Origin of the sequence: Mesorhizobium sp. M7A.F.Ca.CA.001.04.2.1 (genome assembly GCF_003998485.1) — a bacterium.
Taxonomy (GTDB): Bacteria; Pseudomonadota; Alphaproteobacteria; order Rhizobiales; family Rhizobiaceae; genus Mesorhizobium; species Mesorhizobium ciceri.
The window spans coordinates 1-57,671 of the sequence record NZ_RZQT01000002.1; the positions used below are offsets into that span (position 1 = coordinate 1).

Annotated in this window: 52 protein-coding genes (1 of these 52 running past the window's edge); 19 read left to right on the forward strand and 33 right to left on the reverse strand. The window is 63.4% G+C overall.

The window, feature by feature from the left end:
• The 3 genes from EN955_RS00840 to EN955_RS00855 all read right to left on the reverse strand — a co-directional run.
• Nucleotides 1-412, reverse strand: a 412-nt coding sequence (locus EN955_RS00840; protein ID WP_164769867.1) for an alcohol dehydrogenase catalytic domain-containing protein, incomplete at its 3' end; no start/stop codon positions are given.
• A gap of 15 nt (nt 413-427) precedes the next feature.
• On the reverse strand, nt 428-1,750 hold the full coding sequence (gene hisD / locus EN955_RS00845) for a histidinol dehydrogenase (protein WP_024503949.1): 1,323 nt from the start codon (nt 1,748-1,750) through the stop codon (nt 428-430).
• A gap of 207 nt (nt 1,751-1,957) precedes the next feature.
• Entirely contained in the window at nt 1,958-2,731 is a 774-nt protein-coding gene (locus tag EN955_RS00855; RefSeq protein ID WP_024503950.1) for a 3-oxoacyl-ACP reductase family protein, read from the reverse strand.
• A gap of 130 nt (nt 2,732-2,861) precedes the next feature.
• On the opposite strand from EN955_RS00855, the gene EN955_RS00860 reads away from it, so the two are divergent.
• Both EN955_RS00860 and EN955_RS00865 read left to right on the forward strand, forming a co-directional pair.
• The gene (locus tag EN955_RS00860) at nt 2,862-3,965 is read left to right on the forward strand and encodes a histidinol-phosphate transaminase (RefSeq protein ID WP_024503951.1); all 1,104 of its coding nucleotides are present in this window, start codon (nt 2,862-2,864) and stop codon (nt 3,963-3,965) included.
• A gap of 105 nt (nt 3,966-4,070) precedes the next feature.
• Nucleotides 4,071-4,439: a hypothetical protein gene (locus tag EN955_RS00865; RefSeq protein ID WP_224620654.1), complete on the forward strand. Its 369-nt coding sequence runs from the start codon at nt 4,071-4,073 to the stop codon at nt 4,437-4,439.
• A 147-nt stretch (nt 4,440-4,586) separates the two neighbouring features.
• Here EN955_RS00865 and EN955_RS00870 read toward each other — a convergent pair whose 3' ends face one another.
• The 5 genes from EN955_RS00870 to EN955_RS00890 all read right to left on the reverse strand — a co-directional run bounded on the left by EN955_RS00870 (nt 4,587) and on the right by EN955_RS00890 (nt 9,961).
• Nucleotides 4,587-5,270 (reverse strand): SGNH/GDSL hydrolase family protein, encoded by a 684-nt coding sequence (locus EN955_RS00870; RefSeq protein WP_013530477.1) that lies wholly within the window; start codon nt 5,268-5,270, stop codon nt 4,587-4,589.
• A gap of 90 nt (nt 5,271-5,360) precedes the next feature.
• A complete protein-coding gene (locus tag EN955_RS00875) occupies nt 5,361-6,314 on the reverse strand; it encodes an ABC transporter permease (RefSeq protein ID WP_024503952.1) in 954 nt (317 codons plus the stop codon).
• A 3-nt stretch (nt 6,315-6,317) separates the two neighbouring features.
• Entirely contained in the window at nt 6,318-7,280 is a 963-nt protein-coding gene (locus tag EN955_RS00880) for an ABC transporter permease (protein WP_024503953.1), read from the reverse strand.
• Between the two features lie 8 nt (nt 7,281-7,288).
• Nucleotides 7,289-8,800: a sugar ABC transporter ATP-binding protein gene (locus tag EN955_RS00885; protein WP_024503954.1), complete on the reverse strand. Its 1,512-nt coding sequence runs from the start codon at nt 8,798-8,800 to the stop codon at nt 7,289-7,291.
• Nucleotides 8,801-8,881: 81 nt separating this feature from the next.
• Nucleotides 8,882-9,961 (reverse strand): substrate-binding domain-containing protein, encoded by a 1,080-nt coding sequence (locus tag EN955_RS00890; protein ID WP_013530473.1) that lies wholly within the window; start codon nt 9,959-9,961, stop codon nt 8,882-8,884.
• A gap of 320 nt (nt 9,962-10,281) precedes the next feature.
• Between EN955_RS00890 and EN955_RS00895 the strand changes: the two genes are divergently transcribed.
• From EN955_RS00895 to EN955_RS00935, 9 genes are all read left to right on the forward strand, one after another.
• A complete protein-coding gene (locus EN955_RS00895) occupies nt 10,282-10,932 on the forward strand; it encodes an SGNH/GDSL hydrolase family protein (RefSeq protein WP_024503955.1) in 651 nt (216 codons plus the stop codon).
• 57 nt (nt 10,933-10,989) lie between these two features.
• The gene (locus tag EN955_RS00900; RefSeq protein ID WP_013530471.1) at nt 10,990-12,084 is read left to right on the forward strand and encodes an ROK family transcriptional regulator; all 1,095 of its coding nucleotides are present in this window, start codon (nt 10,990-10,992) and stop codon (nt 12,082-12,084) included.
• A gap of 133 nt (nt 12,085-12,217) precedes the next feature.
• Nucleotides 12,218-12,910 carry an XRE family transcriptional regulator gene (locus tag EN955_RS00905; RefSeq protein WP_024503956.1) on the forward strand — a complete coding sequence of 231 codons (693 nt, stop codon included), beginning with the start codon at nt 12,218-12,220 and terminating at the stop codon, nt 12,908-12,910.
• Between the two features lie 3 nt (nt 12,911-12,913).
• Nucleotides 12,914-13,993 carry an extracellular solute-binding protein gene (locus EN955_RS00910; protein WP_023809407.1) on the forward strand — a complete coding sequence of 360 codons (1,080 nt, stop codon included), beginning with the start codon at nt 12,914-12,916 and terminating at the stop codon, nt 13,991-13,993.
• Between the two features lie 24 nt (nt 13,994-14,017).
• Nucleotides 14,018-14,926: an ABC transporter permease gene (locus EN955_RS00915; RefSeq protein WP_032899336.1), complete on the forward strand. Its 909-nt coding sequence runs from the start codon at nt 14,018-14,020 to the stop codon at nt 14,924-14,926.
• A complete protein-coding gene (locus EN955_RS00920) occupies nt 14,923-15,711 on the forward strand; it encodes an ABC transporter permease (protein WP_024503958.1) in 789 nt (262 codons plus the stop codon). Before EN955_RS00915 ends, EN955_RS00920 begins: the two co-directional genes overlap by 4 nt.
• Nucleotide 15,712: 1 nt before the next feature.
• Nucleotides 15,713-16,822, forward strand: coding sequence for an ABC transporter ATP-binding protein (locus tag EN955_RS00925; RefSeq protein ID WP_024503959.1), 1,110 nt, complete (start codon nt 15,713-15,715; stop codon nt 16,820-16,822).
• A gap of 29 nt (nt 16,823-16,851) precedes the next feature.
• Entirely contained in the window at nt 16,852-18,234 is a 1,383-nt protein-coding gene (locus EN955_RS00930; RefSeq protein WP_024503960.1) for an FAD-binding oxidoreductase, read from the forward strand.
• Between the two features lie 9 nt (nt 18,235-18,243).
• Nucleotides 18,244-18,600: a cupin domain-containing protein gene (locus EN955_RS00935; RefSeq protein WP_024503961.1), complete on the forward strand. Its 357-nt coding sequence runs from the start codon at nt 18,244-18,246 to the stop codon at nt 18,598-18,600.
• A 17-nt stretch (nt 18,601-18,617) separates the two neighbouring features.
• On the opposite strand, the gene EN955_RS00940 is transcribed toward EN955_RS00935, so the two are convergent.
• The 10 genes from EN955_RS00940 to EN955_RS00985 form a co-directional block, all read right to left on the reverse strand.
• On the reverse strand, nt 18,618-18,884 hold the full coding sequence (locus EN955_RS00940) for a BrnA antitoxin family protein (protein ID WP_024503962.1): 267 nt from the start codon (nt 18,882-18,884) through the stop codon (nt 18,618-18,620).
• Nucleotides 18,885-18,983: 99 nt separating this feature from the next.
• Complete coding sequence (locus EN955_RS00945; protein ID WP_024503963.1) at nt 18,984-21,845, reverse strand: nitrate reductase; 2,862 nt, start codon at nt 21,843-21,845, stop codon at nt 18,984-18,986.
• A gap of 4 nt (nt 21,846-21,849) precedes the next feature.
• Nucleotides 21,850-22,179: a nitrite reductase small subunit NirD gene (gene nirD / locus EN955_RS00950; protein WP_024503964.1), complete on the reverse strand. Its 330-nt coding sequence runs from the start codon at nt 22,177-22,179 to the stop codon at nt 21,850-21,852.
• Between the two features lie 5 nt (nt 22,180-22,184).
• Nucleotides 22,185-24,635 (reverse strand): nitrite reductase large subunit NirB, encoded by a 2,451-nt coding sequence (nirB, locus tag EN955_RS00955; RefSeq protein ID WP_024503965.1) that lies wholly within the window; start codon nt 24,633-24,635, stop codon nt 22,185-22,187.
• Nucleotides 24,636-24,639: 4 nt separating this feature from the next.
• Nucleotides 24,640-25,437: an ABC transporter ATP-binding protein gene (locus EN955_RS00960; RefSeq protein WP_013530459.1), complete on the reverse strand. Its 798-nt coding sequence runs from the start codon at nt 25,435-25,437 to the stop codon at nt 24,640-24,642.
• Nucleotides 25,438-25,448: 11 nt separating this feature from the next.
• Nucleotides 25,449-26,339 carry a nitrate ABC transporter permease gene (gene ntrB / locus EN955_RS00965; RefSeq protein ID WP_024503966.1) on the reverse strand — a complete coding sequence of 297 codons (891 nt, stop codon included), beginning with the start codon at nt 26,337-26,339 and terminating at the stop codon, nt 25,449-25,451.
• A gap of 65 nt (nt 26,340-26,404) precedes the next feature.
• Nucleotides 26,405-27,721, reverse strand: coding sequence for a CmpA/NrtA family ABC transporter substrate-binding protein (locus EN955_RS00970; RefSeq protein ID WP_013530457.1), 1,317 nt, complete (start codon nt 27,719-27,721; stop codon nt 26,405-26,407).
• A gap of 356 nt (nt 27,722-28,077) precedes the next feature.
• Nucleotides 28,078-29,316, reverse strand: coding sequence for a CmpA/NrtA family ABC transporter substrate-binding protein (locus EN955_RS00975; RefSeq protein ID WP_024503967.1), 1,239 nt, complete (start codon nt 29,314-29,316; stop codon nt 28,078-28,080).
• Nucleotides 29,317-29,318: 2 nt separating this feature from the next.
• Entirely contained in the window at nt 29,319-29,921 is a 603-nt protein-coding gene (locus EN955_RS00980; protein WP_013530455.1) for an ANTAR domain-containing response regulator, read from the reverse strand.
• An 83-nt stretch (nt 29,922-30,004) separates the two neighbouring features.
• The gene (locus tag EN955_RS00985) at nt 30,005-32,074 is read right to left on the reverse strand and encodes an NAD(P)-binding protein (RefSeq protein WP_024503968.1); all 2,070 of its coding nucleotides are present in this window, start codon (nt 32,072-32,074) and stop codon (nt 30,005-30,007) included.
• A gap of 276 nt (nt 32,075-32,350) precedes the next feature.
• Between EN955_RS00985 and argE the strand changes: the two genes are divergently transcribed.
• Nucleotides 32,351-33,511 (forward strand): acetylornithine deacetylase, encoded by a 1,161-nt coding sequence (gene argE / locus EN955_RS00990; protein ID WP_024503969.1) that lies wholly within the window; start codon nt 32,351-32,353, stop codon nt 33,509-33,511.
• A 7-nt stretch (nt 33,512-33,518) separates the two neighbouring features.
• On the opposite strand, the gene EN955_RS00995 is transcribed toward argE, so the two are convergent.
• The 9 genes from EN955_RS00995 to EN955_RS01035 form a co-directional block, all read right to left on the reverse strand.
• Complete coding sequence (locus tag EN955_RS00995) at nt 33,519-34,475, reverse strand: LysR family transcriptional regulator (RefSeq protein ID WP_013530452.1); 957 nt, start codon at nt 34,473-34,475, stop codon at nt 33,519-33,521.
• Between the two features lie 151 nt (nt 34,476-34,626).
• Nucleotides 34,627-36,117 carry an aldehyde dehydrogenase gene (locus EN955_RS01000; protein ID WP_024503970.1) on the reverse strand — a complete coding sequence of 497 codons (1,491 nt, stop codon included), beginning with the start codon at nt 36,115-36,117 and terminating at the stop codon, nt 34,627-34,629.
• 21 nt (nt 36,118-36,138) lie between these two features.
• Complete coding sequence (locus EN955_RS01005; RefSeq protein ID WP_024503971.1) at nt 36,139-36,813, reverse strand: DUF1028 domain-containing protein; 675 nt, start codon at nt 36,811-36,813, stop codon at nt 36,139-36,141.
• A 5-nt stretch (nt 36,814-36,818) separates the two neighbouring features.
• A complete protein-coding gene (locus tag EN955_RS01010) occupies nt 36,819-37,235 on the reverse strand; it encodes a RidA family protein (RefSeq protein WP_013530449.1) in 417 nt (138 codons plus the stop codon).
• Between the two features lie 56 nt (nt 37,236-37,291).
• Nucleotides 37,292-38,566 carry an NAD(P)/FAD-dependent oxidoreductase gene (locus tag EN955_RS01015; RefSeq protein ID WP_024503972.1) on the reverse strand — a complete coding sequence of 425 codons (1,275 nt, stop codon included), beginning with the start codon at nt 38,564-38,566 and terminating at the stop codon, nt 37,292-37,294.
• Nucleotides 38,567-38,719: 153 nt separating this feature from the next.
• A complete protein-coding gene (locus tag EN955_RS01020) occupies nt 38,720-40,324 on the reverse strand; it encodes a GMC family oxidoreductase N-terminal domain-containing protein (RefSeq protein WP_024503973.1) in 1,605 nt (534 codons plus the stop codon).
• Nucleotides 40,325-40,419: 95 nt separating this feature from the next.
• Nucleotides 40,420-41,223 (reverse strand): ABC transporter ATP-binding protein, encoded by an 804-nt coding sequence (locus tag EN955_RS01025; protein ID WP_013530446.1) that lies wholly within the window; start codon nt 41,221-41,223, stop codon nt 40,420-40,422.
• Between the two features lie 13 nt (nt 41,224-41,236).
• Entirely contained in the window at nt 41,237-42,103 is an 867-nt protein-coding gene (locus EN955_RS01030; RefSeq protein WP_024503974.1) for an ABC transporter permease, read from the reverse strand.
• Nucleotides 42,104-42,251: 148 nt separating this feature from the next.
• Nucleotides 42,252-43,241, reverse strand: a complete 990-nt coding sequence (locus EN955_RS01035; protein WP_024503975.1) for an ABC transporter substrate-binding protein — start codon at nt 43,239-43,241, stop codon at nt 42,252-42,254.
• Nucleotides 43,242-43,573: 332 nt separating this feature from the next.
• Here EN955_RS01035 and EN955_RS34720 point away from each other — a divergent pair, with 332 nt between their 5' ends.
• Nucleotides 43,574-43,747 (forward strand): hypothetical protein, encoded by a 174-nt coding sequence (locus EN955_RS34720; protein ID WP_164752743.1) that lies wholly within the window; start codon nt 43,574-43,576, stop codon nt 43,745-43,747.
• Here the strand turns inward: EN955_RS34720 and EN955_RS01040 are convergent.
• The 6 genes from EN955_RS01040 to EN955_RS01065 form a co-directional block, all read right to left on the reverse strand.
• Nucleotides 43,744-44,565 (reverse strand): carbohydrate ABC transporter permease, encoded by an 822-nt coding sequence (locus EN955_RS01040; protein ID WP_024503976.1) that lies wholly within the window; start codon nt 44,563-44,565, stop codon nt 43,744-43,746. The genes EN955_RS34720 and EN955_RS01040 overlap by 4 nt on opposite strands.
• A gap of 2 nt (nt 44,566-44,567) precedes the next feature.
• Nucleotides 44,568-45,434, reverse strand: a complete 867-nt coding sequence (locus tag EN955_RS01045) for a sugar ABC transporter permease (RefSeq protein WP_024503977.1) — start codon at nt 45,432-45,434, stop codon at nt 44,568-44,570.
• A 55-nt stretch (nt 45,435-45,489) separates the two neighbouring features.
• Nucleotides 45,490-46,785: a sugar ABC transporter substrate-binding protein gene (locus EN955_RS01050; protein WP_244514326.1), complete on the reverse strand. Its 1,296-nt coding sequence runs from the start codon at nt 46,783-46,785 to the stop codon at nt 45,490-45,492.
• An 82-nt stretch (nt 46,786-46,867) separates the two neighbouring features.
• On the reverse strand, nt 46,868-48,400 hold the full coding sequence (locus tag EN955_RS01055) for a putative N-acetylmannosamine-6-phosphate 2-epimerase (protein ID WP_024503979.1): 1,533 nt from the start codon (nt 48,398-48,400) through the stop codon (nt 46,868-46,870).
• 68 nt (nt 48,401-48,468) lie between these two features.
• On the reverse strand, nt 48,469-49,218 hold the full coding sequence (locus tag EN955_RS01060; RefSeq protein ID WP_024503980.1) for a GntR family transcriptional regulator: 750 nt from the start codon (nt 49,216-49,218) through the stop codon (nt 48,469-48,471).
• A 130-nt stretch (nt 49,219-49,348) separates the two neighbouring features.
• Nucleotides 49,349-50,134, reverse strand: coding sequence for an IclR family transcriptional regulator (locus tag EN955_RS01065; protein WP_024503981.1), 786 nt, complete (start codon nt 50,132-50,134; stop codon nt 49,349-49,351).
• A 130-nt stretch (nt 50,135-50,264) separates the two neighbouring features.
• On the opposite strand from EN955_RS01065, the gene EN955_RS01070 reads away from it, so the two are divergent.
• The 6 genes from EN955_RS01070 to EN955_RS01095 form a co-directional block, all read left to right on the forward strand.
• The gene (locus EN955_RS01070; protein ID WP_013530437.1) at nt 50,265-51,332 is read left to right on the forward strand and encodes a succinylglutamate desuccinylase/aspartoacylase family protein; all 1,068 of its coding nucleotides are present in this window, start codon (nt 50,265-50,267) and stop codon (nt 51,330-51,332) included.
• Nucleotides 51,322-52,260 (forward strand): threonine/serine dehydratase, encoded by a 939-nt coding sequence (locus EN955_RS01075; RefSeq protein ID WP_024503982.1) that lies wholly within the window; start codon nt 51,322-51,324, stop codon nt 52,258-52,260. The genes EN955_RS01070 and EN955_RS01075 overlap by 11 nt, the downstream gene beginning before the upstream one ends.
• Nucleotides 52,261-52,418: 158 nt before the next feature.
• A complete protein-coding gene (locus EN955_RS01080) occupies nt 52,419-53,438 on the forward strand; it encodes a sugar ABC transporter substrate-binding protein (RefSeq protein WP_013530435.1) in 1,020 nt (339 codons plus the stop codon).
• A 116-nt stretch (nt 53,439-53,554) separates the two neighbouring features.
• Nucleotides 53,555-56,098 (forward strand): ATP-binding cassette domain-containing protein, encoded by a 2,544-nt coding sequence (locus tag EN955_RS01085; protein ID WP_024503983.1) that lies wholly within the window; start codon nt 53,555-53,557, stop codon nt 56,096-56,098.
• 11 nt (nt 56,099-56,109) lie between these two features.
• Complete coding sequence (locus EN955_RS01090) at nt 56,110-57,027, forward strand: Gfo/Idh/MocA family oxidoreductase (protein ID WP_024503984.1); 918 nt, start codon at nt 56,110-56,112, stop codon at nt 57,025-57,027.
• A gap of 114 nt (nt 57,028-57,141) precedes the next feature.
• On the forward strand, nt 57,142-57,671 hold the 5' portion of the coding sequence (locus tag EN955_RS01095) for an ABC transporter permease (RefSeq protein WP_024503985.1). Its footprint extends 445 nt past the window's final position; the window shows 530 of its 975 coding nt (coding positions 1-530); it begins with the start codon at nt 57,142-57,144; the stop codon falls past the right edge of the window.

A 57,671-nucleotide genomic window follows, 5' to 3' on the forward strand; every position in this document is an offset into this window, starting at 1 on the left:
CGTCGAGCCCGGCATCGATGATATGCAAAAGCCGTGCGGGCAGCACCGCCTGTTCGGCAAAACCGCCGTCGCAGACCTCTCCGACGAAGCCCAGTGACGCGCAGAGATGACGCCTGCCGGCTTGGCATTGCGCGCAGTCTCCGCACCAGAAGCGGGAATCGGCGACAACCCTGTCACCGATAGCGAAGGCGTCGACGCCCGCGCCGGTGGCGGTCACCGTGCCGGTCAGCTCATGGCCGGCCGTCGAAGGCGACCGGCTTATCCACTGTCCCGTGCGGAAATTATGCAGGTCCGAACCGCAGATGCCGGCGGCATCGACCCTGAGCTTCACCCAGCCTGCATCCGGCGCGCCCGGCGTCGCGATGTCCTCGACGCGCAGATCGCCGGGCCCGTAAAGTCGTGCCGCCTTCATCTCGATCGGTTCCGCTCAGCCGGCAAGATAGCGGTCGCGGATCTCCGAGACCGCGTTCTCATGCGAGCTGAAGCCCTCGTAGCGGGCGAGCCTGCGGGCGTGCAGAGCGAGTTCCGGATAGGCCACCGAGGTGACATAGCCGACCGACGAGCGCTTGACGAAATCCGTCACCGAAAGCGGCCCGTAGGTCCGCGCCCAACGGCTGGTCGGCAGCACCGCATTGGGTCCAAGCACGAAATTGGCCAGCGTCACCGGCGTGTGCGGCCCCATCAGGATTTCAGCCGCCTCGGTGATGCGCCCGAGATGCGCGAACGGCTCCTTCGACAGGATCTCGAGATGTTCGGGCGCATAGTCGTTGATGAAGCGGTAGCTGTCTTCCAGCGACGCGGTCAGCACGATGCCACCGCGCTTGCCGGTCAGCACCGCGCGTGAAAACTCGACACGCTGCTCGGTCATCCGCGACCAGTGCTCCGGGATTGCAGCCAATGCGGCTTCGGCGACCTTGCGGCTGTGCGTCACCAGATAGGCCGAAGAATCCGGCCCGTGTTCGGCTTCGATCAACAGGTCGAGCGCAGCAAGCCCGCCGTCGACGCTGTCATCGGCAAAGATGATCGCTTCGGACGGCCCGGCCGGAAGGCCTGTGTTGATGACCGACGACAGCACGCTCTTGGCCGCCACCACCCAGGGGCTGCCGGGGCCGACGATCTTGAGCGCGGGCTTCACCGTCTCCGTGCCGTAGGCGACGGCGGCAACTGCCTGAGCGCCGCCGCATTTGTAGACGGTTCCGACGCCGGCGAGGCGTGCGGCGACCAACGTTGCCGCGTCCACCGAACCATCCGATGTCGGCGGCGTCACGATGGCGATCTGCGGCACGCCGGCAATCACCGCCGGCACCGACGTCATCATCGTCACCGATGGGAAAGCACCCTTGCCGCGCGGCACGTAGAGCGCAACGGAAGCGATCGGCGTGTACCGGTCGCCGGCATAGGCGCCCGGCCGGACTTCCTTGAGCCACATCGTTTCCGGCTTCTGCTCCTCATGGAAATGCCTGATGTTGTCGATGCCGAACTGGATGCTCTCGACGACGTCCTTTTCCACCTTGTCGAACGCCGCGTCGAACTCGGCTTCCGACACCTGCAGCTCGCCCTCGGCGACATTGGCCTTGTCGAGTTCCCTGGCGAAGCGGATCAAGGCGGCGTCGCCTTCGTCCTTGACGGCCTGGATGATCGGCCGGACCTTCTCGACGAAGACCGTCAGATCGGCCTCGGCGCGCTTCAGCAGACTGGCGCGCTGGTCGGCATCGATGGATGACAAATCGTGGAAGCTGATGTCGGACATGGCTGCTCGTTCTCCTGGAACTCTTGGAACGCAATGACGGCTGGCGCAGGCCGGCCATATGCTGCGGGCCGACAGGTCGACCCTGGACAAGGATCAAAGCCGTCGAGAGGCTTCACTCGGGCAAAAGTATATACATGTCTATGTGACGGTCGCCAGCGATTTTTCCATCATCCTTCCCGTCGAAACTACCGAGATAAACCTGCCTCATCAGATCGAGGCGAGAAAGCCGCCATCGACCGGAATGGACTGGCCGGTTATGTAGGCCGCCGCATCCGAAGCGAGGAACACGGCGATGCCATGCAGGTCGGAGAGATCACCGAAACGCCGCTGCGGGATCTTGGCCAGCATGGAGTGCTGCCATGCCTCGTTGTTGTAAAAAACGTCCGTCATCGCCGTCCTGAAATAGCCCGGCGCGATGGCGTTGACCCTTATGCCAAGCTCCGCCCACTCGGCCGCAAGCGCCCGCGTCATGCCGAGCAGGCCGGACTTCGACGAGCCATACGGCACCGCGGTGGGAATGCCGACTTCCGACGTCAGCGAGCACAGGTTGATGATGGTGCCGGGACGGCCGGCGTCGCGCATCTGCCGCGCGGCGGCCTGGGCGCAGAAGAACGCTCCCTTCAGATTCGTGTCGACGATCCTGTCCCACAGCGCCTCGTCGACATCGAGCGAGGGCCGCACCTCCTCCATCCCGGCATTGTTGACGAGAATGTCGAGACCACCAAGCAGGCTGGCAGCCTCGTTGGTGGCTGCGCGGCAGCGGCCGACATCGGTGACGTCGAGAGCGATGGCATGCGCCACCCCACCGGCCGCGCGGATGGCGACCGTCGTGTGCTCCAGCGCGGCCAGGCTGCGCGCCGTGACCGCGACGTCGGCGCCGGCAGCGCTCAGCGCTTCGGCGATGCTGCGCCCGATGCCACGGCTGGCGCCGGTGACAAGCGCCTTCCTGCCGGAGAGATCGAAGAGAGAAGCGTTGCGCATGTGATCCTCCTGGTCGGTGTCGGTTTCCGCTTCGGCGTAGAGACTATCAGGTCAGCTTACATATACAAGCATATACAAAGCATTTCAGCTGCGGTACGGATGACGAAATCCACCGCAGAGGAGCCAGCCCGTGTCGAAAGCCTCGGATATGGTCCGCACCGAAGTCAACCGCCTGTCGCCCTACAATTCCGGACTGACCATTGACGAGGTGCGGAAACGATACGCACCGGCCAGAATCGCCAAACTGGGCTCGAACGAAAACCCGCTCGGGCCCAGCCCGACCCTCGCCGCGACGATGCATGCCGGCTCCGAGATGTTCCGCCTCTATCCGGACCCTGCCGGGCGCAAGCTGCGCCAGGCGATCGGCGACAAATATGCCGTCGCCGAGGACCAGATTATCCTCGGCAACGGTTCCGAAGATCTTCTCTCCGTCATCAGCCGCGCCGTGTTGCGGCCGGGCGACGCCGTCGTCACGCTCTATCCGTCGTTTCCGCTGCATGAGGACTACACGACGTTGATGGGCGCTACCGTCAAGCGCGTTGTCGTCAACGACGATCTGACCATCAATGTCGATGCGCTGGTCGAGGCGGTGCGCGAACGGCCGCGCATGCTGCTGTTCTCGAACCCGATGAACCCGGTCGGCAGCTGGCTCTCCGGCGGCGATCTGTCGAGGGTTCTGGATGCGACGAGCGACGAGACGCTGATCGTCATCGACGAAGCCTATGCCGAATATGCCAAGGGCGACGACTATGCGTCATCCCTGCCCTATCTGGGAAAGCTCGACCGGCCCTGGATCGTGCTTCGGACCTTTTCCAAGGCGTTCGGCCTGGCCGGATTGCGGATCGGCTTCGGCATCGTCGGCGACCCGGAGCTGCGCGCGCTGCTGGACCGCGTCCGCACGCCTTTCAACGCCAACGGCATGGCCCAGGCCGCAGCATTCGCGGCGCTGGCCGATGAAGAACACCTCGCCAGGGTCGTAGCTCTGGCCAGGGCGGAGAGAAAACGCGTCGAGACTTTCCTGGCAAGCAAGGGCCTCGACGTCGCCGCCTCCAGAGGCAATTTCCTGTTCTTCAACTGCCGGCAGGATGCCTCCGTCTTCGTCGAAGGCCTGCTGCGGCAAGGGGTCATCGTCAAACCGTGGAAGCAGCAGGGCTTTGACACCTATGTGCGTGTCAGCATCGGCTCGACTTCGGAAAACGACCACTTCATGGCCGCTCTGTCGGCGCTGTTATGAATGCACGTCTGGGCGGATCGCTCCGCGCTTGGGAGCCGATCGCTGCCGCCCTATTTCGCCCAAGGCCTTGACCGACGCTTGGCTTGGCTGCCGTGCGGATCGTCGATGACCACAGCGTATTTATTTGGCTTCGGACCAGCCGCAGGCCTTAACTTTCGCAGCGTGGGTTTTTACATCCGAGGGGTCTGCAAACGATCGACGCTTGAGGAGGCTCCCTTGCAGCAGCCAGATGACATAGCCGCCCGCCGATTGGGCATTCTCATCGAGCAATATGTGGAAGCGCGTAAAAAGCGCTATGACTATGTGTCGACCGAGCAGGCCTATCGGGCCATCCGGCAGGTCCTCAAACCCGCCATTCCCGATCGCGAGCTCGACGACATGGTCGCCTCACTTGCCGTCAAGAACGGCCTGGCGGTCGTCTTCGATCGTCAAACCAAAGCATCGGCCGATGATGTTCCGAGGCCAAGCCCCTAGATCGACGCACATCTGCCGGTGCCGGGCGCCATATCAACGCGGGGCCAAACGCATCGTTCGGCCCCGCATCGATGTGCATCGCCGGAGGAACCTGCGACACACCTGCGCCGTGGGCCTGTGTGCCGCAAGCCGACGGGCGTGGCGGCTTCAAGCGGCGGTGCTGACCTGGCCCGGCTCGAGGATCGACTTGACCTTGTCGGCGACGGCGCGTCCCAGATCGGCGTTGTTTGCGGCGGTGAAATGAATTCCGTCGACACCGTCCGTGGTGAGGTAATCGCCGGCATTGAGGAAATCGATCTTCATGAAATCCGCCATCGCCTTGTACTGCCTGGCCAGGTCCCTGGATTTTTCGTGCCCGCCGCCGAACATGCCCTCGAACCATGGATCGGGCATCGGGGTCAGCGGCGGCGGCGCAATGACCAGCGCCTTGGGGGCCGGATAAGGGGTGCCGATGCCGCCGGCACTGGTCAGGATCTGCCCGACCAGTTTCGCCATTCCATTGGCGATCTCATAAGGCGTCCGGCGGAAATAGGACTTGGTGTCGTTGGTGCCGAGCATGACGATGACCAGGTCCAGCGGCAGATGGCTGGCGATGGCCGAGGGCAGGTAATTGGCGCCGTTCAGGCGCGGATCGTTGGGGTCGTCGAGACAGGTCGTGCGCGCGCTCAGGCCTTCCTCGATGATGTGGTAGCCCCCTCCCAGCGCCGCCGCCATCACACCGGTCCAGCGCTGGTCATAGGGGTAGCGGTAGGTCGGCGACCCCTCCTTGACCGGAACCCAGCCCCAGGTCAGCGAGTCGCCGTAGCACATGATGTTTTTTGGCGGTGACATCCATGTTTCTCCATCTGTTTGCAATTGTCTGAACGCGTGGATTTGTCAGTCCCGGCGAACGCCGGTCGGCTTGCTTTTCGCCGTCTCAGGTCAGGGGTTTCGCACCCGCACTCCGTAGAAGATCGCGGCACCCAGGATGATGACGCCCTGCGCGATGAGCTTGCCGGGCTCGTCGATGCCGAGCACCGTCATCACCACGAACAGCAGAGCAAAGCACAACGCCCCGAAGAAAGGTCCCCAGACGCCACCGTCGCCGCGACCGAAGACGACGCCGCCGAGGATCGTTGCCGCGACCGCCAGGATCGGCAGGTCGAGGCCGACACGGACGCTGCCGACGGCGATCGAACCGGTCTGTACCAGGGCCGCGATCGCCGCGATCAGGCCGGCGAGCGTGTGCGCAAGGATCACCGTGCGCTGGACCGGCACGCCGGAAAAATGCGCGGCTTCGGCATTCTCCCCGACCGAGGCGACGTAGCGGCCAAAGACGGTCCGCGACAGCAGCAGCCACACCAAAGCGGTCAGCAGGACCCAGAACAGCACCGGCGTCGGAACCGACAGGAATTTCGTGTTGTAGAAGTCGTTGAACAGCTTCGGCACATCGCCGGGCGGATTGCCGCTCGACAGGAACTGCACCAGCCCGACCAGGATGATGCTGACCGCCAGCGTGACGATGACCGCCGACACCCGCCGGCTCCCTATCATGAAGCCGTTGAACAGGCCGATGGCGAGGCCGGTGGCGAGCGCCAGCACGACGAAGAAAGGCATCGACGCGCCGGGGAAAGTGCCCGACGAAATGAAATAGTTGATGAGCAGGATGATGCCGCCGCCGGAAAGGTCGATCGACTTCACCCGCATGACGACGAGCTGCCCCAGAACCAGGATGCCGAGCGGGACGATCTGCCTGACGAAGATACCCATGATGTTGAGGTTGAGCATGTTCGGCCGTGCGATCCACAGCGTGGCCAGCAGCACGAGGAAGACAAAATAGGACGGCGGTATGCGCAGCAGGCGCCGGGCGATCGGATTTGCGAGAACGGCAGCCATCTTTCAGAGCCCCATCTTCTTGCGGGATTGCAGCCCGACCACCGCCAGCAGGATGCCGCCCTTGATCGCGGTCTGGACGAACGGCGAGACGTTGGCGAGGTTCATGCCATTGGCCAGCAGCGCCATGACCAGCGCGCCGATCACGGTGCCGTGCAGGCTGCCTATGCCACCGGAAAGCTGGGTGCCTCCAAGCGCCACGGCGGTGACGGTATCGAGTTCGAAAAGCAGCCCGACATTCGGATCGCCCGACACGATGCGCCCGGCCAGGAAGACACCGGCAACGGCCGCGAAACAGGAACAGATCACATAGGCGAGGATGATGTTGCGGCGGTCGGAGACGCCGAAATTGCGGGCAGCACTCTCGGCGCCGGAAGCGATGCCGCCGCCGATCGCAAACAGATGCAGCCCGTAGCGGGACCCGTAGAGCAGTTTCCACGCTGCCAGGATCACGATGATGCCCCAGAAAACCGGATAGGGAATGCCGAGGAAACTGCCCGAAACGGCATCGATGACGATCTCCGGCACCGTGCCGCCGGAGACGGGCCGCAGGATGCGCGTGATGCCGAGCACGATGTACTGCGTCGACAGCGTCGCGATGATCGGATGGACGTTGAAGCGGGTGATCGCCAGGCCGTTGATCAGCCCGATGAGTGCCGCCAGCACGAAGACCGCCGGGATCAGCACGATCGCCGGCTGGTCGAGCGCCAGCACCGCGGTGGTGAAGCTGATGACCGAGCCAACCGACAGGTCGAGCCCGCCGATGAGCACGACGACGAGTTGTCCGATCGCCGCGATGATCAGCGGCATCGCCTGGGCAACCAGGTTGAAAAGGTTTTCGGCCGTCGCGAACTGCGTCGTCTCGACGGTCAGCCACAGCGAAATGAGCAAAGCGACCAGCAGTGGCAGGCCCCACAGGCCTTGCCGCGTGTTCCGGCCACTCAGGATGTTGAAAAGCGAACGATGCATGGAGGCCCCTAATGCTGGCGCGTGGAGCCGCCCGTCAGGGCCGCGTCGAGGATCTTGTGTTCGCTCGCCTGCGCTGCCGGCATTTCGGCAACGATCGTGTCGTCATGGACGACGTAGATGCGGTCGCAGAGCCCGATCAGCTCAATCGTCTCGCGCGACAGCACCAGCACGGCGCCACCCTTGCGGGTGAAGTCGCGCAGCAGATGGTAGATCTCGGACTTGGCGCCGATGTCGACGCCACGCGTCGGCTCTTCCACCAAGAGAAGATCGAGATCGGCGGCCAGATACCGGCCGAGCAGCACCTTTTGCTGGTTCCCGCCCGACAGGGAACCGACCGGAGCGGTCGGCCCCGCCGCCTTTATGTTCATGACCTCCATCATGCGGGCGATGACGTTTCGATACGGTCGCGCCGGCGCAAGTTCGGATCGCCTCGAATGCAATCCGATGGCGATGTTGTGGGCGATCGGCAAAGCGAGGAAGAGCCCCTCTTCCTTGCGGTCCTCGGGAACGAAGCCGACCTTCAGCTGCTGCAAATGGCGGACGCCCGCCGACGCCGAAAGCGGCATCTTCAGCGCTTTGCCGTTGATGGAAATCGTTCCGGCGAAGGGATGATAGCGGCCGATCAGCGATCTCAGGAAGCGCTGCTGGCCCTGTCCCTCCAGGCCGGCCAGGGCGACGATCTCGCCCTTGTGCAATGTCAGCGACAGCGGCCGCGATGTCTCGGTGATCCTCAGGTTCTCGACGCGCAGTATCTCGTCGCCTTTGTTATCAGTACGATCGGGAAAAAGGTCCTGGAGTTCGCGTCCGACCATCATGGCGATGAGTTCGTCGGTGGTGATCTCGGACACCATTCTTGTGCCGACCAGTGCGCCGTCCTTCAGCACCGTCACCGTGTCGCACAACTCGAAGATCTCCTCCATGCGATGCGAGATGTAGACGATGGCCTTTCCCTTATCGCGCAGCCGGCGGATGTTGCGGTTGAGCACATCGACGTCGGCTGCGTTGAGCGCCGCCGTCGGCTCATCGAGGATGAGCACGCTGGCGTCGGCCTGGATGCAATGCGCGATCTCGACGAATTGCCGCTCGGCGATGGTCAGGTTGGAAACGAGTTGCGACGGGTCGAGCGTGAGGCCGAGTTCGCCAAGCGCCCTGGCGGTCTGGCTTTTCATCGCGGGATAGTCGATCGAGCCGAACCGGGTCGTCGGCTCCCGGCCGAGAAACATGTTCTCGGCGATCGACAGATTGGGCAGCAGCGAATGCTCCTGGAAAACGGTCGAAATGCCGGCATCGAGCGCGGCGCGCGGCGACTTCAGATCGAGCTTTTCCCCGTTCATGAAGATCTCGCCGGAATCGGGCTGATGCACGCCCGCCAGGATCTTCATCAACGTTGATTTGCCGGCACCGTTCTCGCCCATCAAGGCGTGGACACTGCCCGCCTTGAGATCGAGGCAAACGGAATGGAGCGCCTTGCTCCCTCCGAACGCCTTCGAAATGTGGGACATCTCGATAAGATTGGTCACGAAACCCTCGAACGAAACGGATTCAGCACATGGAACGGCGTGCGGGAAATGCTTGTCCACTCCCCGCCAGCCACGGCACCGTCACTTCTTGCCGTAGTATTCCTTGAGCTTGTCTTCTGGCAGCTCACTTGGCCACCAGACATTGGCGGTCAGGTCGTCGCGATAGTATTTTTTGGCCTTGTCCTGGTCCCACCCGTCGGGATTGTAGACGTAGCGCTTGTAGAGTTGCTTGCCTTCCAGAAGGGCAACGGCGGCGCGCACGCCGGCAGCGCCCTGGGCGGGGCTGTATTCGGGCGAGATCGACTTGAATCCGTCAGTGATCCACTGGCCGAAATAGCCATTGTTGCCCTCGCCCGAAATCGGCGGAATGGGTGTGCCGAACTGCTTGAAGACATCGACGCAGGCGCGGGTCATGTCGGCGCCGGACGACCAGATGCCGTCGACCTGCGGATTGTTCAGATAGAGCGTCTCGCACAGTTTCTTGGCCTTGTCGTACTGCCAGTCGCCATGCTCCTCGGCAATGATCTGCACATGCGTGCCCTTGAGCGATTCCAGGAGGCCGTTGTAGCGGTTGGTGTCTTCCGGATGACCGGCCAGGCCACGCAGGACCCAGATCTTGCCGTTGTCGCCGACGGTCTTCACCAGCCAGTCGCCCATGACCTTGCCGAAGTGCTCGGCACCGCCCTGGATTTCGGTGGTGTAGGCGTCGGAATCGATACGCCCTGTGTGAAGGATGACCGGGATGCCGGCGGCGACCGCCTTGGCGATGCTGGCATTGGCCGACGTGCTGGTCACCGGTTGAACGATGATGGCGTCGACATGCTGTGCGATCAGGTCCTCGATATCGGCCACCTGCTTCTTCTGGTCGAAGCCGGCATCGAGCAGGATGAATTTCGAGATGCGCTTGTCCTTGGCCGCGGCGTTCTCCGCCTCATGCGCCACCTGCACCGTCCAGGTGTTTGCGTTGACACCGAAGTCGCTCATGCCGATGACCCAAGGCGGGTCCTTCTTGAACGCACCGGCGGCGGTCATGCGCGTGTCGTCGGGGCGCGGCGCCACGCCGTCCATCAGCTTGACGTCTTGCGCATGCGCCAGGGACGTCACGGCAAGCGTGGACGCAACGAGCATCCCCAGGCCGACGGTTTTCAGCAATCCTAACATTGAACACTCCTCCTTGTGGTTGCTCCGGCCTACAAATTCGTATGGCCACGAGACGCTCTCCCAATGCATGCCCCCGTCACAAACCGACCGATGCGCGCAATTCTCCCGCCCCCGAACACATGCGTGTCGAAGCCCAACTTCTGCTGGACGATGATGACGGTCGAGAACTCCTCCGGGCACTTTAGAAGCACAGCGGATTCGCCCTGTCAATAGTTAGTCAGGTTGAATGACTATTCCCTTGCTTGCCTTTCGCCGCTCCACTATCCATCATGAATGGCGCTCGCCGGCTTCGGCGCGCAGTCTGTCCCGGCGGGAAAAACATGCGATCAGTCTTGTGCTACGGCGACTCCAACACGCACGGCCAGATCCCCGGCAGGGGGCCGCTCGAGCGCTATGGTCCGGGTGAACGCTGGCCGGGCATATTGCGTTCTCAGCTGGGCCCTGACTGGTATGTCATCGAGGAGGGATTGAGCGGCCGCACCACCGTCCACGACGACCCGATCGAGGGCGCCCACAAGAACGGCCGAACCTATCTTCGTCCTTGCCTGCAGAGCCATGCGACGCTCGACCTCGTCATCATCATGCTCGGCACCAACGATCTCAAGATCCGCTTCAACAAGCCGCCGTCGGAAGTGGCGATGGGGATCGGCTGCCTCGTCTACGACATCAAGGAGCTGGCGCCCGGTCCGGGCGGCACCACGCCCGAAATCATGATCGTGGCGCCGCCGCCGATGCAGGACGACGTCAAGGAATGGAAGTCCATCTTCGCCGGTGCGCCGGAGAAATCGCGCCTGCTCGCGCTCGAGTTCGAGGTTCTGGCGGACTCGCTCGAACTGCACTTTTTCGATGCCGGCTCGGTGGTGTCGTGCAGCGAGGCGGACGGCTTTCACATCGATGCCGAGGCGCACAGATTGCTGGGCGCCGCGCTCGCCCGCGCGGTCGATGCCATCGGCTGGAGCCGCTCGACATGAGCAACCATACCGCCGCCAGGCAACGCGCTCTTACCGACGGGGCGACCTTTGCCTGACATGAGATTCGCACCACCCAATCCCTTGCGCATCGCCGATCGTGCGAGCGGGCTGAATGCATTGAGCGTCCGCAGCTACAACGAGCGGCTGGTGCTATCCCTGCTGCTTCAGAACGAAGGCATTTCGCGGATGGAAATCGGCGAGAAGACCGGCCTGTCGGCGCAGACGGCTTCGGTCATCGTTCGCTCGCTCGAGCAGGAGGGCCTGGTCTCGCAGGGCGAGGCGCAGCGCGGCCGCGTCGGGCCGCCGACGATCCCGCTTTCGCTCAACCCGGAGGGCGCCTATGCGGTTGGCGTCGGCTTCAGCCGGCGCAGGATCGACATCGCGCTTATCGACTTTATCGGCACGGTGCGCTTCCACACGCAGTTACCGGCTGATGAAGCCAATCCGTTTCCGCAAAGCAGCGATCTGTTCGGCGCGATCGGGCAAGCCATGACCAGCCTGCCGGTCGAGGCGCGCAGCCGGGTTGCCGGCATCGGCCTGGCGGTTCCCGACGATGTCGACACGATGGCTGCAACCCGCAACGGATCGAGCACCTCGCTCAAGGCCTTGCAGGCTGAAATCGAGGAACAGATCAAGCTGCCGGTTTTCGTGCAGAACGACATCACCGCTGCGGCCGGCGGCGAGAGCATGTTCGGAGTCGCAAAGCCGCTCAACGATTATCTGTTCTTCTATCTCGGAGCACGGCTGCAGAGCAGGCTCATCCTCAACCACCAGATCTACAAGGGAAACTCCAGCGCCAGCTTCGATCACGGCCTGATGCGCCTGGAGAGCGAATTGGCCATGCGCGGGCGCCCGTCCGAAATCATCTGGAGCAGCAGCCCTGAGTGGCCCGATCTGGGCGAGGCCTACAGCGCATGGCTGGGCGAGTGTTCCGACCGCTTGAAAGCGTCGATCTCCGCGCTGACCCAGTTTGTCGAGTTCAGGACGGTCGTCCTGTCCAGCTATGCGCCGCAAAAGATTGCCGAGGCCTTGTGCGACGACATCGGCCGGGAATTCCCCGGCATCGAAGCGCTGCCGGCGCGCGTCACCATCAGCCCGAAGGCCGTCGGCGCGGCAAGCCTGCCATTCAGTTCGCGCTTCATGATCCAGTGATCGAGCTGAACCGGGTTGCCGGTCGGCCGATCATGCCCCTCTGCAGGTCCATCGATGATTTTCAGGTGACCAGGCGAATCCGCTTGCCAGGACGCCCCACTTAATAGCATGTTAAGTGAACCCTGAGATCGCCATGAAAATCGCTGCGGATCACGCACTCAACGACAATGCCGCGACCAGCGCCGAAGCCCGCCGCTCGACGGTATTGGGCGATCGGATCAAGGCCTATCGCACGACGCGGCGCCTGACGCTGCGCCAGCTCGGCGACATGATCGGCACCACCGCCAGTTTCCTGAGCCAGCTCGAGCGCGGCCTTTCCGGCGCCAACACCAGCACGCTGATGCTGATTGCCAATGCACTCGGCATCAGCCTCGCCGATCTTTTCGACGAATGCGAAGTGTCGCCGCACGCGGTGCTGACACGCAGCGAGCGGCCGGCGCTGCCGACCAGCGAAGGCTACCGCAAGACGCTGCTGTCGCGCCGGCCGATCCGCGAGATGGAAGTCTATTGCGGCGAGTTCGCCGTCGGCGGCTCGACCGGCGACGTGCCCTACACGCACGGCAACGCGAGCGAGATGTTCCTCGTGCTGCGCGGACGCGTGCAACTGACGCTCGGCGAGGAGAGCTTCACCCTCGAAGAGGGCGATAGCATCGAATATTCGACCTCGACGCCCCACCGGACGATCAATGTCGGCGATACGGTGGCCGAAGTGCTGTGGATCATTGCGCCGCCGACCAGCGGCGCCGTCGACCTCGACCAATATGTAGCCCGGAAAACGCTCGCGCCCGGCCTACCAAAATCAAACAGCGAGCCATCGGAGGGTTAGAAAATGGGAAGCAGATCAAGATTGGCCGGGTTCGTCGGCGCCGCCGCACTGGCCTTGCTTGCGGCCGCCGCTCACGCGCAGAACGCGCCGCCGGCCGGGACCGTGGTGGACGGCTCGCTGAAGGGAAAGACGCTGACCTTCGTCTCCTATGGCGGCATCTACCAGGACGGCCAGGTCGCCGCCCTCAAGGAATTCGTCGACAAGAGCGGCGTCAAGCTTTTGAATGATGGGCCGACCGAAATCGCCAAGCTCCAGGCGCAGGTCGAATCAGGCAATGTGACCTGGGATGTCGTCGATACGGACGATTTTCCGCCCTTCGTGCATTGCGGAAAACTGTTCCAGAAGCTGGATTTGACCAAGCTCGACATCTCGCACATCCCGCCCGGACAGGTCGGCGAGTGCAGCGTGCCGGCGATGAACTACGGCATGGTCCTGATGTACAAGAACGACACGTATAAGGACAATCCGCCGAAGGACTGGAAGGACTTCTTCGACACCGCGAAATTTCCCGGCACCCGCGCCATCGACGGCAGCGGCAGCCCGCTCGGCGGCCTGATCGAACAGGCCATCCTGGCAGACGGCGGCAAGGTCGACGCCATGACGCCGGCCGACATCGACAAGGGCATCGCCAAGATCAAGGCGATCGGTCCCGACACGATCTTCTGGAAGACGGGCGCAGAATCCCAGCAGCTCGCCGAATCCGGCGAGGCCGACATGATCATCATGTGGACCGGCCGCGCCATGACGGCGGTCAAGAACGGCGCTGCCTACACGCCGGTGTGGAAGGACTGGCTGGTCGTCATGGACCAGCTGACCATCCCGGTCGGCGCCAAGGACACCGACGCTTCCTACGCGCTGATCAACGCCTATCTCGGCAAGAAGTCGCAGGAGATCCTGACCGAGCAGACCTCCTACTCGCCGATCAACAACGAGGCACAGCCGAAGGTCGACGCATCCGTCGCCGCCTTTCTGACCAACACGCCGGACCACGCCAAGCTCGGCTATCAGCAGAACATCAAGTTCTGGGTCGCCAACTTCGCCGCCGCGTCCGACAAGTGGACAGCGCTGATGGCCGGCAACTGAGCCGGCTACCGCTAAGGTGACGGCGTGAGCCAGACATCGCATACGCCGACGGCCGGGGGTGATCATCCTCGGCCGCCAGGTGCCGTGCGGGCGCCGCAGCGGCGCCCGCACCTTGCTGCCTATCCTTCGCTGCTGGCGATGCCCGCCTTGGCTTTGCTCATCGCCGCGATGGGCTATCCCTTGCTGACCGTCACGCTGCGCAGCTTCTCGGACCCATCTTGGGGCTTGCAGAACTATGTCTGGTTCTTTTCCACCCCGGTGAACGTCACCGTCCTGTGGCGCACCTTTTCCATCGCAGCCTGGGTCACCATCGTTTGCGTCATCGCCACCTACCCCTATGCCTATCTCATGACGGCGGTCGGACCGCGCCTGCGGCTGGTCCTCATCCTGTGCGTTTTGGTGCCGTTCTGGGTCAGCGGCGTGGTGCGCACCCTGGCCTGGGTCATCCTGCTGCAGGATTCCGGCATCATCAATTCGGTCATCAGGCTGCTCGGCTTTGACGGCGTGAAGCTGATCCGCACGCAGACCGGCGTCGTCATCGGCATGGCGCAGGTGCTGCTGCCGTTCATGATCCTGCCGCTCTATTCGGTCATGCGCGGCATCGATCTGCGCCTCGTGCAGGCGGCGCGCAGCCTTGGTGCGCGCCCGGCACGCGCCTTCCTGCAAATCTATCTGCCGCTGTCGCTTCCCGGCGTTTTCGCCGGCGCCATCATCGTCTTCATCCTGTCGCTCGGCTTCTACATCACGCCTGCCCTGCTCGGCGGCCCGCGCAGCACCATGCTGTCGACGCTGGTGCAGAGCCAGGTGCTCAGCCTGCTCAACTGGGGCCGCGGCGGCGCCATGGGCGTCGTGCTGCTGGTCGCGACCTTCGTGCTTCTGGCGCTCGCCGCCCCGCTGATGCGCCAGCGCCACAAGCAGGCGTCCAGATCATGAGGCTGGCACCATCCCGCCTTCTGCTCGGCCTGTTCTGCCTGCTGGTCGCCGTCTGGCTGGTGATGCCGACGCTGGTCATCATCCCGATGTCGTTCAACGAGAAGAAGTCGCTTGCCTTCCCGCCCTCCGGCTTCTCATGGCAGTGGTACGCGAATTTCTTCACCAACCCGGATTGGCTATCGAGCTTCTTCAATTCGCTGAGGGTCGCGGGCCTCGTCGCCGTCGCCGCCACGCTGATCGGCACGCTGGCGTCGCTCGGCCTCAGCCGCATGAAACATTCCGGCGCCGGCCTGCTGCGCGCCATCCTGATCACGCCGATGATCGTGCCCGGCGTGGTGCTGGCGATCGGCATCTATGCCGTTTACCTTGATTACCAGCTCGTCGGCACCACCACCGGCTTCGTCATCGCACATACGATGCTGGCGATCCCCTTCGTCATCATCGCCGTGTCGGCAAGCCTCGAAGTCTTCGACGCGCGGCTGGAGACGGCGGCGGCAAGCCTCGGCGCCAACCGCTTCACCACATTCCGCACCGTGACCTTGCCGCTGATCGCGCCCGGCATCCTGTCCGGGCTTTTGTTTGCCTTCGTCACCTCCTTCGATGAGATCATCGTCGCGCTGTTCATCACCAGTCCCTACCTGAAGACCTTGCCGGTGCAGATCTTCACCAGCATCACCCGCGACGCCGATCCGACGGTGACGGCCGTCGGAACCATCATCTTCATTGCCACGACGCTGATCATCAGCGCCGGGCTGATCATCAGCTCGAAATCGACGAGGAGTTGAGATGACTGCGAGGAAACGCGGCGCGGCCATCGACATCAAGGGCGCAACCAAGCGCTACGGCAATTTCACCGCACTCGACGATGTCAGCCTGCATATCGAGCCGGGCGAGTTCATGACGCTGCTCGGCCCCAGCGGCTCGGGCAAGACCACGACGCTCAACGTCGTGGCGGGCTTCACCGACCTCACCTCCGGCGACCTCGCCGTTGGCGGCAAAAGCATCGTCGCCCTGCCGGCGCACAAGCGCAACATCGGCGTTGTCTTCCAGCACTACGCGCTGTTTCCGCATATGACGGTCGGCAAGAACGTCGCCTATCCCCTCACCTTGCGCGGCATGGACAAGCAGGCGCGCGACCGTCTCGTCGTGCGCGCGCTGGACATGGTCAAGATGGCCGACTTCGCGCATCGCTATCCCTCCGAACTTTCCGGCGGCCAGCAGCAGCGCGTGGCGCTGGCGCGCGCCATCGTCTTCGATCCGCCGCTGCTGTTGATGGACGAACCGCTCGGCGCGCTCGACAAGAAACTGCGCGAATGGCTGCAGCTGGAGATCAAGCGCATCCACCGCGAACTCGGCACCACCTTCGTCTATGTGACGCACGACCAAGAAGAAGCGCTGGTCCTGTCCGACCGCATCGCCGTCTTCAATCAGGGCCGCATCGAACAGGTCGGAACCGGCCGCCAGCTCTACGACGAGCCGACGACCCTGTTCGTGGCCAAGTTCATCGGCGAATCGACCAGTTTGCGTGGCACCGCCCTGACGTCCGGAAACGAAACCAGCCTGACGATCGCCGGCCAGAAGATCGTGGCCAACGGCAAGCTCGCCAGCGGCAGCAAACCGGTGGTCCTGCTGCGGCCGGAGAAGCTTTCGCTTGCCGGCACCAACACGCCTCCCGCCGCCGGGCAGAACAGCCTCACCGGTCAAGTCAGCGAGGCGATCTATCTGGGCTCCGGCTCGAAATACCAGGTGACGTTGCGCGACGGCTCGGTCGCCATCGTACGCGCGTCGCTGGAAGCCACACCGTTCTCGATTGGTGACACGGTCGATCTGCGCTGGTCGGTCGTCGATGCAAAACTTCTTGCCGACGACGACCGCGCCGACATGACGATGACCTGACCGCTCTTTTCCCCGCAGGATTTTTAGACATGGACGCCAAAGTCAACGGCAACGTCTCGTTCTGGTATGCCGACATCGGCCTGCCGCCCTATCGCGCGCCGCTTCCGGGCGATCTCGAAGCCGATGTCTGCATCGTCGGCGCCGGCTACACCGGCCTGTGGACCGCTTATTACCTGAAGAAGGCCGATCCATCGATCCGCATCGCCATCGTCGAGCGGGAGTTCGCCGGCTTCGGCGCGTCGGGCCGCAATGGCGGCTGGCTGTCCGGCGGCTTCAGCTGGTCGCGCGAGAAATATCTGCAGACCTCGACGCGCGGCGCTGTCATCGACATGGAAACGGCCATGCATGGCACGGTCGACGAAGTGATCAAGGTGACCGAAGCCGAAGGCATCGATGCCGACATCCGCCGCGTCGACAATCTGACGGTGGCGACCAACCCGCCGCAGCTCGAACGGATCAACGCCGCCTATGCCGATGCGATCGGCTGGAGCGTGCCGAGCGAGCGTGTCAGCCTGATCGGCCAGGCAGAGGCCAAGGCCCGCATCAACATCAGGAATGTGCTTGGCGGTTATATCCACCACGGCACCGCGCGTGTGCAGCCGGCCAAGCTGGTGCGCGGCCTGTCCGAAGCCGTCGAGCGGCTCGGTGTGCCGATCTACGAGCAGACAACCGTGACCGGCATCGAGAAGGGCAAGGTCACGACGAACCGCGGCACCGTGCGCGCGCCGATCATCATCCGTGCCACGGAAGGGTTCACGGCCGGCATACCAGGCAATGAACGGCTCTGGCTGCCGCTCAACAGCGCGCAGATCATCACCGAGCCGCTGCCGCAATCACTGTGGGACGAGATCGGCTGGGAGGGCCATGAGCTTCTGGGCGACTCCGCGCACGCCTATTGCTATGCGCAGCGCACCAGGGAAGGCCGCATCACCATGGGCGGACGCGGCGTACCCTATCGTTACGGCTCGCAAACGGATGTGCGCGGCCAAACGCAGCAGGCCACGATCGAAAGCCTGCACGCGATCCTCACACGGCTGCTGCCGCAGACTGCGAAGCTTCGCATCGACCACGCCTGGTGCGGCGTGCTGGGCGTGCCGCGCGACTGGTGCACGACGGCAGGGCTCGATCCGCAAACCGGCATCGGCTGGGCCGGCGGCTATGTCGGGCTCGGCGTCTCGAGTTCCAACCTTTCAGGCCGAACGCTGCGCGATCTCATCCTGCGCCGCGACACCGAATTGACCCGCCTGCCCTGGGTCAACCGAAAGGTCAGCAAATGGGAACCCGAGCCAATGCGCTGGCTCGGCGTCCACTCGATGTATCAGCTCTATCGCGTTGCCGATGAGCGCGAGGAAGCCGGCCTCCAGCACACGTCGAAACTGGCCGCGATCGCCGACCGCATCACAGGACATTGAGAGACTACCATGACCGACTTCCAGACCTTCGCCCACCTCGCCTCCATCGACCTCGGCGAGGCTGAGCCCAAGCCGACCTCGATCAGCGGCGATCAGTTCGAAGCCTCGACGACGCTGTGGACCTCGCCGGATGGCGCACTGGAAGTCGGCGTCTGGGAGTGCACGCCGGGCCGCTTCACGGCCTCGCGCGAGACCAATTCCGAAACCTGCCACATCGTGTCAGGCCGGGTCTCGCTGCATGGTCCCGATGGCCGCAGCGAGGACGTTGGTCCGGGCGAAATGCTGGTGCTGCCGAAAGGCTGGAAAGGCGAATGGACGATCCACGAGAAGACGCGGAAGCTCTACATCCTGCACTTCGAAGCGTGAGCCGGCTGGAACAGCCGCTACTCGTCGTCTGAACGATCACCCCCGGTAACGATCGGCTTGCCTTCTATCACACGCCGCAAGGCGTCGTTGATGCGGTCCTGCCAGCCGGGTCCATCCTCCTGGAAATGGTCCAGCACGGCGCGGTCGATTCGGATCGAAACAAGCTCCCTGACGCCTGGAGCGGCCGTGGGCTCTCGGACCGGGGCAGCCGGCTTCTTCACCGGCTTGAAAGCCGCCTCGGCGGCCGCCATCGGATTTGTCGGTCGGCGCGGAGGATTTGCCATTGGATGACCCTGACTGAGGATGATTCGTGCGCGACGTAGCACGCCTGAGCCACCATAGCCCAACCAGCACCGTCGCGCAGGCCCCTTTGGTCATGACAATCACTCGGCCGCCTGGAGGCTCTGTGCGTCGATGATGACCCTGATCTCGGCACGGCAGGAGCCGCAATTCGTGCCGGCATGCAGGGCCGTGCCGATTGCCGCGACACTGCCGCAGCCGCGGCGTACCGCTTCCGCGATCTGGTTGGCGCCGACGCCGAAACAGGAGCAGACGATGGCGCCGCGATCGACGTCGACCCCGCCCGGCCGCCCGGCCACGATCGCCAGCCTGTCGCGCCGGTCGACATGATCGACACTCAACTGTTCCGCCGCCCAGCCGCGCGACACGGCGACCGGGCCGGGCGCGACGAACAAGGCCCCGGACAGTTGGTCGCCGTCGAAGGCGGCGATGCGATGCTGGCCGGCGTCGCGGTCATGATAGGCGAGGATTTCGGCGCCCACTGGCGCGCCGAACAGTGATCCGGCAAAGCCGGCCCAGTCGATGTCGTCTTCGGCAAAGGCAAGCTCGACCCGCCAGCCGCCCTTGCATTTGGCCACGGCCCAGTAGGCCGCGGTATCGGGCTCAGGCCTGCGCCGCGTCACCGCGAAGCCGAAGGCCTTGGCCGCGAATTTCTCGATACGGGCGGCGACATGTTTCAGCGCCGGCTGACCGGAAATGGGATCGGTCAGCGGCGCGGTCAGCGTGTCGAGCCGGCCCTTTGCCGAGAACTGATCGGTCCAGTGCATCGGCGCAAACAGGCTGCCCTGGCGCTGGCGCGCCGTCACCAGCGCGCGCACCAGCACATCACCGCGCGGGCTGGAAACGCGCGCTATGTCGGCGTCACCGATGCCGAAGCGCTGCGCATCCGCCGGGTGGATTTCGACGAAGGGCTCGGCGATGTGCTGCGAAAGCCGCGGGCTTTTCCCCGTCCGCGTCATGGTGTGCCAATGGTCGCGGATGCGGCCGGTGTTGAGGATCAGCGGATAATCGGGGCTGGTGCGGATTTCCGTGGTGGGACGGATGGCGATGAAGCGCGCCTTGCGGTCGGGTGTGAAGAAGTTGCCGTTGGCGAAGAAGCGAGCCTGGAGCCCAGTCGTGCCGACCCCTTCTGGCCAACCTCCAGCTTGAGCGCCCCCCTCTGGCCTGCCGGCCATCTCCCCCTCAAGGGGGGAGATTGGCAGCTTCGCCGACTGCTTTCGCTTTGCGACGTTGTGAATTGGCGAGGACGGCCATGACAGCCGATCTCCCCCCTTGAGGGGGAGATCGCCGGCAGGCCAGAGGGGGGCGCCTTGGCTCGGCGCTGGCCATTGGAACGGCTCAAGCGCCTCATATCCCTCCGCATCAACCCCGGCATAAGCCCCGATGTCGAAATCCCGCGCACCATCATTCTCGAAACCCGACAGCGCGGCATGCTCGGCAAACACCTCCGCCGGCGACGCGTAGGAAAACGCCTCACCAAACCCCATCCGTTTGCCCACCTCGGCAATAATCCGCCAGTCAGGCAGCGCATCTCCGGGCACGCGCAAAAACGCGCGCTGGCGCGACACACGGCGTTCGGAATTGGTGACGGTGCCATCCTTCTCGCCCCAGGCGGCGGCGGGCAGCCGGACATGGGCGTGGCGGACGGTATCGGTCCGGGCCAGCACGTCCGACACCACCACGAACGGGCACGCCTTGATCGCCGCTTCGACGGCATCGGCGTCCGGCATCGAATCGACCGGGTTGGTGGCCATGATCCACAGCGCTTTGATGTGCCCGTCGGCAACCGCCTTGAACATCTCGACTGCCTTCAGGCCGGGCTTTCCGGCAACGGCCGGCGCGTTCCAGAAGCGCTGCACGCGGTCGCGATGCTCGGGGTTTTCGATCTCCATATGGGCGGCCAGCATGTTGGCCATGCCGCCGACCTCGCGCCCGCCCATGGCGTTGGGCTGGCCGGTCACCGAAAACGGCCCTGCGCCGGGCTTGCCGATGCGGCCGGTGGCGAGATGACAGTTGATGATGGCGTTGACCTTGTCGGTGCCCGAAGACGACTGGTTCACCCCCTGGCTGTAGACGGTTACCGTCTTGGAGGTCGCCGCGAACAGGCTGTAGAACCGGCCAAGCTCGTCCTCGCTCAGGCCCGTGGCAGCGGCGAGGCCGGCCAGGTCGAGCACGGAGGCGGCGAAAAGCGCTTGCCCGAAGCCCGTCGTGTGCGTCGTGATGTAGGTTCGGTCGAGTGCATTGTGCTGGCCGAGGTAGGCGAGCAGCCCGGTGAACAAAGCGACGTCGCCATCCGGCGCGATCGCCAGATGCATATCAGCAATGTCAGCGGTCATGGTGCGACGCGGGTCGACCAGAACGATCTTCATCTCCGGCCGCTTTTCCCGGGCAGCCGCGATGCGCTGGTAGAGCACCGGATGGCACCAGGCGAGATTGGAGCCGACCAGCACGATCAGGTCGGCAAGCTCCAGATCGTCATAGGTTCCGGGCACGGTGTCGGAGCCGAAAGCGCGGCGGTGGCCGGCGACCGAAGAGGCCATGCACAGGCGCGAATTGGTGTCGATGTTGGCGGAGCCCACAAAGCCCTTCATCAGCTTGTTGGCGACGTAGTAGTCCTCGGTCAGCAACTGGCCGGAGACATAGAAGGCGACCGCATCGGGCCCGTGCTCGGCGATGGTTTGCGAGAAGGTCGAGGCGACGAGGTCGAGCGCCTCGTCCCAGCCGGCGCGGCGGCCGTGGATCTCCGGATGAAGCAGCCTGCCGTCGAGATCGATGGTCTCGGCCAGTGCCGAGCCCTTGGAGCAGAGCCGGCCGAAATTGGCCGGGTGGTCGGGGTCGCCGCGCACGGACACTTGCCCGTCCGCGGCGACCTTCGCCAGCACGCCGCAGCCCACCCCGCAATAGGGGCAGGTGGTCCTCACCTCGCGCGCTTCATCGATCTCCATGGGGTCAGGCCGCGCGGCTGGCCAGCGCTTCCAGCGCAATGAACAGATGCTCGCCTTCGATCCGCACCGGAATGGTGCGCACCGCGCCCTCGTCGGCGCCGAGCGCCTTGCCCGTTTCCAGCGAAATCACCCAATTGTGCAAGGGACAGGTCACCGCCGTGCCGTGCACGATGCCCTGGCTGAGCGGTCCGCCTCTGTGCGGGCAATGATCGTCGATAGCGTAGACCTGATCGTCCTGGGTGCGGAAGACCGCGATTTTTCCTTCCGGCGTGGCGACGCAGCGCGCGCCGCGGCGAGGGATGTCGGAGAGAGAGCCTATCGATATCCAGTTCATCACGCTCACTCCGCCGCCTGCGCAAAACCGACCGAGGCCATTGGCCGGAATTCGTGCTTGTCCTTGCCGGAAACGCGTTCGGACCACGGGTCGACCTGGGCGAATTTCTGGCTGAAGACGAAGCGCTCGTAATAGGCCTTGCGCTTGTCGCCATCGTCCATGATCTGGCGCTTGATCTCGGGGATGCCGATGCGCTTGGCCCATTTGTAGATGCGCTCGAGGTAGCGGCCCTGCTCGCGGTACATCTGCGTCAGCGCCACGATATGCTCCAGCGCCTCGTCCTCGGTTCTGACCAGGCCGAGTACTTCGGTGCCCTTGATGTCGAGGCCGGCCGCGCCGGCAAAATGGATCTCGTAACCGGAGTCGACGCAGATCACGCCGACATCCTTGCAGGTCGCCTCGGCGCAATTCCTGGGGCAACCCGACACCGCCATCTTGACCTTGGCCGGCGTCCACGAGCCCCACATGAATTTTTCGATGCGGATGCCGAGGCCCGTCGAATCCTGCGTGCCGAAGCGGCACCAGTCCGAGCCGACGCAGGTCTTCACCGTGCGCAACCCCTTGGCATAGGCGTGGCCGGAGACGAAGCCGGCCTGGCCGAGATCGGCCCACACCGCCGGCAGGTCTTCCTTGCGGATGCCGAGCATGTCGATGCGCTGGCCGCCGGTGACCTTGACCATCGGGATTTCAAACTTGTCGACAACGTCGGCGATGGCGCGCAGTTCAGCGGCATTGGTCACCCCGCCCCACATGCGCGGCACCACCGAATAGGTGCCATCCTTCTGGATGTTGGCGTGGACGCGCTCGTTGATGAAGCGCGACTGGTAGTCGTCGGCGTAGTCGTCCGGCCAGTCGCAGACGAGATAGTAATTGAGCGCCGGCCGGCATTTGGCACAGCCGCAGGAGGTCGTCCATTCCAGTTCCTGCATGACGGCGGGAATGGTCTTCAGGCGCTTGGCGATGATCAGCCGGCGGACCTCGTCATGACCGAGCGTCGTGCAGCCGCACATCGGCTGCACCGCCGCTGGATTGTATTTGTCGCCGATGGTCAGCACCATCAGCTTCTCGACCAGCCCGGTGCAGGAGCCGCAGGAGGCCGAGGCCTTGGTGTGGGCGCGCACGTCGTCGAGCGAGGTCAGGCCCTTGGCCGTGATCGCGCCGGTGATCTTCCCCTTGCAAACGCCGTTGCAGCCGCAGATCTCCGCATCATCCGGCAAGGCTGCAACGGCCGCCATAGGGTCCAGCGGGGCACCCCCCTGGTAGGACTGGCCGAAGATGAGCGTATCGCGCATCTCGGATATGTCGGTCTGCTTTTTCTTGAGATCGTTGAACCAGGCGCCGTCCGCCGTCTCGCCATAGAGCACGGTGCCGATGATGCGGTCGTCCTTCAGCACAAGTCGCTTGTAGACGCCGGCCGCCGCATCGCGCAGCACGATCTCCTGGCGGTCCTCGCCCTCGGCGAAGTCGCCGAGCGAGAACAGGTCGATGCCGGTGACCTTGAGCTTGGTCGGCGTGTCCATATGGACGAAGGCCGCCGCTTCGTTGCCGGCAAGCTGGCTGGCTGTGACGCGCGCCATCTCGTAGAGCGGCGCGACGAGGCCATAGACCTGGCCGTTGACCTCGGCACATTCGCCGAGCGCGTAGATGTCGGGATCGTTGCTGCGCATGCCGGCATCGACGACGATGCCCCTGTTAACGGCGATGCCGGCCTGTTTGGCCAGCGCCGAATTCGGCCTGATGCCGACGGCCATCACCACAAGCGTTGCTGGGATAATGGTGCCGTCAGCAAGTTCCACCTGCCCGACCTTGCCGTTGCCGGTGATCGCCTGGGTGTTGGCCTTGGTGATGACCTTGATGCCGCGCTGCTCCACCGCACGCTGCAAGAGATAGCCGGCGGCCGGATCGAGCTGGCGCTCCATCAAGGTCGGCATGACATGCAGCACGGTGACGTCCATGCCTTGCGCGTTGAGGCCCGCCGCCGCTTCCAGACCCAGCAGGCCGCCGCCGATGACCACCGCCTTCGCCCGCGACTGGGCAGCGAGCATCATCGCCTGCACGTCATCGAGATCGCGATAGGTCAGCACCCCCGGCAGGTCATGGCCCGGCACCGGAATGATGAACGGTACCGAGCCGGTGGCGATGACGAGCTTGTCGTAGGGCTCGGTGACGCCATGATCGGAGGTGACGGTCTTCGCCGTCCGGTCGATGGCAACGATCTTGTGGCCCTTGTAGAGGGTGATGTTGTTGGCGATGTACCAGCCGTCGCCATGGATGATGATCTCCTCATAGGCCTTCTCGCCCGACAGCACCGGCGACAGCATGATGCGGTCGTAATTGACGCGCGGCTCGGCGTTGAAGATAGTGACGGTGTAGCGGCCCGGAGCCTGTTCCAGCAGGTGCTCCAGCATGCGCCCGGGGGCCATGCCATTGCCGATGATGACAAGTCTTTCGCTCATGGTGCTACTCCGCGGCTTCGACGAAGCGGTGGCGTTCGTAGAGGAACTTCAGAACCGCCTCGCGGCAGCGCAGGAAGGTCCGGTCGGAAGAGAGTTCGACGCGCCGGCGCGGCCGCGCCAGCGGCACGGCAAGCACTTCGCCGATGGTCGCCGCCGGGCCATTGGTCATCATGACGATGCGGTCGGAGAGCAGCACCGCCTCGTCGACGTCATGGGTGATCATGATCGTCGTTGAGCCGAGCCTGGAATGGATGTCCATCACCGCGTCCTGCAGATGGGCCCGCGTCAGCGCATCGAGCGCGCCGAACGGCTCGTCGAGCAGCAGGATCTTCGGCTCCATCGCCAGCGCCCGGGCGATGCCGACGCGCTGCTTCATGCCCCCGGAGATTTCCGCCGGGCGCTTGTCCTTGGCATGCGCCATCTGCACGAGGTCGAGATTGCGCATGATCCAGTCATGCCGCTCGACTTTGCTCTTCGAACGGCCGAAGACCTTCGACACCGCCAGGTTGATGTTTTCGTAGACGGTCAGCCACGGCAGCAGCGAGTGGTTCTGGAACACCACGGCGCGTTCCGGTCCAGGGCTGTCGACCTCCTTGTCCTCGAGCAGCACGGCGCCGGCCGACACCTTGGTCAGCCCGGCGATCAGATTGAGCAGGGTCGACTTGCCGCAGCCGGAATGGCCGATGATGGAGACGAATTCGCCCTTGTCGATGGTCAGCCTGATGTCCTTCAACACCTCGCTGACCTGGGCACCACGCGTGAAGGATTTGTCGATATGGTCGAGCTTCAGATAGGCCGTCATCGCCCCTCTCCTCACTTTGCCGTTGTGCCGCGGGTGACGAAGGCGCCGACCGCCGCGACCAGCCGGTCGAGGCAGAAGCCGGTGACGCCGATATAGGCGAGCGCGACGATGATGTCGGGCAGCCGCGACGAGTTCCACGCATCCCAGATGAAGAAGCCGATGCCGACGCCGCCAGTCAGCATTTCAGCGGCGACGATGGCGAGCCAGGACAGGCCGATGCCGATCCTCAAGCCGGTGAAGATGTAAGGCGCGGCGGCCGGCACCATGATCTTGACGAAGAATTCGAACTGGTTGAGCCGCAGGATGCGCGAGACGTTGCGGTAGTCCTCGGGAATGTTGCGCACGCCGACCGCGGTGTTGATGATGATTGGCCAGATCGAGGTGATGAAGATGACGAAGATCGCCGACGGGCTGGAATCACGGAACGCCGCCAGCGACAGCGGCAGCCAGGCCAGCGGCGGCACCGTGCGCAGGATCTGGAACACCGGGTCGAGGCCGCGCATCGCCCAGATCGACTGGCCGACCAGCGCACCGAGCGCGACGCCGACGACCGCCGCCAGGCCGAAGCCGACGGCGACGCGCTGCAGCGAGATCAGCACGCGCCAGGCCAGACCTATATCCTGCGGGCCATTGTCGAAGAACGGATGCGCTATCAGGTCGTAGGCCTCTTTCCACACCTGGGTCGGCGGCGGCAGGCTCGATGTCGGCGACGAACAGGCGATCTGCCAGACGACCAGCATCAGCGCGATGACGATGATGGGCGGCACCAGCGCGCTCGCCAGTTTGCCGGCGATGGCGAGCGGCTCGAAGCGGCGCCGTGCCTTGGCAGTGAAGGCGATGACCTCCGCCGGCTTGGCGGGAAAGGCCTTCACCTTGGTGTCCTCGATAGTCTGGATCGACATGTCTGGGGAAAACTCCTTGGGGCAGGTAGTGATCGCAAGCGGCGCATGCACCGCTTGCGATCAGGCTACGCTGATGCCTTGATCTTCAGGCTGTCGAGATAGGCGGACGGGTTGGCCGGATCGAAAATCTTGCCGTCGAAGAAGGTCTCGACGCCCCGCGACGACGACGCCGGAACGTCGGCTGCCGCGACGCCGAGATCCTTGGCCGCCTCGCGCCACAGATCCTCGCGGTTGACCTGGTCGACCAGCGCGTTGATGTCGGTGGTCGGCGCGAACTTGCCCCAGCGGATGTTCTCGGCAAGGAACCACGCATCATGGCTCTTGAACGGATAGGAGACGCCGCCCTTCCAGAACTTCATGGAGAGATCGGTGCCGTTGGCGACGCGGCCATTGCCATAGTTGATGTCGCCCTTGAGGCGGCCGATGATGTCGGCGACGGGCACGTTCATCCATTGCCGCTTGCCGATGATAGCGGCCATCTCGTCCTTGTTCTCGGTGGCCTCGCACCATTGCTGCGCTTCCATGACGGCCATCAGGATCGCCTTGGTGGCGTTCGGATATTTCTCGATGAATTCGGCGCGCAGGCCGAGCGCCTTTTCGGGATGGCCCTTCCACAATTCGCCTGTCGTGGCGGCGGTGAAGCCGACGCCCTGATGGACGAGTTGCTCGTTCCACGGCTCGCCGACGCAGAACACGTCCATATTGCCGACCTTCATGTTGGCCACCATCTGCGGCGGCGGCACGACAATGGTCGAGACGTCCTTGTCGGGATCGATGCCGCCGGCGGCCAGCCAATAGCGCAGCCACAGATCATGCGTACCGCCCGGGAAGGTCATGGCGGCCTTGATTTCCTTGCCGGTCGCCTTCTTGGCAGCGAAGGCGTCTTTCAGCTTCGAGGCGTCGAGGCCGACACCGGTGCCGGCATATTCCTGGGCGACCGAAATGCCCTGGCAGTCGTAGTTGAGCCGAGCCACGATCGCCATCGGCATCGGCTGGTTGTTCTGCGTCACCTTGCCGGTGTGCATGAGGTAAGGCAGCGGTGTCAGGATATGAGCGCCGTCGATGCCGTTGGCCGCGCCGCCGAGCATCAGATTGTCGCGTGTCGCACCCCAGGAGGCCTGCTTGAGCACCTCGACGTCGGGCATGCCGAACTTGGCGAACAGCCCCTTCTCCTTGGCGATCATCAGCGGGGCCGCATCGGTGAGGGCAATGAAGCCGAGCTTGGCGCCGGTGACCTCCGGAGTGGCGGTCGCGGCATAGGCGCCGGAAGGGAAGAGCTTGCGGGCCGCCACGAACAGGCCGGCCGTCATCGCGCTGCTGACCAGAAAATCGCGGCGCGTCATGTCTTTGAGGGTCGTTCCAGTCCTGATCCGTTTCGTCATCGTCGTCTCCGGTTGGGCGCGGCTTGGGATCCGCGTCGTCGATTGCGTGTTGATCAAAACAAAAAAGCCGCCAGCCAGGTCTTCGCGTCCGGGTGACCGGGAGCGCGCTTTAACCTGAGCGGCAGCTTTGCCTGTGGCGCCCGCCATTGGACGCCCGTTCCGTGACCCGCGAAGGGCCTGTCTATTTCAAAGCAGGAACCGTGCCAGTTTTGAGAGAGGTGAAAAAGGCCAATGAAATCAGCAGCCCGCGCTGATCGCCGGCGCATCGAACCCTATGGCCGGAAGGCCAAAGATTGTTCATTAGGGCAATCGCGCGCACAATTCTTGTGCAATGCACAAGGATGGCGCGGAAATGATCAGGCCTGAATCTCGGCAGATTTCTGGCCGGTAATGTACGCATCGATCTCGTCAGGATCGAAGATCTGACCGTCGAAGAAACCATCCGGACCGAGCACAAGGCCGGCGCCTGTCGCGCCGACCGCGGTGGCAATTTGGAGCGCACCCTCGACTTTCGAATTGGCGCCGGGAAGCGCGACGCCGAGCGGCTTCAGCGCCGAACGGTAGAGGTCGGGACGGTAGCAATCGCGGGCGATGGCAAGGCTTTCAGGCGTGTGCGCCACGTGCCCCCAGCGCACCATCTGCGTGTAGAACCACAGCGCATGGCTCTTCCACGGAAAGTTCGCCGCCTTGTCGAAGGGGAGGAAGAAGTCGTCGATGGTCCGCTCCGCACCGCCGCCCAGTTGGAGATGGCCGGTCAGGATCGGCATCTGCACGGTCGGCGGCAGGCCGAGGAAGCCGGCCTGCGCCATCACCCCGGCCAGTTCGCCATGGTTGGCCGGATCCTGGCACCAGCGCGCCGAGCGATGCAGCGCGCGCAGCAGCGCCGCCAAGGCCTCGGGGTTTTCATCTGCCCAAGCCTTGCGCACGCCGATCACCTTCTCCGGGCTGTTGCGCCATATCCGCGCCTTGACGGTGACGATGTGGCCGGTGCCGGCGGCCACCGCAGCGCTGTTCCAGGGTTCGCCGACGCAGTAGCCGTCGATGCGGCCGGCGGCCAGCGCATCGGCCATGAAGGGCGGCGGTACGATGACGATCTCAATCTCTTGGCTCGGATCGATGCCGCAGGCGGCGAGCCAATAGCGCAATTCGTAATTGTGCCCGGAATGCGGATGCACCACGGCAAAGCGCAGCGGATCGCCACCGGCCGCAGCGCGCTCGCGAATGAGCGCGCCAAGTGCGGCACCGGCGCGCGCCGGGTCTAGGTCGGCCTCGGCGCCGTGTGCCGCCATACCGGCCCAAACGGCATTGGAGATGGTGACGCAATTGCCGCCGAGGCCGAGCGAGAACGGCACGATGGTTTCCGAGGCCAGCGGCGTCAGCCCGAGATTGCAGGCGAGCGGCATCGGTCCCAGCATATGCGCGAGATGGAAGTGGCCGATGGCGATGCGGTCGCGGATGTTGGCCCAGGATGTCTCGCGGTGCAGCTTCAGATCGATGCCTTCTTGCGCGGCGAAGCCAAGCTCGCCGGCCGCGACCAGCACGGCGCTGTCGAAAAGCGGCATGAAGCCGGCGGTGATCTGGTGCTCGGCAGTCATGCTCATTCGTCCTCCGCCGGTCCCAGCAGCCCCGCGGCAGTCACCAGGCTTTGGGCGATGTCGCCGATCTTGCGGTTCTGGTTCATCGCCGTCTTGCGCAGCAGCGTGTAGGCGGCCTCTTCGGAGAGGCCGCGCGATTTCATCAGGATGCCCTTGGCGCGGTCGATCACCTTGCGGCTCTCGAGCTCGCCGCGAACCTCTTCCAGTTCGCGCGCCATGCGCGAAAAAGCGTTGAAGCGGCTGACCGCCATGTCGAGGATCGGCTTGACGCGCTCTTGCCGCAGACCGTCGACGACATAGGCCGAAACGCCGGCATCGACCGCCGCCTCGATCGAGGCCTGGTCCGAGCGGTCAACGAACATGGCGATTGGCCGCTTCACCGCGCGCGACAGCTGGAACATGTTTTCCAGCATGTCGCGGTTCGGATTTTCGAGATCGATGACGATGACATCGGGCTCGATCTCGGCGATCCGCCGCGCAATGCCGGTCACATCATGGATGACAGTGACCCGCTCATGGCCGGCCTCGCGCAACCCCGCCTCGATGATCGCGGCGCGGATGCGGTTTTCATCGATCACCAGGACGGCGAGTGCGGTTCGAACCATGCCTGCATTGTGACCAAGCGAAGGAATTGTGCAATGCGGTATGGTTGAACAATCCGATATTCGCTGACCGCGCCGCAGGCGCCCTATTCCGCGGCCAACGCTGTGACCTCGCGCCGGAAGGGCAGTGCGTCGCCGATATCGGCTTCATCCAGCTCGCGCGCGAAGCGGTGGCCGGCATAGGTTGCCCAGGCGATCGGACCCGGCGCCTCGGCGTCGCCGATGATTTTGACCGAGCGGATGCCGCTATCGGCCCATTCGTCCCGCCGCGCCTTCAATTCCTGCCAGACACTATCGTCCTGGTGGCGTGACGTGACCAGCACCACGGCGTCCGCGGCGATGTCAAATTGGCTGCCCGTATAGGCGCACGCCGTGGCAACACCGCCCGGCACGATGCGCGTCACAGTCCGGTTCAGCACGATCTCGACGCCGCGTTCGGCCAGCCGGCGATGGATGGCGCCCTGCTCCAGCGTGTTGCGGGTCCAGTCGGACACATAGGCTGACGGCGTCACCAGCGTCACCTTCGCACCCTGGCGCGCCATCAGCTCGGCCAGAACGCCACCCATGTAGTAGTGGTCGTCGTCGAACAGCACGACACTGCCGGTCGGCACAGTGCCGGCCATCAGATCGTCCGGCGTGTAGACCGGCATGGCCGGGTCGATCGGCATCGGCACGACATGCGCGCGCGCCACGCCGTCTCGGCGCCATGTCGAGCCGGTGGCAAGCGCAATGTTCTGAAAGCCGAAGTCCAGTATCTCCTGCGCCGACAATCGGCTTTCGAAATAGACGTCGACATTGGACATCTGGCTGATCTGGTACTGGCGGTAGTCGCGCACGCGTCCCCATGCCGAGAGACCAGGCAAGCGGCACTCGCGCGCCACGCGGCCGCCAAGTTCGGTGCCGGCCTCGGCGATGGCCACCTGATAGCCGCGCAGGCCGAGCGCACGCGCCGCCTCCAGCCCGGCCGGGCCGGCGCCGACGATCAGCACGCTGTCGCTATCGCCCTTGGCCTGCATGCGTTCGGGATGCCAGCCCTTGCGCCATTCCTCCATGAAGGTCGGGTTCTGCGTGCAGCGCGAGATCGACATGGTCATGTCGCCGGTGATGCAGATGTTGCAGCCGATGCATTCGCGAATGTCCTCGATGCGCCCCTCCTCCACCTTCTTCGGCAGGAAGGGATCGGCAATCGATGGGCGCGCGCAGCCGATGAAATCCAGCGTGCCGGACTTGATCATCTTCACCATCACATCCGGCGAGGTGAAGCGACCGACGCCGACGACCGGCTTCGAGGTCAGTTTCTTGATGCCGGACACCAGGCTCTCCTGCGCGCCCTCCTCCTTGAACCGCGACGGCCCGGAGCAGTCCTCCCAAGCGCCATGCGCCAGGTCCCAGAGGTCGGGCAGATCGGCATGCATCTCGATCATGTCGCGCACTTCGGAATTGGCAAAGCCGAGCTCACCGATCATCTCGTCCAGCGACAGCCGCAGCGTCAGGCCGCACGTGTCGCCGATAGCGTCCCTGCCCTCTTCGATCAGCTCACGCATCAGCCGCGAGCGGTTCTCCAGCGAGCCGCCATATTCGTCGCTGCGCTGGTTGGTGGCCGTGGACAGGAAGTGCTGGATGATGCCGAAGCCATGCGCGCCGTAGAGGCACACCAAATCGAAGCCCGCGAGCCTCGCCCGTTTGAAGGCATTGCGATGCCAGCGGCGCAGGTCGCGAATATCCTGCTTGTCCATGGCGCGCGCCTGCACCGGATCGTTGGTGAAGGTGCGGATCGGCAGGGCCGACGGCCCGCGCGGCACTTCCTTGGTGTAGAGGTTCGGCCCGTTGATGCCTGAGTAGGCCAGCTGGATGCCGGCCAGCGCGCCATGCTGGTGCATTGCCTTGGCCATCTTCGCCAGCGCCGGAATATCGGCATCGTCCCACAGCCTGAGCTCGATGAAGGGCGTGATCTCCGATGTGTGGTGCATCTCGGTTTGCTCGGTGAAGATGACGCCCCAGCCGCCTTCCGACTTGATGCGGCGCATCTCGGCCGCGGCCGAAGGGTCGCGATAGCCGCCGCCATTGCAATGCGGCACCTGATAGAAGCGGTTCTTGGCGGTCACCGGACCGATCTTCACGGGCTCAAACAGAATATCATAACGCGGATCGCGCATGGAACGTGCCTTCCTGCCAGCGTCGCCCTGCAGCACGCCCGATCATGGTTTCGAGGCGTGACGCAAGCCGGCCAGCCCAGTGGGTTGATGCCGTGAGACCATTCATAAGTTGCGGCAAGCGCCGGAAAACAACAGATTTCTTCTGTGCCGGTTAGGCCGCGCCTAATCGCACACATCCGGATTAGCATCCGCTGAATCCCGACTGAGCCAAATGCGACTTCAAGGCCCCGGCCACGCGATGCTAGAAGTACCGACGGCCAATGAGACACAAGACGCATGGACAGCATCCAGATCCTTGAAAAGCTGCTCGCATTCCCGACGGTGAGCCGCGACTCGAACCTCGCCCTCGTCAACTACGTGGCGGACCTGCTAGACGCGCACGGCACTGCCAGCCAGATCATCCACAGCGAGGACGGCCACAAGGCCAACCTCTTTGCCACCATCGGACCGACTGATGCTTCCGGCATCATGCTGTCCGGTCACACCGACGTCGTTCCCGTCGACGGCCAGGCCTGGACGCTGCCGCCCTTCGAGATGACGAACCGTGACGGCAAGCTTTACGGACGCGGCGCGGCCGACATGAAGGGTTTTGTGGCCTGCGCGCTCGCCGCGTGCCTCAAGGCCGCGAAAATGACGCTGAAGACGCCTCTGCACCTGGCACTCTCCTACGACGAGGAGATCGGCTGCATCGGTGTGCGCAGCCTAATCGACATGCTGCAAGCGGCCCCGCATCGGCCGCTGCTATGCATTGTCGGCGAGCCGACCGATATGCAGGTGGCGACGGGGCACAAGGGCAAGCTTGCCGCACGCGCGCTTTGCAAGGGGCGCGAAGGCCATTCGGCGCTGGCCCCGCTGGCGCTCAACGCCATCCATCTCGGCTGCGACTTCGTCGCCGCCTTGCGCCGCGAACAGGACCGGCTGGTGCGCGATGGCGCCCGCGACGGCGACTACGACATATCATACACGACCGTCCATGTCGGCAAGATCAACGCCGGCGTGGCGCTGAACATCGTGCCGAACCTTTGCCAGGTCGACTTCGAGATCCGCAATGTCGCGGCCGACGACCCGCACGAGATTCTCGACCGCCTGCGCAAGGAGGCTGCTCATATTGCTTCCGAAGCCTCGACCATCGCGCCCGAGGCAGCAATCGACATCGACATCACCAACACCTATCCCGGCCTGGACACGCCAGCCAGTTCGCAAGCCGTCGCCTTCGTCAAATCGCTGACCGGCGCCAACAATACCATCAAGATGGCCTTCGGCACGGAAGGCGGCCTGTTCAGCCGCGATCTCGGCACGCCGACGGTCGTGTGCGGACCGGGGTCGATGGCGCAAGGGCACAAGCCGGACGAATTCGTCAGCGTCGAGCAGATGCGCCGCTGCGACGACATGCTGGAAAAATTGCTTAAGCGGCTTGCCGACCAGCAACTGGCGTAACCGGGCGCTACTTCTGCGGAAGCGCTGCCTGGCCGACGGCCCGCTCGGCTCCGAACACACCTTGCTCGACGACAAAATGCCGGCAGTGGTCGATGAACGCCTGGGCGGATTGCGTACGATGTTCGGAATTGGGCAAGGCGACGCCCATGGTCAGCGGCCGCAGGTCACCGTCCAACGGCACGAAGACGAGCGGCTTGCCGTCCGGCGCCAGCGTGTTGAGCGGCCGCATGTTGGCGATGCCGTAGCCGAAGCCGTTGGCCACCATGGAGCGCATGACCGCAATGTCGCCGGTGCGCTCGGCAATATTGGGCCGGATCCCTCGCTGGTGGAATGCCGACAGGAAATATTCGCGGCTGTACGGCAGGTCGAGCAGCACCATCGGCTCGTCGGCCAGTTCCTCCGTCGTGATCGACGCCTTGGTCGCGAAACGATGGCCCGCCGGCAGCATGACATAGGCCGGCACCAACATCAGCGGCTCGAAGGTCATATCCTGCGACAGTTCGAGATCGTAGGTCAGGGCAAGGTCGATTTCACCGCGCTGCAGCATCTCAAGCAATTGCCCCTGATTGCGCTCGAACTGGCGCACGCGCACATCGGGATAAGCACGCTCGAACCGCATGCGCAGCGCCGGCAGCACGATCTGCGCAAAGGTCAGCAGGCATCCTACCGCCAGCGGGCCGCGCACCTTCTCGGCAAAATCGCCGGCGACGTCATGCAAGGCATCGGCATCATTGAGCAGCCGGGCGGCTTCCTTGAGGAAGATGCGGCCACCGGCGGTGAGCGAGAGGCCGTGCGAATGCTTGCGGACAAAAAGCTGGACGCCGAACTCGGTTTCCAACTGCGCGATCGAGGCCGAAATCGATGGCGGCGACACATTGACCTGCTCGGCCGCCTTGGCGATGGAGCCGGCTTCGCCCACGGCAACGAAATATTCCAGCTGTCTGAGCGTGAAGCGTAGCGGCATGGCTGGCTATGTTGCCGGTTTGAGGGCTTCGATCAAGCCTAATGCATGTCGCGCAAAAGTGGCCCCGGTTTTGCGCAAACGACATGCATGGAGCAAAGGCCTAAAGCGCATCACTTGAATCCGTTCGATCGCGATGCGCTCTAGGCGCCCATCAATATTTGATCCATGTCGTTTTGAGCGCGGTGTACTTGTCGAGCGCATGCAGCGACAGGTCGCGGCCGAAGCCGGATTGCTTGAAACCACCGAACGGCGTCATCGGGCTCAGAGCGTCGACCTTGTTGACGGAAACTGTGCCGGCCTGCAGCCGCCCGGCGATGCGGTGCGCGCGCGACAGGCTGTCGGTCCACAGCGATGCGGCGAGCCCGTAGGGGCTGTCATTAGCGATGCGGATCGCGTCGGCCTCGTCATCGAAGGCAATGACCGAAAGCACCGGCCCGAAGATCTCGTCGCGGGCAATCGGATCGGCAGGCGTGACATCGTCGAAAATGGTGGGCTGGACAAAGCTGCCGCGCCCATTGACCGTGACCATGTCGCCGCCCGCGACCAGGCGCGCGGTCTTTTTACCGGCCTCGACGAAGCGCATGACGTTGGCGGCGTGGCGACTATCGACCATCGCGCCCATTTTCGAAATCGGATCGAGCGGATCGCCGGGCTGCGTGGCCGCCGCACGCTGCACCAGTTTCTCCACCAGGGCATCCTTGATGCCGCGCTGGACGAGCAGGCGTGAATTGGCGGAACAGACCTCGCCCTGGTTGAAGAAGATGCCGAAGGCCGCCATATCGGCCACCACATCGAGATCCCCGCAGTCGGCAAAGACGAGGTTGGGGCTCTTGCCGCCGGTCTCCAGCCAGACCTGCTTCATGTTCGACTGCCCGGAGTACTGCAGGAACATCTTGCCCACCGCGGTCGAACCGGTGAAGGCGAGGCAATCCACATCCATATGGCGGCCAAGCGCCTGGCCGGCGGTTTCGCCAAGGCCGGGCACGACATTGAGCACGCCGGCAGGCAGGCCCGCCTCCATCGCCAGCTCCGCCAGGAGCAGGGCCGACAGAGGCGACTGCTCGGCGGGTTTCAGCACCACCGAATTGCCCGCCGCCAGCGCCGGCGCGCACTTCCAGGTCGCCATGTCGAGCGGGAAGTTCCACGGCACCACCGCGCCGACCACGCCAAGCGGCTCGCGTCGCACCAGCACCAGATCGCCTTCGCCGGTCGGCGCCACCTCGCCATAGATCTTGTCGATGGCCTCGCCATACCATTGGAAGATCGCCGCCGAGCCGGGGACGTCGACCGAAGCCGCATCCCTGACCAGTTTGCCCATGTCGAGCGATTCAAGCAGGGCCAGTTCATGCAGGTTGTCGCGCAGCAACTGCGCCAGCCGCAGCAACACCTCCTTGCGGTGCGCCGGGCTGGTGCGCGACCAGACGCCGGCGTTGAAGCTGCGCCTAGCGGCGGCAACCGCCAGATCGATGTCTTCCTCGCCGCAGGACGCCACTTCGGCCAGCACCTCGCCGGTTGCCGGATTGACGCTGGCAAAGGTCCGGCCCGAACGCGCAGCGACCGTCTTGCCGTCGATGAACGCCTTGTCACGAAAACGGATCGCGGACGCCTTGCCGATCCAGTCCTTGTGGCTGAGTTCACTCATCGCAGGTGACCCCTGTCTTGACTATTCGTCGCCCGGCACGCCGTAGCTCGGCGCATCGGATGGGTTGATCGCGCGGGTCACATAGGCATCGAGCTGTGGCTTGTAGAGTTGCCACAGCGCCGCCAGTTGCTCGATAGGACAATCGTCGGTCCAGTCGCAGCGCAGGTCGGCGACCGGCCACGCCACCTCACGCACCAGCTTCATGCCGGCGGAATGGACAGGGCCAGCCTCGCCGCCGGCTGTCAGCGCCGCGCGCATAGTCGCGATGAGGCGGTCGCCGAGATGCCCCTCCGACGCCAGGAAGGCCTCGACCATCGCTTGCGGCACGCCATCATGGGCCAGCATGTTGCCGCCGCAGGCGACATTGTCAGCTCGCGCCTCCGCCCAGATGCCAAGAGCTTTGGGACCCGAATGGATCGCGGTCGCTCCAGCGGCGTCGACAGCCAGCACCTGCCGGTATTCGGGATAGGCACCGGTGCGCTTCAATATGGCAATCGCCTCCGCCGCGGACACGCCGCGCGCCAGCAATTCGAGACCGCGCAGTCCAAGCGTAGGATCGGTGACGTTCTGGCTGGCAATGGCCCCGGCGCCCGCCTGCGCATAGGCGCAGCGCGCCGCAACAGCAGGCGACGAGGAGGACACCGCGACCCCGAACATGCCGGTGCGGCCGCACCGCGCGACAATGGAAAAGGTCATCGCAATCAGTCCGGAATGACGGCGGTGCCGTCGATCTCGACCAGCCAGTCCGGCCGCGCCAAGGCCTGCACGACAAGGCCGGTCGAGACGGGATGCACGCCTCTGATATACTCGCCCATGGTACGGTAGACCGCCTCACGATGGCGCACATCGGTGATGTAGACCACCACCTTGACCAGGTGCTCCATGGTGCCGCCGCACTCCTCGATCAGCTGGCGGATGTTCTGCATGACCTTGTGCGTCTGCTCGACTGGATCATGGCTGTCGATGTTCTTGGCCGTGTCGAGGTCCTGCGGACACTGGCCGCGCAGATAGACGGTCCTGCCGCCCCGCGTAACGACCGCCTGGCACAGATCATTGTCGAGCTTCTGCTCGGGATAAGTGTCCTTGGTGTTGAACTTTCGAATTCTTGTATGCGCCATCTTGGTCTCCGTCGGATCAGGCTCGAGGTCGGGGCATCTCGTTTGAGGTGCCGTGTCTATGCCACCTTGGTCTCGCGCTTCGCGGACGCATGGTAGGCCAGGTATTTGCGCTGCGTGGAAATATGGTCGGCCACATGCTGCGCGTCGTGCCAGACGCCCCAGATGAAGCTCGACCCCCTGCGCGATTGCCAAGGCAGTCCGAGGAAATAGATGCCGGGCTCGGTCGACACACCGCGCTGGTGCTTCGGCTTGCCCCTTTCGTCGAACACATCGACCTTCAGCCAGTTGTAGTCGACGGTGAATCCCGTCGCCCAGATGATCGAACCTATCCCGGCTTCCGACAGGTTCAGCTCGAGAATGGGATCGGTCATGCATCGCGGGTCCGGGCCGATCTTGCGGGCCTCGGGCTCTGGGGGAAGGTCGAGGCCGTTGCGGGCGACATAGGCATCTGCCTCGTCCAGAACCGACATGTAATTCGCATCGCCGCGCGCGATATTCTTGGCCAGATCGGGTGCGAAGGTCATCACACCGTGCCTGTAGGATTCGGTCCGGCCAACCAGCGTCATCCCTTGCGCGGCAAGGCGCCGGAAGTCGATCGTCTGGCCGCCACGCGCGCCGCTGACCGCGATGGTGACATGTTCGGTGCCGGGCGCAGGCGCCTGCGCGTCCCACTTGCCCAAAACCCCCAGCCACCAGCAGAAGTCACGTTCGCGATAGGCCCGCGGCGGCCGATCGTGCGGCCCGACCGAGAGATAAACCCGCCGTCCCGCACGCTGGAGTTCGTCGGCGATCTGCACCCCCGAAGACCCGGAGCCGACCACCAGCACCGCGCCTGCGGGCAGTTGGCCGGGATTGCGATAGGCGCTGGAATGTATCTGCATAGGTCCGGCGTCCCCGGGAACGACGGCCGGGATGACCGGATGCTGGAAAGCGCCGGTGGCGGCAACCACGCTCCTGGCTTCGATCACGCCATCCGAGGTTTCGATCCGGAAGCCGGGACGGCCGACAAGCCTTTCCACTTTCCTGACCTCCACGCCGCAGCGGATGGGGGCAGCGATCATGTCGGCGTAAGCGACAAAATAGTCGGCGACCTTCTCCTTGCCGATAAAGGCATCCGGACCGGCATTGGGAAATTCCATGCCGGGAAAACGGTCATGCCAGGCGGGACCATTGGCAACCAGCGAGTCCCATCTTTCGCTACGCCAGCGTTCGGCGATGCGGTCCCGCTCCAGCACGAGATGGGGCACGCCGCACTTGCTCAGATGCTCGCTCATCGCCAGCCCCGCCTGGCCGCCGCCAACAACAAGCGTGTCTACTGTTTCGACTGGCATTCAGCGGCCCTTTCTGGCTCTCCCCGAGAGTTTCTGCGCATGCGGCGGAGGTCTGATCGTTGGTTTACTGGAGGGACCGGGCAGCGAAAATTACGATTTCATGTGGCAGTGGTTAGCTTGTTCCTAAATGCTGAATTGGCCGCGCGCAGACGGCTACGCCAGTATTGCCATAGCCGCCTTTTCGCCAATCATCATGGATGGCGCATTGGTGTTGCCACCGATCAATGTCGGCATGACGGAGGCATCAGCGACGCGCAGATTGTCGAAACCGCGCACCTTGAGACTGGCGGGATCAACCACCGCCATGGCGTCGTTGCCCATCCTGGCCGTGCCAACCGGATGATAGACGGTAAGAGCCTCGGCACGCAGATAGGCGAGAATCTCGTCATCGGTGTTCACGTCGGGCCCAGGCAGGATTTCCGGTCCGCGGATGCCGCCAAAAACCGGCGAAGCCAGGATCGAACGCGCGACCTTTATGCCCTCGACGAGGGTCAGGGCATCCTGTTCGTCACTGAAGAAGCGATGGTCTATGAGCATATTGCGGCGGGTGCCGTCGCGTTGAAGCGTGATTTCGCCGACGCTCCCGGGTCTCAACACACAGGTGTGCACGGCATAGCCGTGGCCATATTCGACGAGCCGACCGCGATGGCTGCGATAGCCCGGCACGAAGTGGAACTGAATGTCGGGTATGCTCCCGGCATACTTCGTCCTGGCAAAGCCGCCGGCTTCGACATAGTTGGTCGTCAGCATGCCTTTGCGCCGGGCGAAATACTGGAACGGCGCCGCCAGCATCGCCGGAAGATTGGCAAGTGAAAGGCCGAGCGTCTTGCGGCTGTTCGATCGCACCGTGATCATGCCATCGACATGGTCGCGCAAGTTCTTACCGACGCCTGGCAGGTTCGCGACCGGTTTAATCCCCGCTGCTTTCAGCTCCCCGGCCGGGCCGACGCCGGAAGCAAGCAGAATGCGCGGCGATCCGATCGCACCCGCGCTGAGGACGACCTCCGCTCGGCACCCCAACCGTTGGGTTGCGCCTTCCCTGATCACGTTGACGCCGGTGACGCGCTCACGCTCAATCGCCAGATCAAGAACCTCGACGCCTGACAATATCCGTAGATTCGAGCGGCCGAGAATCGGCCGGACAAAGGCGCTGTAGGCCGAGAAGCGCTCGCCTCTGTTCTGGGTGACGTTGTAGATGCCGAGGCCGAGTTGGCCACCGGCATTGAAGTCGCGGTTCTCGGGCAGGCCTACGCCTCTGCCCGCCTCAACCCACAGGCTGGATACCACGTTGGGATCGCGCGGATTGTCGACCAGCAATTCGCCGTCGAATCCATGATAGGCGGGGCTCTGCAACAGGCAGTTCCGCTCCAATTTCTTGAAGACCGGCAGGACATCGGCATAGGACCACCCGGCGCAGCCAAGCGCTGCCCATTCATCGTAGTCCTGCGCGGCGCCACGAATATAGACCATCGAGTTGATCGAACTCGACCCGCCAAGAACCTTGCCGCGGTTGACCGGTATGCGGCGGTTGTTGAGCAGCGGCTGCGGCACGCCCTTGTAGCCGTAGTCGAAGTTCGGATTGCCGTAGAGCGAGAGAATGCCGGCCGGCACGCGCACCCTGGTGCGGTCGTCGCTGCCGCCCGCCTCGATCAGGCAGACACGAACTGCCGGGTCTGCGCTCAGCCTGTTTGCCAAGACACAGCCGGCCGAGCCCGCGCCAATGACGATATAGTCAAATTCCGCCGCCTCGATGCTCATGCCTTGCCCGTTTCGTCATCCACACCGAAGACTGCCGATGTCTGTTTCATGCATGTCGTCTGCCCAAAACCGAGGTCACTTTTGAGCGACATGCATTAGTGCTCGTCGTCTTCGTCGTTCTTCAGGAGCTCGAGGATCTCCCGCTTCATGGCGATGAAGTTCGGCTCCATGACCAGATCCATGCTGCGTGGACGCGGGAGGCCTACGCGGATTTCCTTCTTGATCTGACCGGGCCGGCCGGACATGACGAGCACCCTGTCCGCCAGCAGGATCGCTTCATCGATGTCATGGGTAACGAATAGGACCGTCTTCTTGGAATGATCCCAGATCCTCAGCAAAAGCTTCTGCATGCTGTGACGGGTTTGGCTGTCGAGCGCTCCAAAAGGCTCATCCATCAGCAGCACGTCCGGATCATTGGCGAGCGCGCGCGCAATCGCAACGCGCTGCTTCATGCCGCCCGACAGCTGAGACGGGTAATGGTTGGCGAACTTTGCCAGACCGACCTCGTGGAGAAAATGCTCGACAATGACCCTGCGCTCGGCCGGCGCAATGCCCTTCCGCTTCGGGCCATATTCGACGTTCTGCGCCACCGTAAGCCAGGGAAACAGCGTATATGCCTGAAACACCATGCCGCGATCCGGGCCCGGCTCGGTAACAGGCTTGCCGCCGACTACGATCATGCCGCCGGTCCGCTCCTCAAGACCGGCGACGAGATAAAGCAGGCTCGACTTGCCGCAGCCGGATGGGCCGACGATCACACAGAATTCGTTGGGCACGACGTGAAAGGAAATGCCATCCAGCGCCAGCACCGCATTGTCACCCTTGCCGTAGCGCAGGACCACATTGTCGATGCCTATGTCGGAACTCTTTGGTTTCGTCGTAAGATTCAGGGCGTCCATGTGTGCGTGTTCCTCAATTGGCCCAGGGAGCGACGAGGCGGCGGATGCCCCGGAACAATTGGTCGGTGCAAAGACCAAGGATGCCGATCATGGCGATGGCCATGAAGATCACGTCGACCTGAAAGCCGCGCATGGCTTTGAGCGAGATGTAGCCAAGTCCGCTGCGGGCGGCGACGAGTTCGGCCACGACGAGATAGGTCCAGGCCCAGCCCATGGTGACGCGCAGCACATCCAGCACGCTCGGAAGCGTGGCCGGAAAGACGATGTGGAAGACCGTGTCGCCTCGTTTCGTGCCGAGCGTATAGGCTGCGTTGACAAGGTCGCGCTGGACGCTGCGAGCGCTGTCGGCGATCATGACGAGTTGCTGGAAGAAGACGCCGAAGACGATGACGGCAACGCGCTGCTCGATGCCGATGCCGATCCACAGGATGAAAAGCGGCACGAAGGACGTCACCGGCAGATAGCGTATGAAATTGACCAACGGTTCGAGAACGGCCTGGACGATGCGATAGGTGCCCATCGTCAATCCAAGCGGCACCGCAACGATGCTCGAAAGGACGAAGCCGATCAACACCACCTGGACGCTGGCGAAAACATGCTCCCACAACGACCCGTCAAGCGCCATGCTGATGGTGGTGGACAACACGGATTCGGGGCGAGGCAGGAACATTTCCTTGACCGCTCCGGAATAGGTCAGCGCGAACCAGCCGCCGATGACGGCGATCCAGACCATGAAGCCGAGCGTAATGGAGAGAGAGCGCGGCACAGCCCGAAACGGTGTGGCGATGACTTTCAGGACGGATCGACCGGCCTGACCTTCTTCAACTCTCGCGGTCACGCCATTGCTGACCAGAGAGCTCGTGTTCGGTGCTAGTGTCACGGGATACCCTTTTGGGCCGCTTGGACCGGAGGCGCGAGGTCCGCCTCCGGTTCAGCCAAATCACTTTGCAAGGTCAAATTACTTCGCAGGCCAAGCTACTTTGCAAGGCCAAGCTACTTCCAAGGCCAAGCTACTTTCCAAGGCCAAGCTACTTTCCAAGGAAGGATGTATCGACGAGGTCGTCATACTTGACGTCCATTTTGAGCTTGCCGAAGCCGCCCCAGATATCGCCGCCCAGCTTGATCAGCTTGCCGGCTTCGCCAGTCTCGCCACCGGCGAAGAATTCGGCATTGCGCTGCTTACCGTAGAAGTTCACGCCAGCGGCCGAGGAAGCAAAGTCCTTCGGATCCTTCAGCCAGCCGCCGACGCCTTTGGCCATCACCTCATACGCCTTCTCAGGATTCTCCTTGATGAACTCGTTGGCCTTGTAGAGGCCCTTCACCAGCGCCTCGACATCTCCGGGGTTCTTCGTGATGTAGTCGCAGTTGAGCGCCACCACATCGACGATCAAGCCGGGTGTCTTGGAGGAGTCGATCAGCACCTGTCCCTTGTTTTCCTTCTTGGCCAGCGTCAGATGCGGTTCCCAGGTGACGGCAACGGGAATGCGGTCGGCCATGAAGGCGGCGGCGGCATCGTCTGCCGTCATGTTGGTGATCTTCACATCGGCCTGGGTGAGACCGGCCTGCTTGAGCAGGATATTGAACCAGAACTGCGACACTGAACCCTGGTTCAGCGCTACGTCCATGCCTTTGAGGTCGGCGATGCTCTTGACCCCGCTGGGCGCGAGCACGCCATCGCCGCCATGGCTGTCATCCAGCGCATAGACCGACTTGAAGCAAACATCCTTCGAACGATACTTCATGATCTCGTCGACGGTCGAGGCGCTGCCGTCGAGCTCGCCGGCGGCAACAGCCGCCATATACAGCGATGCTTCCTCGATGATTTCAAGCGAGACATCGAGCCCACCTTCCTTGAAGTAGCCCATGTCACGGGCAAGGAAGAGCGGTCCGTACCCCACCCAGGTCGTCATGCCCAGTTTCAAGCTGCCAGCTTCGGCGTGGAGGCTCACCGATATGGCGCTGAGCGCAATGCCGGCCACCAGCGCGGCCCGGCGAAACTTCGAGATTATTGTCGTCATCACGTTCCCCTGTTTTTCTGAAGTCGGGCGTTATCCCGGCCCGAACGAAACCCGCTCCGGAGGCATCGCCGAAGCCTGTCGCCTGACGTTCTTTTCTTGTTTTCTTTCAGCCGATGGCGGAGCAAAGCACGTTGGGTGCGCTGCACAAATTATGATTTTCAGTAGTTCGGCTTAGGCTGGACCTAACCAGACTGCGTTGCGTCTGCGCCATCGCGATTTCGCCATCAGCAAGCTGCACCATTTCTTCCTTCCTCGGCCAGCCCGAGGCCACACCATTTTACGCGCCATCTATTGGCCGGGGCTGAGAGAGGGGGAACTGGAGCCGAGCTATTGTGGGCTACGGCCTAACGAACGGGTTGCAGTTCGGCGATTTCGACATTCTGGCTGATCCGTCCGGACGGCTGATCCGTCTTTTCGGAATCGAGTCACCTGGCCTGACAAGTGCGCTGGCGCTGTCGGATTGGGTTGTCCAATTTGTCGGAAAGACGAACTTCTTCTTGCTTTAGCCTTTGACCGCCCCAGCGGTCATGGATCCCGATATCTGCCGATACATCACAAGACCCAGCAATGCCGGCGGCAAGGCGCCCAGCATCATGACCGCGGAAGCGGTTCCCCATTTCACGCCACCGCCGCTCGCGGCGAAGAAGAAGGATGCGCCGACCGTCATCGGCACGGCACGACTGGTTGTCAGCATGAGGCCGAAGAGGAATTCGTTCCAGGCGGTGATGAAGCCGAAGATGAAGGTTGTGACCAGCGCCGGTCGGATGACGGGCCGGACGATCATCATCATCACCTGCAAGGAATTTGCGCCATCGACTTTCGCCGCCTCGTCGAGTTCGACTGGTACATCTGAAATCGCGTTCACCAGGATGACGAGTGCAAGCGGCGCGTTGACGATGGTCAGGATGAGCCCGAGCCCGATCCGCGTATCGAGCAGGCCCAGCCACTGGTACATCATGTAAAGCGGGATCGCGAAGATGATCAGCGGCACGGCGCGAAGATTGATGACGATCGGCAGGACCAAGCGCTTTCCCGCCTCGCTGCGCGCGATCGCATAGGCAGCCGGGAACGCGAGCACGATTGCAAGGCCGGTTCCGATCAGCGCCGCCACGGTGCTGTTCAGCAGATAGGCATAGATGTTGAAGCGGCTGGTCTGCGTCAGGACCTCCAGATAGTTGTCGAGCGTCGGCTGGCTGATCCACAAACCGGGGTTCGTCGAAAGCTCGCGCTGGCTTTTGAGCGATGTGATCAGCGTCACGATAATGGGGAAATTCATCGCCAGCACGGCGATGGCAAAAACGATCCAGCGCAGTGCCCCGGCCATCGTCAACGCTTCCTGCGGCCGGCAAGCCGGTTAAGGCAGTGGAGAACGATGAACGACGCCATGAACAGGACAACCGAGGCGGCGACCGCCTTGCCAATAGCCCCTTCCTTGAAGAAGGCTTGGTAGATGTAGATCGACAAGGACGTCGTTGAACCTCCTGCACCACTGCCGGTCAATGCATAGACATTGTCGAACACCCGGAAACCGTCGATGAAACGGATGAAAAACGCGATGACCAGCGTCGGCTTCATCAATGGCAGGTCGATCCACCGGACGATCTCAAACGGTGATGCGCCATCGAGCGAGGAGGCTTCGCGCACGTCGAGCGGTATGGCCGAATAGGCCATGTAGAAGAGCAGGAAGGCGAAAGGCGTCCATTGCAGCGTCTCCACGACGACAAGGGTGCGGAAGGCATTGTTGATGTCGAGGAAGGCCGGGCTGTCACCGAACCATTGGAAGAGATAGTAGGGGACGGGTCCCGCGAATTCATGCAGCACCAGCCGGTACATGAGACCGACCATGGCCGGCGCGACCATCAGCGGCAGCATCAACGGCGCCATCAGGACTGGTCGCTTGCTCAGAAGCGGTGCCAGGAAGATGGCAAGGAAAAGACCGATCAGACATTCCGCTGATGCGGTAAGAATACCGAATCGCAGAGAGAACCAGGCCGAGCTCCAGAATTCGCGGTCGTTCAACACCGCGACATAGTTGCTGAAACCGCTCAACACCGGACTGCGCAGCGTCTCGAATGTGACGGTCGAAATGGAATAGATCAGATTGACGATCGCCGGAAAGCCGAGGAACAGCAGCAGGAAGCCGACCAGCGGCGTCAGATACATCCTGCCTTCGGCACGTGTCACAAGGGCCATCTCGATCCGCCAAACGCGCCGGACACCGAGCTCGACCCGGCGTCCGGCAAATGGTTCATTTCTTGAGAAGGTCCTGCATGCCCGCCTTGGTGTGGGCGAGCGCATCCTCGAGGCTCTGCTGGCCGGACCAGTAGCCGGTAAACTCCTTTGCCTGCAGCTCATAGACCGGGAGCGCACTCGCGGACGTCGCTCCGGTCATGACATAGCCGTACTTGCTGGCGAATTCGCCGAGCTTGACGAGATCGGGACGTTCCTTCGCAACCTTGGCGACGACATCGGGAGACAATGCCGGCGAACCGCCGCTGCGCGCATAGAGCAAGGCCGCATCCTCGGTGGCGAGCCACTTCAGGAACTTGACGGCGCCTTCCTTGTTCTTGGCGTTCTTGTTGAGGCCCAAACCAAGGCCGTGGATATGATCGGCGCGTCCGTCGGGACCTGCCGGCGGCGCGACGATCCCGGTCACCTCGGCGACCGCCGGAGATTTTTCGGTGCTGGTCAGATCCGCCGCCGCGGCATTCCACTGCAGTGCCGTCGCGGCCTGACCGGATGCGAAGGCCGCGTTGGTTTCCGCATATTCGTAGCTCAGCGAATCCTTGGGCGATGACCCGGCATCATAGAGTTTCTTGTAGAGCTCGAGGCCGGTCTTGTAGGCATCGGAATCCACCGTGACATTGCCGTTCTTGTCCATCCAGTCGCCGCCGTAGGAGCGCGGCAGGGACTGGAAGACCATCATGTTGAACAGCAGGTTCTTCATCTGCAGGACCGTGCCGTAGCGCACCGGGCTGTCGGGGTTCACCTGCTTGGTGAAATAGAGGGCGGTGGCCGCCCAGTCGTCCCAGGTCCAGCTGTCCGGGTCCTTCGGCTGCAGCGGCTTGCCGAGATATTTCTGGGCGATTTCACCATAGGTCTTCTTGGCGGCGTCATCCCTGCTCAAGGCGTCGACGAGATCCTTGCGGTAGTACATGAAGTGCAGCGAAAGGTCGGTCGGCACGCCGTATTGCTTGCCGTCGAACTGCATCGTCTTGAGAACGGATTCGCCGAAAACCTTGGCCGCATCCGCGCCAAGATCGACCGGCTCCATATAGGGCGCGTAGCGACCGAGCGAGTAGGTGGCGACGAGATTCACGTCGAAGGCGTTGGATCCGGCCGCCATGTCGGCCTGCAGCTTGTCGTAAAAGCCTTCGCGGTTGAAGAACAGCAGCTCCACCTTGTCGGCATCGCTTGCCTGCTTGTTGTAGGTTTCCACGGTTGCCCGCAGTGCGGTTTCCTCGGACCCGCCAGGCCAGCCGAGAACGGTCACGGTTGCGTTGGCAAAGGTCGGCAAAGCTGTCCCCGCGAGGAGGGTGGCCATAAGCGCAAAAGACGTCCTGCTCAATTTCATGATCGTTCCCTTCTTTTTTGATGATTTTTGCATGGCATGACCGGCGGCGCCGCTACCTTGCCCATTCGGCAAGATCGGCAACACCGATGACGCCGGCGTGGCCCGCGAGCTTCGCCGCAACGAGATTGGAGGAAAGGCGCGGTGGAACCTCGCCCAGATGCGCGCGCACCCGGTCGAGATAGCCATCGGCAAGACCGATGCTGCCGCCGATGACGATCGATTTCGGATCGAACATCATCTGAATGTCCCGGCACAGCGTCGCGACCCGCGAGGCGCTCCGCGAGACGATGGCGTCGGCCCAGGCCTCGCCCTTCAGCGCACGCCCGAACACATCGGCGGCATCGGCCTTGAAGCCGGCCTTGAGGGCCTGCGAAGCGATCCAGCGGCCGGAGGTGCTGTCTTCGAGTGGGGCCTGGTCTGCAGACAAACCACGGATCAGACCGAAGTGACCGGCAAGACCGGACAGCAATCGGCCGTTGCAAACGATGCCGCCGCCAATTCCGGTCGAGATGGTCAGAAAGACGATGTCGCGACCTTGCCCGGCGCCGAATTTGTATTCGCCCCAGGCGGCTGCCTGGGCATCGTTGAACGCACAGACGGGCTTGCCGAAAACAGCGGATGCCCTTTCGACCAGCGGGTAGCCGTCGGGAATGCCAAGCGTCGCCGGATTCAACGCCGACCAGCGTCCATCGTGCACCAGCCCCGTCACCGCAATACCGATACGACTGAAGCGGCTTGACCAGGCTGACGTGCTTTGCGCAAGGGATGCCAGCCAGGCGTCGGGTCCAGCCTCTCGCGCCGTCGGCACGATCATGTCCTCGATCACCTTGCCGCCGCTGACCAGCGCGGCCATGGTCTTGGTTCCGCCGATGTCGATGCCCAGCACGGTTGGGCCAAGCACGGTTTGCGTGCCTCTTGCCGCATAGGCCTCGGAAATCGCCTGGTGGAACCACGAGGTGACGTGCTCGGTACGGGTGATCGCCGATCCGACAACCACGGCACAGGCGCCGGCGCGCGCGGCGGCGGCCGCCTGCTCCGGCGACCGGATACGCCCTTCGGCGATGACGTAGGGGGTCAGGGTTCGCATTTGAGCGATGAGGGCAATGTCCGGATCCTCCGGCTCCGGCCCGCCGACATAGCCGGAAAGCGTCGTGCCGACGAAATCGACACCCGCGGCAAGGGCCCGGCGCGCATCGTCAAGGCAAGAGCAATCGGCCATGGTCAGCTTGTTCCTGGACTTGACGGCTTTCACAAGCGCTTCGACAGGAACGGGACGGACACGGTCCGTCGCATCGAAAGCGATGATATCGGCGCCCGCCTCGGCCAGCGCCTCGACATCGGCCAGATAGGGCGTGATGCGCACGGGGCTGTCGGTCAGATCGCGCTTGACGATACCGATGATCGGCTCGCGGACGGCCAGGCGGGCGGCCGCGACATAGGGCACGGATTCGATGCGCAGGGCCTTGGCTCCGGCTTCAAGAGCGGCCCTGGCAAAGCCCGTCACGAATTGCGCACTGTCCATCGGGCCGCCGGGAACCGGCTGGCAGGACACGATGAGACTGTTGGCGATGTCTTGTCGCTGCACGTCGGCACTCCCCTGTCGCCATCACGATAAATGGAAAATACCAGATTACAACCAGTTCATAACTGGTATTATCTTTGCAGCTCGAAGACGAAGTCGTAGACGTCTCCCTTGTAGCGTGTCTCGCAGTATTCCACGATCTGTCCGTCGGCGAGAAAGCAGCGGCGCTCGGTCATCAGCAGCGGTGCGCCCATCTCGCAATGAAGGTGTCTTGCATCCTCCAGCGATGCGCCGCGCGAGCGCATGCGCTGGATTGCCCTCTGAGGCAGGAAGCCGCATGCATCTAGCGCTTCATAGAGGGAGTCCTGAACCATCTCGGGCGAAGGAAGGAAGCGAACCGGCACGGCCGAGACCTCGACGGCGATCGGCGCGCCATCGGCCGTCCGCACGCGGCGCATGCGGATTACATTGGTGTTTGCGGCAATACCCAAAGCCATCATTTCGGCTGGCGATGGACGGCTTATCTGTTTGGAAAGCCATAGGCATCCAGGCTTCAGGCCGCGCGCCAGAATGTCCTCCGAAAAGCTCGTCAGCGTCGAAAGCGATTTTTCGACCCGCGACCCGATCTCGGTTTTGGAACCATGCCGGCGATTGAGCTGCCCTTCCTCTTCGAGCAACGCCAGAGCTTTTCTCACAGTGACACGCGAGATCGACAGGGCTTCCGCCAGAACCCGCTCGCCCGGCAGAACCGCGCCGGCCTTTAAAGCGTTGGAACGGATCGCTGCCTCGATCGCCGATTTCAACCGTCGGTAAAGCGGCACATCGGAGGCTGTCGCTTCCATCTCCCGACTGACAAGCCCGATCAGGTTCACGGTTGTCATTGCTCTTCCTCCCGCGCGAGAAGCACCCAGGATCAAAACATTCCTGACTGGACCCATACTGGTATTATCAATCCGGTGCAAACGTCCCGCGGGCGGTGCCTCGTCCGCGCCGTCAGCGCACCACGACCCCTCAGCGAACCTTCGGTGACAGCTTCATGGAGATGCGATCGCAGGCAGCACGCAGGACCTCCAGAGTAAAGGCATGGCGGCTTTCACGCGTATGGCGATTGATATAGGCGACGATAATGGAGGCGACGGCGCTGCCGTCCGGTCCGATGACCGGACAGCAGATATCGGTGATGCCGACGAAATCACGGCTCTCGCGCATCCAGTAACCGTCCGCGCGGATGGTACGAAGCTGCTTTTCCAGCGCCTCTCGATCCAGCGGCGCCGGCGAATGTGCCGCACATTCGTCGATCATCCGCGTCGCGACCTTTGGCGGTTGGAAGGCAAGGATCACATGGCCGGAGGTCGCGTCGGTGGCCAGGCGGCCGTAGCCGAGGCGCAGCGTGAACGCCATGTCCTCGCCGCCGGGAACGGCCGCGGTCACGACGGTCAAGCCATGATTGAAGACGACCAGGTGCGGCGACTGATTTGAGTCCCCGGCAATCCGCGTCAGCTCGGGCATTGCGGCGGACATGAGATCCTGAGCGCTCGGCGTGTGCAGCCCCAGCTTGAAAAGCTTGTCGGTCAACGAATAGGCGTCGGTCTCGGCGTTGCGCTCGATATATTGACGCTCCTGGAGCGCGATCAGCATCCGGAAAATCTCATTCTTCGAACGACCGAGGCCTTCCGCGATCTCCTTCATCGTCAAGGGCGCCCGCGCCTCCGCCAGCAGCTCCAGGACATCCAGACCCTTCGTCAGCGCCGGGGCCGAATAGGTCGGTTTGCCACTCTCTTTTGCGTCATCTGCCATTCGAAGAATCCCCGGTGGTCCACGCACGATAGAGACAAGAAATCGGAATTGCCATTGGTTTTATATCCAAACTTGACACCATATATAAAACTGACATGATGACGGGGACAATGAATTTCGAGGCCGACCAATGACCGTACAGAGACCAGCAAACACTGTCCGCGCGACCATCACGCCGCGGAACAACAGTGTTTACACGTCGGTCGATTTCGATCGCGAGGGCAAGCAGATCGGCTTCTTCCATGTGCCCCAATCGCCGCACGACGATGCCTGGGGCACGGTCCGCGTTCCACTCGCCGTCATCAAGAACGGAGACGGTCCGACGGTCCTGATCGAGGGCGGCAACCATGGCGACGAATATGAGGGGCCGATCGCGCTCGGCGAGCTTCTGCGCGAGATCGATCCACGGGATATAGCCGGTCGCATCATCGCGATTCCGGCCATCAACATTCGGGCCGTCGAGGCCGGCACCCGCACCTCCCCGGTCGACGGGTTGAATTTCAACCGCAGTTTTCCAGGCGATTTCAACGGCACGCTGACAAGCCAGATAGCGGCCTATGTGCATGACATCCTGTTTCCGAAGGCCGACTACTTCCTGGATCTCCACTCCGGCGGTTCGTCCCTGATGATCCTGCCGAGCGCGATCATCGAGCCCTCCCCGACCGCGCAGGGGCATCGCAAGAACATCAAGGCGACGCTCGCCTTCGGGGCGCCGACCGTTGTCATGGTCGACAATCTCGGTGAAACCCGGACCTCGACCGCGTCCGCCAATCACCAGGGGCTGATCGTCATCGGCAGCGAGATGGCCGGCGGCGGCCTTGTCAGTCCGGATGCGTTGGCCATCTGCCGCAGGGGCATCCGCAATGTGCTGAAACATGCAGGCGTCCTGAAGGGCGCGCCTGACATTGCCCCTGGCGCCAACGCACGCGTGCTCAAGGTGCCCGGAAGCGAAGGCTATCTGCTTTCCGAGGAGGACGGTGTTTTCGAACCCTTGAGCCCGCTCGGCAGTGCCGTCAGCAAAGGCGACCTTGCCGGACGCATTCACTTCCTCCACACGCCGTCGCGCGCGCCCATCGATCTCCTTCACCCCATCGACGGCATCGTTTTCGCCAAGCGTCAACCCGGCCGCGTGCGCCCGGGGAATTGCTGTTTCGTGCTGGCCAACGAATATCCGGAGGCACTGACCGATGAGCCATGAAGACATCATGGCGGCTGCCCGGCGCATTGCCCCCTTCATACGGCGCACCCCGGTCGTCAAGCTCGACCATGCCACGGGCGCGAACCTCCAAAATGATGTCTATTTGAAACTCGAATGCCTCCAGGTGAGCGGCTCCTTCAAGATCCGGGGCGCCACGAACCGGGTGAAAACGCTCGAGCCGGGCCGGATCGAAAACGGACTGGTCGCCGCATCCGGCGGCAATCACGGCCTGGCCACCGCCTATGTGGCTGCCCGGGCCGGCGCTCCCGCCACCATCTACCTGCCGAACAATGCAAGCCCGCTGAAGGCGGAAAAGCTGCGCAAATGGGGCGCTGACGTTCGCTTCCAAGGCAAGGTCTGGGATGAAGCGCATGAGGCTGCATCGGCCGAGGCAAAAGCGCGCGGCGCCTTCTACATGCATCCCTTCGCCGATGCGCAGATCGTGTCCGGCCAGGGAACCGTGGCGCTGGAGATGGTCGACCAGATTCCCGATGCCGACATCTATATCGTCGCGATCGGCGGAGGCGGCCTCATCAGTGGCATGTCCGAAGTCCTGAAGCACGTCAAACCCGACGCCAGGATCGTTGGTGTCGAGCCGACCGGTTCACCGACCCTTCACGCGTCCCTGACTGCCGGCCGTGTCGTTCGCTTGCCCGAGATAACGACGAAGGTGGCGACCATGGCCTGCGGCCGCACGGACGAAAGTATCTACGAGATCGTCGCCAAGCACGTCGACGACATCGTCCTTGTCGAGGATGCGGACATGCAGAAAGCCGCTGAAGTGCTCTGGTTCGAATTCGGCATCGCCGCCGACCTCAGCGGCGCGGCATCGCTGGCCGCGTTGATGAGCGGAGCTTTCAAGCCGCCGCGCGGCGCCCGCATCGCCGGGCTTGTCTGCGGCGCCGGTGTCGAAGGCCTGAACGGCTGAGGTCGAGAAAGGCCGGTCCACGCAGGACGCGGCCCGACATGGATACGGCACGAGTGCCGCGGAATACCGCCGGAATGCCTGTCGCTGGGACGGTCGTCGTGCGGGACATGAAAAAGAGGCGAAGAATCGTCCTGTCGCAACAAGAGGAGAACTGAAACATGCGCATTTCCCTGAAAGCATCCATTGCTCTGCTTGCACTCGCCATCGCAACGCCCTCGCTTGCCGCGGAAAAGGTTCTTGGACTTGCGGCAATCGACCTGCAGAACTCCTTCTTCGTCCGCATGAAGGAAGCTGGCGACGTGGCTGCCGCCGACTATGGGGTGAAATCCACCTGGCAGAGCGCCGAGGGTAGCCTGGAAAAACAGGTCAGCATCATCGAGAATTTCATCAATCAGGGCGTCAGCGCGATCCTGATCGATCCGATCGACAAGAACGCGGTCATTCCGGTGATCCAGAAAGCCACCGCCGCCGGCATTCCGGTGATCACCATGGGCAACAAGGTCGAGGCAGGCTCGAACTATTCGACGCTCTATCCGGACTACGACAACATGTCGATGGTTGCCCGCGCGCTCGGCAAGTCGCTTGGCGGCAAGGGCGAAGTCGCCCTGCTCGTCGGTTCGCGTGGCAACTTCGTGTCCGACACGCGCGAAAAAGGCTTTGTCGAAACCCTGAAAAAGGAGTTTCCGGACATCAAGGTCGTCGGCATCGAGCCGACCGGCTGGGACGCAGCCAAGGCAACGAATGCCGCCCAGACATGGCTCACCACCTATCCGGACCTGAAGGCCATCGGCTGCATCTCCGACAGCCTTTGCCTGGCAGCCGATTCCGTTGCCAGTTCGATGGGAACCCAGCTGCTCTACGGCGGCTATGACGGCGACGCCGAGATGAAGCCGCTGATCGACGACGGCAAGATGGTGATGGACGTGCTGACCGGCGCCTATCGTGTCGGCTACTGGAACATCGCCGTTGCCGCTCGCCTGGCCAACGGCGAAAAGCTGCCGCAGGATCTCTACATGCCGACCTATTTCGTGACCTCGGATGCGACGGCGGCGAAGCTCAAGGCGGATGGCCTCACCTTCGAATACATCAACACCGACAAGGAGGCGGTGGAAGCCAAGAACTATACCGAGCAACTCGGTCCCAAGGTTCCGGCGACCGCCATGACCCTGGCAAAGTAACAGCCTAAAGCGGCTCAAGCGCCGGATGACGTATCATCCGGCGTCCCCTTTTCCTGACGATCGCCGTCGCCGCTTCCGTGGTGACCGCGCATGATGCTCGATAAGAGGACCGACCCATGTTCCAGTCCTGGACCTCTCCGTTACTACGGCGCAACGAACCGGTTCTCATCGCGGTGCTGCTGGTCGCCATCGCCGTCTTCGGCTGGATCGATCCGCGCTTTCTGTCGACCGGCAACCTTGTCAGCATCGCGCAGCAGAGTGCGGTCATCGCCCTCATCTCCTTTGCCATGACGGCCGTGATCATCGCGCGCGGCATCGATATTTCCGTCGGCAGCAACCTCGCCTGTTCCGGCATCGCCGCGGGTCTTGCCTATACGGCAACCGGCTCGGCGAGCCTGAGCCTTCTCGCCGCGATCGGTGGCGGTGCCGCGATAGGTCTGCTCAATGGAGCGCTGATCGGCTTTGCCGGCATCTCTCCCTTCATCGCAACGCTCGCCACCATGGCGTTCGCGCGCGGCCTGGCGCTCAGTCTCTCCGGCGCATCCAGCATCGCGGTCGCCGATCCGGTCCTGCTTTTCGCCGGACGCGAGACAATCGGCCTGCTGCCGGTCTCCGTCATCATCGCCGCCATCTGCCTGAGCCTCTGGTGGTTCGTGCTCAATCGAACGGTATACGGGCGTTGGATCTATGCGATCGGCGGCAATGCGGGGGCGGCGCGGGCCTCTCTGGTTCCCGTCGACCTCGTGCGCATCTCCGTCTACCTGATTGCCGGTGCGACAGCCGGGCTCGGCGCGATCCTCACCATCGGCCGCCTTGGTTCGGCACAGCCGCTTGCCGGCACCGGCCTTGAATTTACAGCCATCACAGCCGCGATCATCGGCGGCACGAAACTCTCCGGCGGCCAGGGCTCGATCTGGGGAACGGCGATCGGGGCGCTGCTGCTGGGCGTCATCAACACCGGCCTGTCCTTCCTGCAGGTGCCGCAGATCCTGATCTATTTCGTGACCGCGAGCCTCATTCTGGTGGCCGTTCTCACCAGCCAGCCGGAGAGTGTCGCCGCCTTGTTCAAGACCGGTGGCCGCAAGTCCACCCCGTCGCCCCGCAACACCGCCGCAACATCGGTCGGCAAACACAGCATCGCCTTGCGCGGGCTTGGCAAGTCTTTTCCGGGCGTCAAGGCGCTCGACGGTGTCAGCTTTGCCGTCTCGGCCGGCGAGGTGGTGGGGCTTGCCGGCGAGAACGGGGCCGGGAAATCGACGCTGGTGAAGTGCATTTCCGGTCTGCATCGCCCGGACGAGGGTGAGATCGTCATCGACGGCAACGCCGTCCAGTTCCACTCCCCCAGCGACGCCAAGGGCATCAGCGTCATCCATCAGCATTTCAGCCTTTCGCCGGACCTGACGGTGGCGGAGAATCTCTTCATCGGCCGCGAACCGCACACCCGCCTGGGATTTCTCGACCGGGCTCGGATGCGGCGCGATGCGAAGGCCATCATGGACGAGCTGTCGCTCGATATCGACATTGGCGCGGAGCTGCGAACGCTTTCCGTCGGGCACCGGCAGATGGTGGAAATTGCCCGTGCCGTTCTGTCCGATGCCTGGTTCTTCATCATGGACGAGCCGACCAGCGCGCTCTCCAACCGCGAGCGCGACCAGCTCTACGACCTGATCGACAGGCTGAGAGCTCGCGGCGCCGGCATCCTCTACATCTCGCACAAGATGGAAGAGATCTTCAGCCAGTGCGACCGCGTCGTCGTTCTGCGTGACGGACGCTTCATCGGCGAGCGCCAGACCCGCCAGACCAGCGAGGCCGAGATCGTCTCCATGATGGTCGGGCGCGATGTCGGCGACATCTTCCCCTATCTCGAAGCGCAAGTCGGCGAAACCGCGATCGAGATCAGCAACATTTCCGATGGCAAGCTCTTGAAGTCGGCCACGCTCAGCGTGTGCAGGGGCGAAATCGTCGCGCTCGCCGGCCTGATGGGCAGCGGCCGCTCCGAAGTGCTCAGGCTGATTGCCGGCCTCGAACCCATGCATGGCGGCACGCTCAGAATTTTCGGCGGGCAGCAGACCGGCGGCGACACCAAGGCCGCCAATCGCGCCGGCATCGTCTACATACCGGAAGACCGGCATCTGGAAGGCTTCGTCGGCACGATGTCGATCAGGGATAACCTGTCCCTCGCCTGGATAAGCGACAACAGTCACTTCGGCCTGCTGAGACCTCGCCGCATCCTGGCTCTCGCGCGCGATCTCATCGGCTCACTCGGCGTGCGGCCTGCCCAGCCCGACAAGATGACCATCGAGCTTTCGGGCGGCAATCAGCAGAAGGTCGTCATCGGCAAATGGCTTGCCACCAAGCCGAAGATCATCCTGCTCGACGAGCCGACACGCGGCGTCGACGTCGGCGCGAAGTCCGAACTCCATCACCTGATCGCAAGATTGAAGGCCGAGGGCGCGGCGATCCTCATGGTGTCGAGCGAGTTGCCCGAGGTTCTCGGCGTTGCCGACCGCATCGTCGTCATGCGCGAAGGCCACTCTGTCGGCACGCTGGCGCGTGGGGCGACGGAAGAAGACGTAATGACGCTGGCCTTTGGTGATCGCACGATCACACCACCAGCCTGCTCACCCCGGCCAGCATCCAACCTTGCACCATGCCTGTGAGGAGAAACCCTTTGAGCAAGTTGAAGATCGCCATCGTCGGTGCCGGCTACATGGGCCTCCTGCATGCGCAGGTGGTTGCCGCCAGCCCTGTCGCGGAACTGTCGGCATTCGTTGATCCGAATCCTGCCTCGGGAAGCAAGGCCGCGTCCGATTTCGGTGCCCGGCATTTCACCGATGCCGCCACCGCGCTGGCCGCCAATGCCGCCGACGCCTACATAGTGGCGGCACCCGATACGCTGCATGAAGACGTCTGCCGCACTCTGCTCGATGCCGGCAAGCCGGTGCTGCTCGAAAAACCGATGGCTCATGATCTTTCCGCTGCCAAGGCGATTGCGAAAGCGGCGGAGAGAAACGGCGCGCGTCTGTTGGTCGGCCACATCCTGCGGTTCGACCCGCGCTATTGCGAAGCCGCGGCAGCGGTGAAATCCGGGCGGATCGGCGAGCCGATCCACGGCAGCAGCGGCCGTTTCACCAATCGCGAAGTCGGTCTTCGCATGAACGGAAACTCGAGCGTCTGCTTCTACCTCGGCGTGCACGACGTGGATGCGCTGCAATGGATCTCAGGTTCAGACATCATCGCCGTCTACTCCCGATCGGTCGCCAAGCTCATGCCTTCGCTCGGAGTTCGCTCCGAAGACGCGATCTTCTCCACCGTCGAGCTGTCGAACGGAATGAGCGGACAGCTCTACTTCGGCTGGACGCTGCCACCGACCGTTCCGACCGGCATCTGGGCGCGCACCGAAATCATCGGCACTGAAGGCATGATCGACCTCGACGTGCGCGACCACGGTTACGTATCCTGTCGCATGGACAGTGGTCGCAGCCCGACGCCTTGCACTGGCCGACCGTCAATGGCCGCATCACGGGGGATCTCTTCGAGGAGGTCCACCATTTCATTTCCGCGGTTCGCGACGAAACCCCTTTCGTGATGCCGCTCGACGACGCCCTGCGCGCCGTCGCCGTCAATGATGCAATCCTGCGCAGCGTCAAATCAGGCCTGCGCGAACCGGTCGAAGATTGGCACATCCGATGAGAGAACCCTCATGACCCGCCAACAGAACATTTGGTGCAGGCGCTTTCTCGACCTCTCGCCGTTGATCCTGCTGGTCATCCTGCTGGCGATCTTCGCGCTCATCGACGCCCGCATCGTTTCAACCGCCAGCCTCATCAACATCGTCGCCCAGGCGACCCCGATCGCCATACTGGCGCTTGGCGCCCTGATCGTTCTGCTGACGGCAGGCATCGACCTGTCCGCCGGCGTCGGCGTCGCCTTCTGTGCCGTCTTCATCGCCAGCCTGATCGACGGCGGCGCCAGCCTGCCGCTTGCCTTGCTGGTCGGCTTTGCCGTGATGGTGGTGATCGGCCTCGCGAACGGCGCCGTTATCGCACTGTTGAAGATACCGCCCTTCGTGACGACATTGGCCACAATGGTCGCGCTGCAGGGCGCAACGCTTGCCGTTGCCTCCAAAGGCGTCCTGATGCTGAAGGATCCGACGCTTCGCGCGGTCGGCATCGAACGCAGCTTCGGCATTCCCAATGTCATTTTCGCAACGCTGCTGATCGTCGCCGTAGC

Coding starts and splice junctions, on each gene's coding strand:
- EN955_RS01045 (WP_024503977.1), bottom strand. CDS start 45,434: ATGGCCCTTGTGACACGTGCCGAAGGCAGGATGTATCTGACGCCGCTG.
- EN955_RS00975 (WP_024503967.1), bottom strand. CDS start 29,316: ATGACTGCCGAGCACCAGATCACCGCCGGCTTCATGCCGCTTTTCGAC.
- EN955_RS01025 (WP_013530446.1), bottom strand. CDS start 41,223: ATGGACGCCCTGAATCTTACGACGAAACCAAAGAGTTCCGACATAGGC.
- EN955_RS01020 (WP_024503973.1), bottom strand. CDS start 40,324: ATGAGCATCGAGGCGGCGGAATTTGACTATATCGTCATTGGCGCGGGC.
- EN955_RS01085 (WP_024503983.1), top strand. CDS start 53,555: ATGTTCCAGTCCTGGACCTCTCCGTTACTACGGCGCAACGAACCGGTT.
- EN955_RS00900 (WP_013530471.1), top strand. CDS start 10,990: ATGAGATTCGCACCACCCAATCCCTTGCGCATCGCCGATCGTGCGAGC.
- EN955_RS01075 (WP_024503982.1), top strand. CDS start 51,322: ATGAGCCATGAAGACATCATGGCGGCTGCCCGGCGCATTGCCCCCTTC.
- EN955_RS00925 (WP_024503959.1), top strand. CDS start 15,713: ATGACTGCGAGGAAACGCGGCGCGGCCATCGACATCAAGGGCGCAACC.
- argE (WP_024503969.1), top strand. CDS start 32,351: ATGGACAGCATCCAGATCCTTGAAAAGCTGCTCGCATTCCCGACGGTG.
- EN955_RS01015 (WP_024503972.1), bottom strand. CDS start 38,566: ATGCCAGTCGAAACAGTAGACACGCTTGTTGTTGGCGGCGGCCAGGCG.
- EN955_RS01000 (WP_024503970.1), bottom strand. CDS start 36,117: ATGAGTGAACTCAGCCACAAGGACTGGATCGGCAAGGCGTCCGCGATC.
- EN955_RS00920 (WP_024503958.1), top strand. CDS start 14,923: ATGAGGCTGGCACCATCCCGCCTTCTGCTCGGCCTGTTCTGCCTGCTG.
- EN955_RS00985 (WP_024503968.1), bottom strand. CDS start 32,074: ATGCGCGATCCGCGTTATGATATTCTGTTTGAGCCCGTGAAGATCGGT.
- EN955_RS00935 (WP_024503961.1), top strand. CDS start 18,244: ATGACCGACTTCCAGACCTTCGCCCACCTCGCCTCCATCGACCTCGGC.
- EN955_RS01040 (WP_024503976.1), bottom strand. CDS start 44,565: ATGGCCGGGGCACTGCGCTGGATCGTTTTTGCCATCGCCGTGCTGGCG.
- EN955_RS01035 (WP_024503975.1), bottom strand. CDS start 43,241: ATGACGACAATAATCTCGAAGTTTCGCCGGGCCGCGCTGGTGGCCGGC.
- EN955_RS00890 (WP_013530473.1), bottom strand. CDS start 9,961: ATGTTAGGATTGCTGAAAACCGTCGGCCTGGGGATGCTCGTTGCGTCC.
- EN955_RS00855 (WP_024503950.1), bottom strand. CDS start 2,731: ATGCGCAACGCTTCTCTCTTCGATCTCTCCGGCAGGAAGGCGCTTGTC.
- nirB (WP_024503965.1), bottom strand. CDS start 24,635: ATGAGCGAAAGACTTGTCATCATCGGCAATGGCATGGCCCCCGGGCGC.
- EN955_RS00995 (WP_013530452.1), bottom strand. CDS start 34,475: ATGCCGCTACGCTTCACGCTCAGACAGCTGGAATATTTCGTTGCCGTG.
- EN955_RS01070 (WP_013530437.1), top strand. CDS start 50,265: ATGACCGTACAGAGACCAGCAAACACTGTCCGCGCGACCATCACGCCG.
- EN955_RS01080 (WP_013530435.1), top strand. CDS start 52,419: ATGCGCATTTCCCTGAAAGCATCCATTGCTCTGCTTGCACTCGCCATC.
- EN955_RS00910 (WP_023809407.1), top strand. CDS start 12,914: ATGGGAAGCAGATCAAGATTGGCCGGGTTCGTCGGCGCCGCCGCACTG.
- EN955_RS00970 (WP_013530457.1), bottom strand. CDS start 27,721: ATGACGAAACGGATCAGGACTGGAACGACCCTCAAAGACATGACGCGC.
- EN955_RS01050 (WP_244514326.1), bottom strand. CDS start 46,785: ATGGCCACCCTCCTCGCGGGGACAGCTTTGCCGACCTTTGCCAACGCA.
- EN955_RS00880 (WP_024503953.1), bottom strand. CDS start 7,280: ATGCATCGTTCGCTTTTCAACATCCTGAGTGGCCGGAACACGCGGCAA.
- EN955_RS00960 (WP_013530459.1), bottom strand. CDS start 25,437: ATGACGGCCTATCTGAAGCTCGACCATATCGACAAATCCTTCACGCGT.
- EN955_RS00940 (WP_024503962.1), bottom strand. CDS start 18,884: ATGGCAAATCCTCCGCGCCGACCGACAAATCCGATGGCGGCCGCCGAG.
- ntrB (WP_024503966.1), bottom strand. CDS start 26,339: ATGTCGATCCAGACTATCGAGGACACCAAGGTGAAGGCCTTTCCCGCC.
- EN955_RS01010 (WP_013530449.1), bottom strand. CDS start 37,235: ATGGCGCATACAAGAATTCGAAAGTTCAACACCAAGGACACTTATCCC.
- EN955_RS01005 (WP_024503971.1), bottom strand. CDS start 36,813: ATGACCTTTTCCATTGTCGCGCGGTGCGGCCGCACCGGCATGTTCGGG.
- nirD (WP_024503964.1), bottom strand. CDS start 22,179: ATGAACTGGATATCGATAGGCTCTCTCTCCGACATCCCTCGCCGCGGC.
- EN955_RS00930 (WP_024503960.1), top strand. CDS start 16,852: ATGGACGCCAAAGTCAACGGCAACGTCTCGTTCTGGTATGCCGACATC.
- EN955_RS00905 (WP_024503956.1), top strand. CDS start 12,218: ATGAAAATCGCTGCGGATCACGCACTCAACGACAATGCCGCGACCAGC.
- EN955_RS00875 (WP_024503952.1), bottom strand. CDS start 6,314: ATGGCTGCCGTTCTCGCAAATCCGATCGCCCGGCGCCTGCTGCGCATA.
- EN955_RS01060 (WP_024503980.1), bottom strand. CDS start 49,218: ATGACAACCGTGAACCTGATCGGGCTTGTCAGTCGGGAGATGGAAGCG.
- hisD (WP_024503949.1), bottom strand. CDS start 1,750: ATGTCCGACATCAGCTTCCACGATTTGTCATCCATCGATGCCGACCAG.
- EN955_RS01065 (WP_024503981.1), bottom strand. CDS start 50,134: ATGGCAGATGACGCAAAAGAGAGTGGCAAACCGACCTATTCGGCCCCG.
- EN955_RS00870 (WP_013530477.1), bottom strand. CDS start 5,270: ATGTCACCGCCAAAAAACATCATGTGCTACGGCGACTCGCTGACCTGG.
- EN955_RS00895 (WP_024503955.1), top strand. CDS start 10,282: ATGCGATCAGTCTTGTGCTACGGCGACTCCAACACGCACGGCCAGATC.
- EN955_RS00865 (WP_224620654.1), top strand. CDS start 4,071: ATGACCACAGCGTATTTATTTGGCTTCGGACCAGCCGCAGGCCTTAAC.
- EN955_RS00980 (WP_013530455.1), bottom strand. CDS start 29,921: ATGGTTCGAACCGCACTCGCCGTCCTGGTGATCGATGAAAACCGCATC.
- EN955_RS00945 (WP_024503963.1), bottom strand. CDS start 21,845: ATGGAGATCGATGAAGCGCGCGAGGTGAGGACCACCTGCCCCTATTGC.